Source organism: Actinacidiphila sp. bgisy144 (assembly GCF_057708105.1).
On the sequence record NZ_JBYIRM010000025.1, the window covers coordinates 1 to 52935 of the forward strand.

53 protein-coding genes and 1 pseudogene (1 of these 54 only partly in view) are annotated in these 52935 nt (G+C 73.3%); 30 read left to right on the plus strand and 24 right to left on the minus strand.

Going from position 1 to position 52935, the window contains the following annotated elements; all coding sequences use genetic code 11:
• The first annotated feature begins 116 nt into the window (after nucleotides 1-116).
• Nucleotides 117-1385 carry a polysaccharide deacetylase family protein gene (locus tag AC3EVP_RS25685; RefSeq protein WP_335972088.1) on the plus strand — a complete coding sequence of 423 codons (1269 nt, stop codon included), beginning with the start codon at nucleotides 117-119 and terminating at the stop codon, nucleotides 1383-1385.
• Here AC3EVP_RS25685 and AC3EVP_RS25690 read toward each other — a convergent pair.
• The 3 genes from AC3EVP_RS25690 to AC3EVP_RS25700 all read right to left on the minus strand — a co-directional run bounded on the left by AC3EVP_RS25690 (nucleotide 1375) and on the right by AC3EVP_RS25700 (nucleotide 6065).
• Nucleotides 1375-3384 carry a transglycosylase domain-containing protein gene (locus AC3EVP_RS25690; protein ID WP_435133567.1) on the minus strand — a complete coding sequence of 670 codons (2010 nt, stop codon included), beginning with the start codon at nucleotides 3382-3384 and terminating at the stop codon, nucleotides 1375-1377. The genes AC3EVP_RS25685 and AC3EVP_RS25690 overlap by 11 nt on opposite strands.
• A gap of 268 nt (nucleotides 3385-3652) precedes the next feature.
• Nucleotides 3653-3961 carry a zinc-ribbon domain-containing protein gene (locus AC3EVP_RS25695; protein WP_335972085.1) on the minus strand — a complete coding sequence of 103 codons (309 nt, stop codon included), beginning with the start codon at nucleotides 3959-3961 and terminating at the stop codon, nucleotides 3653-3655.
• Between the two features lie 133 nt (nucleotides 3962-4094).
• Nucleotides 4095-6065, minus strand: coding sequence for a helix-turn-helix domain-containing protein (locus AC3EVP_RS25700; RefSeq protein WP_435133570.1), 1971 nt, complete (start codon nucleotides 6063-6065; stop codon nucleotides 4095-4097).
• 661 nt (nucleotides 6066-6726) lie between these two features.
• Here AC3EVP_RS25700 and AC3EVP_RS25705 point away from each other — a divergent pair.
• The 4 genes from AC3EVP_RS25705 (at nucleotide 6727) to glpK (ending at nucleotide 11241) form a co-directional block, all read left to right on the plus strand.
• Nucleotides 6727-7983 (plus strand): SLC13 family permease, encoded by a 1257-nt coding sequence (locus AC3EVP_RS25705; protein ID WP_435133573.1) that lies wholly within the window; start codon nucleotides 6727-6729, stop codon nucleotides 7981-7983.
• 5 nt (nucleotides 7984-7988) lie between these two features.
• Nucleotides 7989-8621: a universal stress protein gene (locus AC3EVP_RS25710; RefSeq protein WP_435133576.1), complete on the plus strand. Its 633-nt coding sequence runs from the start codon at nucleotides 7989-7991 to the stop codon at nucleotides 8619-8621.
• Between the two features lie 163 nt (nucleotides 8622-8784).
• The gene (locus tag AC3EVP_RS25715; protein WP_335972079.1) at nucleotides 8785-9630 is read left to right on the plus strand and encodes an MIP/aquaporin family protein; all 846 of its coding nucleotides are present in this window, start codon (nucleotides 8785-8787) and stop codon (nucleotides 9628-9630) included.
• Between the two features lie 93 nt (nucleotides 9631-9723).
• Nucleotides 9724-11241, plus strand: a complete 1518-nt coding sequence (gene glpK, locus AC3EVP_RS25720; protein WP_435133579.1) for a glycerol kinase GlpK — start codon at nucleotides 9724-9726, stop codon at nucleotides 11239-11241.
• 79 nt (nucleotides 11242-11320) lie between these two features.
• Here glpK and AC3EVP_RS25725 read toward each other — a convergent pair whose 3' ends face one another.
• Nucleotides 11321-11959, minus strand: a complete 639-nt coding sequence (locus AC3EVP_RS25725) for a DUF4232 domain-containing protein (protein ID WP_435133581.1) — start codon at nucleotides 11957-11959, stop codon at nucleotides 11321-11323.
• A gap of 105 nt (nucleotides 11960-12064) precedes the next feature.
• Between AC3EVP_RS25725 and AC3EVP_RS25730 the strand changes: the two genes are divergently transcribed.
• Together AC3EVP_RS25730 and AC3EVP_RS25735 are read left to right on the plus strand one after the other, a co-directional pair.
• A complete protein-coding gene (locus AC3EVP_RS25730; RefSeq protein ID WP_435133584.1) occupies nucleotides 12065-13531 on the plus strand; it encodes a VWA domain-containing protein in 1467 nt (488 codons plus the stop codon).
• A 44-nt stretch (nucleotides 13532-13575) separates the two neighbouring features.
• Entirely contained in the window at nucleotides 13576-14025 is a 450-nt protein-coding gene (locus AC3EVP_RS25735; RefSeq protein WP_435133586.1) for a type II toxin-antitoxin system PemK/MazF family toxin, read from the plus strand.
• A gap of 43 nt (nucleotides 14026-14068) precedes the next feature.
• Here AC3EVP_RS25735 and AC3EVP_RS25740 read toward each other — a convergent pair whose 3' ends face one another.
• The 3 genes from AC3EVP_RS25740 to AC3EVP_RS25750 form a co-directional block, all read right to left on the minus strand.
• Nucleotides 14069-14872: a hypothetical protein gene (locus AC3EVP_RS25740; protein WP_435133589.1), complete on the minus strand. Its 804-nt coding sequence runs from the start codon at nucleotides 14870-14872 to the stop codon at nucleotides 14069-14071.
• Nucleotides 14873-15007: 135 nt separating this feature from the next.
• Complete coding sequence (locus AC3EVP_RS25745) at nucleotides 15008-15991, minus strand: aldo/keto reductase (RefSeq protein ID WP_435133592.1); 984 nt, start codon at nucleotides 15989-15991, stop codon at nucleotides 15008-15010.
• Nucleotides 15992-16000: 9 nt separating this feature from the next.
• On the minus strand, nucleotides 16001-16963 hold the full coding sequence (locus tag AC3EVP_RS25750) for a sigma-70 family RNA polymerase sigma factor (protein ID WP_435133791.1): 963 nt from the start codon (nucleotides 16961-16963) through the stop codon (nucleotides 16001-16003).
• Between the two features lie 110 nt (nucleotides 16964-17073).
• Between AC3EVP_RS25750 and AC3EVP_RS25755 the strand changes: the two genes are divergently transcribed.
• Nucleotides 17074-17802 carry an FMN-dependent NADH-azoreductase gene (locus tag AC3EVP_RS25755; RefSeq protein WP_435133594.1) on the plus strand — a complete coding sequence of 243 codons (729 nt, stop codon included), beginning with the start codon at nucleotides 17074-17076 and terminating at the stop codon, nucleotides 17800-17802.
• On the opposite strand, the gene AC3EVP_RS25760 is transcribed toward AC3EVP_RS25755, so the two are convergent.
• Nucleotides 17799-18107 carry a hypothetical protein gene (locus tag AC3EVP_RS25760; RefSeq protein ID WP_335972060.1) on the minus strand — a complete coding sequence of 103 codons (309 nt, stop codon included), beginning with the start codon at nucleotides 18105-18107 and terminating at the stop codon, nucleotides 17799-17801. The two genes, AC3EVP_RS25755 and AC3EVP_RS25760, sit on opposite strands and share 4 nt — an antisense overlap.
• A 143-nt stretch (nucleotides 18108-18250) precedes the next feature.
• On the opposite strand from AC3EVP_RS25760, the gene AC3EVP_RS25765 reads away from it, so the two are divergent.
• From AC3EVP_RS25765 to AC3EVP_RS25775, 3 genes are all read left to right on the plus strand, one after another.
• Nucleotides 18251-18652: a phage holin family protein gene (locus AC3EVP_RS25765; RefSeq protein WP_335972058.1), complete on the plus strand. Its 402-nt coding sequence runs from the start codon at nucleotides 18251-18253 to the stop codon at nucleotides 18650-18652.
• Nucleotides 18649-18957: a DUF3618 domain-containing protein gene (locus AC3EVP_RS25770; protein ID WP_435133597.1), complete on the plus strand. Its 309-nt coding sequence runs from the start codon at nucleotides 18649-18651 to the stop codon at nucleotides 18955-18957. The genes AC3EVP_RS25765 and AC3EVP_RS25770 overlap by 4 nt, the downstream gene beginning before the upstream one ends.
• A gap of 63 nt (nucleotides 18958-19020) precedes the next feature.
• The gene (locus AC3EVP_RS25775; RefSeq protein WP_435133599.1) at nucleotides 19021-20028 is read left to right on the plus strand and encodes an aldo/keto reductase; all 1008 of its coding nucleotides are present in this window, start codon (nucleotides 19021-19023) and stop codon (nucleotides 20026-20028) included.
• A 62-nt stretch (nucleotides 20029-20090) separates the two neighbouring features.
• Here the strand turns inward: AC3EVP_RS25775 and AC3EVP_RS25780 are convergent, their stop codons facing one another.
• Complete coding sequence (locus AC3EVP_RS25780) at nucleotides 20091-20750, minus strand: hypothetical protein (RefSeq protein WP_335972047.1); 660 nt, start codon at nucleotides 20748-20750, stop codon at nucleotides 20091-20093.
• 358 nt (nucleotides 20751-21108) lie between these two features.
• Here AC3EVP_RS25780 and AC3EVP_RS25785 point away from each other — a divergent pair, with 358 nt between their 5' ends.
• The 7 genes from AC3EVP_RS25785 to AC3EVP_RS25815 all read left to right on the plus strand — a co-directional run bounded on the left by AC3EVP_RS25785 (nucleotide 21109) and on the right by AC3EVP_RS25815 (nucleotide 29744).
• A complete protein-coding gene (locus AC3EVP_RS25785; RefSeq protein ID WP_435133601.1) occupies nucleotides 21109-22488 on the plus strand; it encodes an efflux RND transporter periplasmic adaptor subunit in 1380 nt (459 codons plus the stop codon).
• A complete protein-coding gene (locus AC3EVP_RS25790; RefSeq protein ID WP_435133604.1) occupies nucleotides 22485-23426 on the plus strand; it encodes an ABC transporter ATP-binding protein in 942 nt (313 codons plus the stop codon). The genes AC3EVP_RS25785 and AC3EVP_RS25790 overlap by 4 nt, the downstream gene beginning before the upstream one ends.
• Nucleotides 23423-24637 carry an ABC transporter permease gene (locus AC3EVP_RS25795; protein ID WP_335972044.1) on the plus strand — a complete coding sequence of 405 codons (1215 nt, stop codon included), beginning with the start codon at nucleotides 23423-23425 and terminating at the stop codon, nucleotides 24635-24637. Before AC3EVP_RS25790 ends, AC3EVP_RS25795 begins: the two co-directional genes overlap by 4 nt.
• Before the next feature lie 50 nt (nucleotides 24638-24687).
• Complete coding sequence (locus AC3EVP_RS25800; protein WP_435133606.1) at nucleotides 24688-25497, plus strand: hypothetical protein; 810 nt, start codon at nucleotides 24688-24690, stop codon at nucleotides 25495-25497.
• Between the two features lie 94 nt (nucleotides 25498-25591).
• Nucleotides 25592-26329 (plus strand): response regulator transcription factor, encoded by a 738-nt coding sequence (locus tag AC3EVP_RS25805; RefSeq protein WP_335972041.1) that lies wholly within the window; start codon nucleotides 25592-25594, stop codon nucleotides 26327-26329.
• A 15-nt stretch (nucleotides 26330-26344) separates the two neighbouring features.
• Nucleotides 26345-28000 carry a sensor histidine kinase gene (locus tag AC3EVP_RS25810; protein WP_435133609.1) on the plus strand — a complete coding sequence of 552 codons (1656 nt, stop codon included), beginning with the start codon at nucleotides 26345-26347 and terminating at the stop codon, nucleotides 27998-28000.
• A 196-nt stretch (nucleotides 28001-28196) separates the two neighbouring features.
• Entirely contained in the window at nucleotides 28197-29744 is a 1548-nt protein-coding gene (locus tag AC3EVP_RS25815) for a hypothetical protein (protein ID WP_435133612.1), read from the plus strand.
• A gap of 22 nt (nucleotides 29745-29766) precedes the next feature.
• Here the strand turns inward: AC3EVP_RS25815 and AC3EVP_RS25820 are convergent, their stop codons facing one another.
• Nucleotides 29767-30186, minus strand: a complete 420-nt coding sequence (locus AC3EVP_RS25820; protein WP_335972036.1) for an RbsD/FucU domain-containing protein — start codon at nucleotides 30184-30186, stop codon at nucleotides 29767-29769.
• A gap of 145 nt (nucleotides 30187-30331) precedes the next feature.
• Between AC3EVP_RS25820 and AC3EVP_RS25825 the strand changes: the two genes are divergently transcribed.
• Together AC3EVP_RS25825 and AC3EVP_RS25830 are read left to right on the plus strand one after the other, a co-directional pair.
• Nucleotides 30332-30565: a DUF2277 domain-containing protein gene (locus tag AC3EVP_RS25825; RefSeq protein ID WP_435133615.1), complete on the plus strand. Its 234-nt coding sequence runs from the start codon at nucleotides 30332-30334 to the stop codon at nucleotides 30563-30565.
• A gap of 36 nt (nucleotides 30566-30601) precedes the next feature.
• Nucleotides 30602-31042: a PPOX class F420-dependent oxidoreductase gene (locus tag AC3EVP_RS25830; RefSeq protein WP_435133618.1), complete on the plus strand. Its 441-nt coding sequence runs from the start codon at nucleotides 30602-30604 to the stop codon at nucleotides 31040-31042.
• Nucleotides 31043-31098: 56 nt separating this feature from the next.
• On the opposite strand, the gene AC3EVP_RS25835 is transcribed toward AC3EVP_RS25830, so the two are convergent.
• Nucleotides 31099-32574 (minus strand): LCP family protein, encoded by a 1476-nt coding sequence (locus tag AC3EVP_RS25835; protein WP_435133621.1) that lies wholly within the window; start codon nucleotides 32572-32574, stop codon nucleotides 31099-31101.
• Between the two features lie 167 nt (nucleotides 32575-32741).
• Entirely contained in the window at nucleotides 32742-33608 is an 867-nt protein-coding gene (locus AC3EVP_RS25840; RefSeq protein WP_335972028.1) for a helix-turn-helix domain-containing protein, read from the minus strand.
• A gap of 202 nt (nucleotides 33609-33810) precedes the next feature.
• Here AC3EVP_RS25840 and AC3EVP_RS25845 point away from each other — a divergent pair, with 202 nt between their 5' ends.
• Nucleotides 33811-34269, plus strand: coding sequence for an ATP-binding protein (locus AC3EVP_RS25845; protein WP_335972026.1), 459 nt, complete (start codon nucleotides 33811-33813; stop codon nucleotides 34267-34269).
• A gap of 87 nt (nucleotides 34270-34356) precedes the next feature.
• Here AC3EVP_RS25845 and AC3EVP_RS25850 read toward each other — a convergent pair whose 3' ends face one another.
• Nucleotides 34357-34593, minus strand: coding sequence for a DUF397 domain-containing protein (locus tag AC3EVP_RS25850; protein ID WP_202234921.1), 237 nt, complete (start codon nucleotides 34591-34593; stop codon nucleotides 34357-34359).
• Nucleotides 34594-34829: 236 nt separating this feature from the next.
• Between AC3EVP_RS25850 and metG the strand changes: the two genes are divergently transcribed.
• Nucleotides 34830-36569, plus strand: a complete 1740-nt coding sequence (gene metG / locus AC3EVP_RS25855) for a methionine--tRNA ligase (protein WP_435133625.1) — start codon at nucleotides 34830-34832, stop codon at nucleotides 36567-36569.
• A 76-nt stretch (nucleotides 36570-36645) separates the two neighbouring features.
• Here metG and AC3EVP_RS25860 read toward each other — a convergent pair whose 3' ends face one another.
• The 4 genes from AC3EVP_RS25860 to aspS all read right to left on the minus strand — a co-directional run bounded on the left by AC3EVP_RS25860 (nucleotide 36646) and on the right by aspS (nucleotide 40740).
• Complete coding sequence (locus tag AC3EVP_RS25860) at nucleotides 36646-37527, minus strand: L,D-transpeptidase family protein (protein WP_435133628.1); 882 nt, start codon at nucleotides 37525-37527, stop codon at nucleotides 36646-36648.
• Nucleotides 37528-37559: 32 nt separating this feature from the next.
• Nucleotides 37560-38333 (minus strand): hypothetical protein, encoded by a 774-nt coding sequence (locus AC3EVP_RS25865; RefSeq protein WP_435133631.1) that lies wholly within the window; start codon nucleotides 38331-38333, stop codon nucleotides 37560-37562.
• Nucleotides 38323-38874, minus strand: a complete 552-nt coding sequence (locus tag AC3EVP_RS25870; protein WP_435133633.1) for a SigE family RNA polymerase sigma factor — start codon at nucleotides 38872-38874, stop codon at nucleotides 38323-38325. Before AC3EVP_RS25870 ends, AC3EVP_RS25865 begins: the two co-directional genes overlap by 11 nt.
• Nucleotides 38875-38970: 96 nt before the next feature.
• Nucleotides 38971-40740 carry an aspartate--tRNA ligase gene (gene aspS, locus AC3EVP_RS25875; protein ID WP_435133636.1) on the minus strand — a complete coding sequence of 590 codons (1770 nt, stop codon included), beginning with the start codon at nucleotides 40738-40740 and terminating at the stop codon, nucleotides 38971-38973.
• A 134-nt stretch (nucleotides 40741-40874) separates the two neighbouring features.
• On the opposite strand from aspS, the gene AC3EVP_RS25880 reads away from it, so the two are divergent.
• From AC3EVP_RS25880 to AC3EVP_RS25890, 3 genes are all read left to right on the plus strand, one after another.
• Nucleotides 40875-43004, plus strand: coding sequence for an ATP-binding SpoIIE family protein phosphatase (locus tag AC3EVP_RS25880; protein WP_435133639.1), 2130 nt, complete (start codon nucleotides 40875-40877; stop codon nucleotides 43002-43004).
• Between the two features lie 102 nt (nucleotides 43005-43106).
• Nucleotides 43107-43607 (plus strand): hypothetical protein, encoded by a 501-nt coding sequence (locus AC3EVP_RS25885; protein ID WP_435133642.1) that lies wholly within the window; start codon nucleotides 43107-43109, stop codon nucleotides 43605-43607.
• A gap of 102 nt (nucleotides 43608-43709) precedes the next feature.
• Entirely contained in the window at nucleotides 43710-44168 is a 459-nt protein-coding gene (locus tag AC3EVP_RS25890; protein ID WP_435133644.1) for a hypothetical protein, read from the plus strand.
• A gap of 86 nt (nucleotides 44169-44254) precedes the next feature.
• Here AC3EVP_RS25890 and AC3EVP_RS25895 read toward each other — a convergent pair whose 3' ends face one another.
• Complete coding sequence (locus AC3EVP_RS25895) at nucleotides 44255-44872, minus strand: LAETG motif-containing sortase-dependent surface protein (protein WP_435133646.1); 618 nt, start codon at nucleotides 44870-44872, stop codon at nucleotides 44255-44257.
• 10 nt (nucleotides 44873-44882) lie between these two features.
• Between AC3EVP_RS25895 and AC3EVP_RS25900 the strand changes: the two genes are divergently transcribed.
• Both AC3EVP_RS25900 and AC3EVP_RS25905 read left to right on the plus strand, forming a co-directional pair.
• The gene (locus tag AC3EVP_RS25900) at nucleotides 44883-45218 is read left to right on the plus strand and encodes a hypothetical protein (protein WP_435133649.1); all 336 of its coding nucleotides are present in this window, start codon (nucleotides 44883-44885) and stop codon (nucleotides 45216-45218) included.
• 119 nt (nucleotides 45219-45337) lie between these two features.
• Entirely contained in the window at nucleotides 45338-45910 is a 573-nt protein-coding gene (locus AC3EVP_RS25905) for a TetR/AcrR family transcriptional regulator (protein WP_435133652.1), read from the plus strand.
• Between the two features lie 32 nt (nucleotides 45911-45942).
• Here AC3EVP_RS25905 and AC3EVP_RS25910 read toward each other — a convergent pair whose 3' ends face one another.
• Nucleotides 45943-47229 (minus strand): MFS transporter, encoded by a 1287-nt coding sequence (locus tag AC3EVP_RS25910; protein WP_435133654.1) that lies wholly within the window; start codon nucleotides 47227-47229, stop codon nucleotides 45943-45945.
• A gap of 77 nt (nucleotides 47230-47306) precedes the next feature.
• On the opposite strand from AC3EVP_RS25910, the gene AC3EVP_RS25915 reads away from it, so the two are divergent.
• Nucleotides 47307-47684, plus strand: coding sequence for a MerR family transcriptional regulator (locus AC3EVP_RS25915; protein WP_435133657.1), 378 nt, complete (start codon nucleotides 47307-47309; stop codon nucleotides 47682-47684).
• Here AC3EVP_RS25915 and AC3EVP_RS25920 read toward each other — a convergent pair.
• Both AC3EVP_RS25920 and AC3EVP_RS25925 read right to left on the minus strand, forming a co-directional pair.
• Nucleotides 47681-48487, minus strand: a complete 807-nt coding sequence (locus AC3EVP_RS25920) for a DUF6585 family protein (protein ID WP_435133659.1) — start codon at nucleotides 48485-48487, stop codon at nucleotides 47681-47683. The genes AC3EVP_RS25915 and AC3EVP_RS25920 overlap by 4 nt on opposite strands.
• Nucleotides 48487-49731: a hypothetical protein gene (locus AC3EVP_RS25925; RefSeq protein ID WP_435133662.1), complete on the minus strand. Its 1245-nt coding sequence runs from the start codon at nucleotides 49729-49731 to the stop codon at nucleotides 48487-48489. Before AC3EVP_RS25925 ends, AC3EVP_RS25920 begins: the two co-directional genes overlap by 1 nt.
• A 133-nt stretch (nucleotides 49732-49864) precedes the next feature.
• On the opposite strand from AC3EVP_RS25925, the gene AC3EVP_RS25930 reads away from it, so the two are divergent.
• A complete protein-coding gene (locus AC3EVP_RS25930) occupies nucleotides 49865-50542 on the plus strand; it encodes a 2-phosphosulfolactate phosphatase (RefSeq protein WP_435133794.1) in 678 nt (225 codons plus the stop codon).
• A 100-nt stretch (nucleotides 50543-50642) separates the two neighbouring features.
• A complete protein-coding gene (locus tag AC3EVP_RS25935) occupies nucleotides 50643-51143 on the plus strand; it encodes an SMI1/KNR4 family protein (RefSeq protein WP_435133664.1) in 501 nt (166 codons plus the stop codon).
• A gap of 20 nt (nucleotides 51144-51163) precedes the next feature.
• Here AC3EVP_RS25935 and tgmB read toward each other — a convergent pair whose 3' ends face one another.
• From tgmB to AC3EVP_RS25950, 3 genes and pseudogenes are all read right to left on the minus strand, one after another.
• Complete coding sequence (tgmB, locus tag AC3EVP_RS25940) at nucleotides 51164-52153, minus strand: ATP-grasp ribosomal peptide maturase (protein ID WP_435133667.1); 990 nt, start codon at nucleotides 52151-52153, stop codon at nucleotides 51164-51166.
• The gene (gene tgmA / locus AC3EVP_RS25945; RefSeq protein ID WP_435133669.1) at nucleotides 52153-52506 is read right to left on the minus strand and encodes a putative ATP-grasp-modified RiPP; all 354 of its coding nucleotides are present in this window, start codon (nucleotides 52504-52506) and stop codon (nucleotides 52153-52155) included. The genes tgmB and tgmA overlap by 1 nt, the downstream gene beginning before the upstream one ends.
• Before the next feature lie 108 nt (nucleotides 52507-52614).
• Nucleotides 52615-52935 (minus strand): annotated as a pseudogene (locus tag AC3EVP_RS25950) (helix-turn-helix domain-containing protein) (it continues 466 nt past the right edge of the window).

Consider the following 52935-nt stretch of genomic DNA (forward strand, 5'->3'; position numbering starts at 1 on the left):
CCCCCCCCCCCCCCCCCCCCCCCCCCCCCCCCCCGCCCCCTTTTCCGGTCCGATCAACTGAATAATGGGGGCCGTGTGCCCGTTCGAGGCGCACCATGTGGGGGGTACGCGTACCGATGGTGAAGATCAGGCGGGGAGCGGCGGCCGGGCTGGCCACCGCGGGGGTCGCGGCGGCGCTGGCCGCGACGCTGGTGGCGGTCGGCACCGGGGGCGGCGGGTCGGCACACGCCAAGAACGCCGCGAGCTCCCCGGCGCAGACGCCGGTGCGGCACGCGCCGACCGCCACCACGACCCCGACGTGGGACGGCAAGACGAAGGTGATCGGCGACGGCTCCACGTCGTACACCGGGCCGCAGCCCAACCAGCCGACGTTCCACAAGCTCAAGCCGGGCGAGAAGCCGCCGCAGTTCGTGGTCTTCTCCTGGGACGGCGCCCTGGAGGGCGACGACCACGACTTCTCCCGCTTCCGCACGCTGGCGGAGAAGTACCACGCGAACATGACGTTCTTCCTCAGCGGCATCTACCTGCTGCCGAAGGACAAGAGCACCCTCTACCACCCGCCGCAGCACTCGCCGGGCGCCTCCGCGATCGACTACCCCACCGACCAGCACATCCGGTGGACGCTCGAGCAGCTGCGGCTGGCCTGGGAGGACGGCGACGAGATCGGCACCCACTTCAACGGGCACTTCTGCGAGCCCGACAAGGGCGCGGGCGCGGACTGGAGCACCAAGGAGTGGCTGAGCGAGACCGAGCAGGCGTACTCCTTCGTGCAGAACTGGAAGACGAACACCGGCTTCACCGACATCGCGCCGCTGCCGTTCGACTACGCCCAGGAGCTGGTCGGCGGGCGCGCGCCGTGCCTTGAGGGCCAGAAGAACCTGCTGCCGGCCGAGAAGCAGCTCGGCTGGCGGTACGACGCCAGCTCGCCCGGCGACTTCCAGCTCTGGCCGAAGAAGGAGGACGGCATCTGGAACTTCCCGCTGGAGCTGGTGCCCTATCCGGGCAAGAGCTTCCAGGGCCTGACGATGGACTTCAACTTCCTCTACAACCAGTCCGGCGGCGACGTCACCGAGGGCGACCCGGCGAAGTACCCGGAGTGGGAGAAGCAGGCCCGGGACGGCTACCTGGAGGGCTTCCAGCGGGTCTACAACGGCAGCCGGGCACCGCTGTTCATCGGCAACCACTTCGAGGACTGGAACGGCGGCATCTACATGCAGGCCGTCTCCGACGTGGTGAAGGACGTCTGCCCGCGCAAGGGCGTGGAGTGCGTGTCCTTCAAGCAGCTGTGCGACTGGCTGGACATGCAGGACCCGGCGGTGCTGGCGAAGCTGCGCAACCTGGACCCGGGCGAGGCGCCGGACTGGTCGACGTTCATCACGAAGTAGACCCGGCCGGCGGGCGGACCGCCTCGGTGTAGCGGGTCCACATCTTCACCGGGTAGTCGCTGCCGGGCTTCTTCGCGGACCGCCCGCCGAGCCCGGTCAGCGGCTCCAGCTGCTGCGTCTTCGGGTCGATCCGGAAGAGGGTGACCGCGGTGGCCATGTCCGCGTCGTAGCCGACGAACGACGCCGAGGTGTTGTCCGGCGCGGTGCCCGGCAGCCCGGCCAGCCCCGGACCGGCCTGCGCCGCCGCGTGCCCGGCGCCGGTGGCGACCGCGTCGCGCAGCGCGTCGTCCACCTCCCCGGCCACCTTCGCGGTGAACGGGTGGGTGGCAACGGGCTTCGGCAGCGGCACCGCGGCGCCGTCGTGGGTGATGCGCAGCACCGAGTACGGGTCGGTGCGGGTGCCGCCGGCCGCGAACGTGGTGTACCCGGCGGCCATCCGGATCGGGCTGGGCGTGGAGGTGCCCAGCGAGAAGCTCGGCACCTGCTCGGCGAACCCGCTGTCCGGCAGCAGCCCGGCGTCGATCGACGCCTGCCGGACCCGGTTGAGCCCGACGTCCATGCCCAGTTGCTCCACCGGCCCGTTCACGCCCTCCGCGACGGCCTTGCCCAGCGCGATCGGGCCGTACGAACGGCCGCCCGCGTTGGCGGTCTTGACGACCTTTCCGTCCCGGCTCCAGTACGGGCCCTCGGGCGTCTGGATCGGCGCGCCGTCGTCGCCGTCGTACTGGCTGTCCGGGCCGACCCGGGCCCGGGGGACGTCGCGTTGGCGCACCACGCCGTCGCGCAGGGCGGCGGCGTACACGAAGGGCGCGTAGGCGGTGCCGGCCGGGACGATCGAGATGTCCGCGTCGTCGAAGCCCTGCTTGACGTAGTCCGGGCCGCCGTAGAGCGCGAGGATGCGGCCGTCGGTGGCGACCGAGGCGGCGCCGACCCGCACGTTCCGGTCGGCGGCGCGGGTGGCCGGGTGCAGCTTGGCGGTCTGCTCCTTGACCGCGGCGGCCAGCGCGTCCACCTTCGGCTTCTCGAAGGTCGTGTAGATCTGGTAGCCGCCGCGGTCGAAGAGCCGGTCGGAGATGCCGCTGTGCGCGGAGACGTAGGCGCGCGCGGTGTCCACGAGGTAGCCGGTCTGCCCGCCGAGCCCGGCCGGTTTCGGCGGCGCGATCGGCTCGGGGAACGTGGTGTAGGTGGCGCGGCGGGCGGCGGACAGCTTGCCGGTCTTCACCATCCGGTCCAGCACCCAGTTCCAGCGCGCCACCGCGCGGCTGTGGTTGGCGGGGCTCACCGACGGGTCGAACTGGCCGGCGCCCTTGAGCAGCCCGGCGAGGAACGCGGCCTGGCTGGTGTTGAGTTGGGACACGTCCTCGCCGTAGTACGCCTTCGCGGCCCGCTGCACCCCGTAGGCGCCACGGCCGAACCAGCTGGTGTTGAGGTAGCCGTCGAGGATCTGGTCCTTGCTCGTGCTGCGGTCCAGCTTGACCGCGATGAGGATCTCGGAGACCTTGCGGGAGATCGTCTGGTCCTGGTCCAGGTAGACGTTCTTGACGTACTGCTGGGTGATGGTCGAGCCGCCCTGCCGGTCGCCGCCGGTCGCCATGTTCACCACCGCGCGGGCGATGCCCTTCGGGGAGACGCCGGGGTCGGAGTAGAAGGACGCGTTCTCGGCGGCGACCACCGCGGACTGCATGGCGACCGGTATCCGGTCCAGCGGTATCGCCTGCCGGTCGACCGGGCCGACCCGGGCCATCTCGCTGCCGTCGGCCCAGTAGTAGACGTTGTCCTGCTGCGTCGCGTAGGCGTTCAGGTCGGCCGGTATCGAGGTGGTCGCGTACGCCCACCAGACCAGCCCGACCAGCAGGAGCAGGGACCACGCGCACAGCAGCAGGCTCTGGCGCAGCGACGGGAGCCAGCGCCGCCAGCCGGTGCGGCCCGGCCGCGGGTAGCACGGGCGCAGCCGGGTGCGCGCCGCGCGCCACGCCCCGCGCACCGACTCACGTGACATCCACTGCCGTCGACCGTCGTTCCGCCACGCGAACATGGCCCCCCCCGCCTGCGTCCCGGAGGGGCGTCCCCACGCCCCGCACCGGCTACGAGCGTAGGGCGGTCATAGGGCGGAATCGCGACACGATCTGCACAGATCTGTAACAGAACCCACACGGGGAGGACATAATCGTGACGGGCCGGACACACCGCCTCCCTTCAGGCTCGCCCCCGGACACACCGGCGCCCCGGGCACCGGTGGAGACGGCGGCCGGGGCGGGCGGGCCGGATCAGTTCTGGCCGAAGGGGTTGGCACCCTGCTGCGGGGCCGGGTAACCGGCCGGCGGTGCCGGCTGCGGGGCCGCGGCGGCCTGCGCCTGGAGCTGCTCGGCCTGCTCCTTGGGCACCGAGGTCTGCGCACCGCAGAAGGTGCACTGCGTGGAGTACTTGGAGCTGATCGGGAACAGCGGGATGAAGAAGAGGGTGAACTTCATGACCCGCCGCCGCAGCGCGTGGGCGGACGGGTTGCCGCACCGCCCGCACAGCAGTGTGATCATCGCCAGCTGGTATATGTAGCTTCTGGTGCCCCAAATGATCATGGTGACTGCCTTCCCCCTGGAGTACCCGTCCCTGCGACGGCCTCTGTCAAGGAGCACAGTGTGCCGCACCGGGCTGTCGCCGCGGCACCCGGGCGGGTGAACGAACTGCCGAAGCCGCTCCGGGCGCCGCGGATCAGGCCCGGCCGCCGGGCAGCGGCGGGCGGGCGGCACCGGGCTCGGTGGTGGCGTAGAGCGCCACGGCGAGCGGCCGGACGCTGGCCAGCCGGTGCTCGCTCTCCCCGGGCACCCGCGGCAACTCGTCGATCAGGTCCTGCTCCAGCAGCGGTTCGGCCGCGCGGATGCGTGAGCGCACCGTCTTGGCGGCCACCCCGAGCGACGCGGCGGCCGGCTCGTAGCGGCAGCCGTGCCGCACCCACTCCCGTACGGTGCGCAGCAGGTCGCGGCGGTCGTCGGCGAGCGGCCGCAGCACCTTCTCCGCCCAGGCCCGCAAGGCGGGTTCGCCGAGCAGCGTGTGCAGGTCGGGGACGTCGGCGGTGTCGCGCCCGCCCATGGCCGCGGTGCCGTGGCGCGCCACGATCTGCGCGGCCAGCGAGAGCACCACCCGGTCCAGGATGGCGTCCTGGTCCAGGCCGACCGCGTCGAAGACCTGCCGGACCCGGCGGGTGACGGTGTTGCGGTGCACCCCCATCACCCGCGCGGTCGCCGACATCTCGAACTCGACGGCCATCGCGGTCGTCTCCAGGATCTGGGCGCCGCCGCGCGGCATTGTGAGCACCGGCCGCAGCAGGTGGGTGGCCCAGGCGAGCGCGGCGGCCGGGTCGAGGACGTCGACGACACCGGTGGTGCGGGTGGCCATCGCGACCCGGTCGGGGCTGCGGCCGGCCCGGGTCAGGCAGTCCAGCGCCTCCCCGTACGCGTCGGGCACCGCGTCCAGCGGGTGGGCGAGGCTGCCGCCGAGCAGCGCCCGGGCGTCGGCGAAGGTGTCCACCAGCCGGTGCAGGCCCTCCTCGGCGCGGGCCCCGGTGCGGTCCGGCGCGAGGAAGATCAGGTGCCGCCGGTAGGCGGGGCAGCGGACGGCCAGCACCTGTGCGGCGAGCACGCGTTCGGCCTCGGCGAGCACCGTGTCGCGCGCCGCCCGGCCGCAGTCGAGGATGAACACCTGCGCGGTGTCGCTGTCCATCAGCGCGCCGTCGATGCCCGCCACGACGCGCTGCGCGGCCACCGCGTGCCCGGTCATGAAGAGCTGGAACGCCGACAGCCGCACCCCGCGCAGCGCGTCGCCGACCGCGCCGCTCGTCCGCCGCTCGCGCAGCCCGGCCACCATCAGCCGCAGCGCCTTGGCGGTGTATCCGACCAGCACCGGGTCCGGCTCGGGCACGGCGGTGCCGACCACGAGCGTCGCGTCGCCGGCCGGGGCGAGCAGGACGCTCTGCGCGAACCCGCCGCCCGCCAGCGGCTGCCGGGGGCCGGGCGGTGTGCCGAGCAGCGGGGTGAGCGCGGCCTCGGCCGCCGGGGGCGCCGCGGCCAGCACCTCCCCGTCGGCGTGCACCAGCACCTGGGCGTCGAGGGCGTCGGCGAGGTAGCCGGCGAGTCCGCGGACGGTGGCCCGCTCGTCGGCGCCGGGCACCGGCAGCCGGTCCAGCAGCCCGGCCAGCCGGGCCTGGCCGCGCCGGGCCGCGTCGGCGGTCAGCGCCGAGACGCGCGGGGCCAGTTCACGCCAGGCGGTCAGCGGGTGGGCGCCGGTCAGCAGCGGCACACCGGCCGCGGCGGCGGCCGCCGCGAGCTGACGCACCGCCGGGTCCGCGGCAGCGGTCACCGGTTCAGCCTCGGCTCCGGCCCCGACTTCAGCTCCGATTCCGGTCCGGGCTCCGGTTCCGGCGCCGGTTCCGACTCCAACTCCGGCTCCGGCTCCGGCGAGGACCAGCCCGGCCGCGCCGCCCGCCGCGAGGGCCCGCACCAGCCGCTCCGGCCGCCCGATCCGCCCCGGCTCGGCGACCACCAGCGCCCGCGCGGCGACCACCCCGCTCCACTCCGCGTCCGGGTCGACCGGCACCAGCACCTGGGCGACCTCGGCGTCCCCCGCACCGGAGACGAGGGTCAGGGCGAAGTCGGGGACGGCGACGAGGTCGTGGAGAGTGAGCACGCGGGTTCCCGGGGTCGGCGGTGGGGGCACCGCACCGGGCCACCGTCGGGCGCGCCGGACACCGGCCCCCGTGGCAACCGTCCCGGCCCGCCGACGACTACGGCCCCGCGCGGCGGGTCGTCGACCTCCACCCTAAGCGCCACGCACCGCGTCCAAAAAGCCCGCGGGCAGCACACGCACCGCCCCGGGCCCGTGGCCCAGAAGGCGGTGCGACTGCCGGCGGCCCCTCCCCCGTGTCCCCCGTTTTCCCCCGTGTCCCCCGTCGAGGCCGCGCAACCGGCCGGCGATCCCCTCCCCCGTGCGTCCCCCCCGTCCGCGGATCGCCGACCGATACGACCGTACGGCGCCGCGCGCCTGCCGCACCACGGCACCGGTGCACCATTTCCGCCCGGCGCACGGCACCCGTGCACCACGCCCGCCACGCCGCCGCACCTGCGGCGGACGCCTTGCCGGTGGCGTACCCGGCCGCCGCGCCCGGCAGCCCGCACACTGGCAGTCGGACCGCCGGGCCCCCGCCCGCGCGCCCCCGGCCGCCCCGTACGATCCGCTCGGCTCGTACGACCGCGCGCCGCACCACCCGTACCCGTACGACGAACCGCCGGGCCCCGGCGCCAGAAAGGCCGCGACGCACCCATGAACGCCTCCGTATGAGCACCGCCCGATGAGCGGCCCCGCCGCAGAAGCGCTCAGCGCCGTCCTGCTCGTCCTCGTGCTGGGCTGCGCGGTGGTACGCCCGTGGGGGCTGCCGGAGGCGGCCGTCGCGGTGCCGGCCGCCGCCGTGCTGATCGCCACCGGGGCGATCTCCCTGAACCACGCGCGGGAGGAGGCGCAGCAGCTCGGCCCGGTGATCGGCTTCCTCGCCGCCGTCCTGGTGCTGGCCCAGCTGTGCGACGAGGAGGGGCTGTTCGCCGCGTGCGGCGGCTGGATGGCGAGCGCCGCCGGCGGCAGCCCGTACCGCCTGCTCGGGCAGGTCTTCGTGCTCGCCTCGGTGATCACCGCGGTGCTCAGCCTGGACGCGACCATCGTGCTGCTCACCCCGGTGGTCTTCGCGACCGCCGCACGGCTGGGCGCCCGCCCCAAGCCGCACGTCTACGCCTGCACGCACCTGTCCAACACCGCGTCGCTGCTGCTGCCGGTCTCCAACCTCACCAACCTGCTCGCGCTGGCCGCCAGCGGGCTGAGCTTCACCCGGTTCGCCGCGCTGATGGCGCTGCCGTGGCTGGCCGCGATCGGCGTGGAGTACCTGGTGCTGCGGCGGTTCTTCGCCACCGACCTGGCCGCGGGCGCGGGCGGCCGCGCCGCCGCCGAGCGGCCGCCGCTGCCGCGGTTCGCGCTGGTCACGGTGGGCTGCACGCTCGTGGGCTTCGTGGCCGCCTCACTGCTCGGCGTCAACGCGGCGTGGGCGGCCTTCGCGGGCGCGGCGGTGCTCGCGGTGCGGGCCCTGCTGCGGCGCGAGACCACCCCGCGCGCGCTGGTGCGGTCGGCCGCCGTCCCCTTCCTCGCGTTCGTGCTCGCGCTCGGTGTGGTGGTGCGGGCGCTGGTCGACCACGGGCTCGGCTCGGCGCTCGGCCACGCGGTGCCCGGCGGCACCGGCCTGCCCGCGCTGCTGGGACTGGCCGCGCTGGCCGCGGTGCTGGCGAACCTGATCAACAACCTGCCCGCGGTGCTGGTGCTGCTGCCGCTGACCGCGCCGCACGGCCCGGGCGCGGTGCTCGCCGTCCTCCTCGGCGTCAACATCGGCCCCAACCTCACCTACGCGGGGTCTCTCGCCACCCTGCTGTGGCGGCGTATCGTGCGGGCCCACGAAGCAGAGGTGGACCTCGGCGAGTTCACCCGCCTCGGCGCGATCGCCGTGCCTGCGTCGCTCGCGGTCGCCGTGGTGGCACTGTGGCTCTCGCTGACCGTGATCGGAGGCTGACCCCCATGCCCACGCCCCCGCCGCACGAGCCGCCCGGACGGCACGGGCCGCCGGCACCGTACGAGCCGCCCGAGCCGGGCCTGGCGCACCGCGCCGGCGGCGGCGCCACCGTCGTGGCCTGGGTCGTGGAGGGCACCTGGCCGGCCTGCGTGGACGCCGTCCGCGCCCACGCGCCCGACGGCGCCGACGTCGTCCTGGTGCACGTGGCGGAGCCGGAGGTGGCCGGCGCCGCGCACGGCGCGTTCGCCGGGCTGCTCGGCCGTGGCCGCACCGACCGCGACCCGGGCCTGGCCCTGTCAGAACAGGCCACCGCTGCCGGGGAGTCGCTGCTCGCGGAGGCCGCCGCCCGACTGGACCGCCCCTGCACCACCCTCCAGCGCACCGGCCGGGTGGAGCGCGAGGTCGTCGCCGAAGCGGAGGACGCCGCCCTGCTGGTGCTGGCCCGCGACGGCGACCGCACCCGCCTCGGGCCGCACAGCCTGGGTCCGCACAGCCGCTTCATCGTGGACCACGCCCCCTGCCCGGTGCTGCTGGTCTGGCCCGAACCGCCGCCCGGCCCGTCGACGCTCCCCCCGCCCCCGCCGCATCCGCCCGGCGGACCCCACCCGCCGCATCCCCACCACCCGCCGCACCCATAGCAGCGGCGGGCGCCCCGCACCGGCACCGCGCGGAACTCCCCCTCGAACGGCCCAGTCACACGCGCCCCTCCCGTACCACCGTGCTTCCTTGAGTTAGGAAGAAGCACGAGTGGGACCACGAGCGAGTGCCGGTCGCCGCACGACCGGCGGGAAGCAGGCTGACATGGCGCCACGTTCACGCGGCTCCGGGCTGCTCGGTGAGCTCTCCGCGGAGTTCGCCGGCACCCTGATCCTCATCCTCTTCGGCGTCGGGGTGGTCGCCCAGGTCGTCGCCGGCGGGGCCCTGACCAGCCCCACGGGCGGCCTGGGCAACCACGACAGCATCTCCTGGGCCTGGGGTCTGGGTGTGACGCTCGGCGTCTACCTGGCGGCCCGGCTCAGCGGCGCCCACCTCAACCCGGCGGTCACCCTGACCCTCGCGGCCTTCAAGAACTTCTCCTGGGCCAGGGTCGTGCCCTACATCCTGGCGCAGACGCTCGGCGCGTTCTGCGCCGCGCTGCTGGTGCGCTGGAACTACACCGAGGTCCTGGCCAAGGCCGACCCCGGCCACACCATCAAGACCCAGTTCGTCTTCTCCACGCTGCCCGGCAACGGCAACCCGGTCGCCGGCGTGCACGAGTGGGGCGCGTTCCGCGACCAGGTGATCGGCACCGCGATCCTGCTGATCCTGATCCTCGCCCTCACCGACCTGCTCAACAACCCGCCGCAGGCCAACATGGGCCCGTTCATCATCGGCCTGGTGGTCGTGGCGATCGGCATGGCGTTCGGTACGGACGCCGGCTACGCCATCAACCCGGCCCGTGACTTCGGCCCCCGGCTGGCCAGCTACATCACCGGATACGACACGGCGTGGCGGGACCAATGGGGCAACCTCTACTTCTGGGTGCCGATCGTCGGGCCGCTGGTCGGCGGCCTCGTCGGCGGCGTCTTCTACAAGCTCTTCGTCGGCCGCTTCCTGCCGCGTGCGGAACCGGAGCCCGAGGGCCGCGCCCCGATCCCGCAGGACTGAGCCCGCACCGCGCGCGGGCGGCCGGGGCGACCCGGCTGCCCCGCGCGGTCGTCGACAACCCGAGCCCGGAAGATCCAGGAGAGGCAGCAAGCCATGGCGGACTTCGTCGGCGCGGTGGACCAGGGGACCACCAGCACCCGTTTCATGATCTTCGACCACGACGGCAACGAGGTGGCCCGGCACCAGCTGGAGCACACCCAGTACCTGCCGCGCCCCGGCTGGGTCGAGCACGACCCGACCGAGATCTGGGAACGCACCAACGTGGTCATCCAGACCGCGGTGCGCAACGCCGGCATCACCGCGGCCGACCTGGCCGCCATCGGCATCACCAACCAGCGCGAGACCACCGTGGTGTGGGACCCGCGCACCGGCCGCCCGTACGGCAACGCGATCGTCTGGCAGGACACCCGCACCGACTCGATCGCCAAGGCGCTGGAGCGCGACGGCCACGGCGACCTGATCCGGCAGCGGGCCGGACTGCCGCCCGCGACGTACTTCTCCGGCGGCAAGATCAAGTGGATGCTGGAGAACACCGACGGGCTGCGCGAGGCCGCCGAGCAGGGCAACGCGGTCTTCGGCACCACCGACTCCTGGGTGCTGTGGAACCTCACCGGCGGCCCCAAGGGCGGCATCCACGCCACCGACGTCACCAACGCCAGCCGCACCATGCTGATGGACCTGGAGACGCTGGACTGGGACGACGAGCTGCTGGGCGTCTTCGGCATCCCGCGCGCGATGCTGCCGAAGATCAACCCGTCCTCGCACCCCGAGGCGTACGGCCGCACCCGCACCTCCCGGCCGACCTCGACCGAGGTGCCGATCTGCGGGGTGCTCGGCGACCAGCAGGCCGCCACCGTCGGCCAGGTCTGCTTCTCCCCCGGCGAGGCGAAGAACACCTACGGCACCGGCAACTTCCTGCTGCTCAACACCGGTACGGAGGCGGTGCGCAGCGAGCACGGGCTGATCACCACGGTCGCCTACAAGTTCGGCGACGCCCCCGCGGTCTACGCGCTGGAGGGCTCGATCGCGGTGACCGGCTCGGCCGTGCAGTGGCTGCGCGACCAGCTGCACATCATCAAGGGCGCGCCGGAGAGCGAGCGGCTGGCCCGGACCGTGGACAGCAGCGACGGCATCTACTTCGTGCCGGCGTTCTCCGGGCTGTTCGCGCCGTACTGGCGCTCCGACGCCCGCGGCGCGATCGTCGGCCTGGCCCGCTTCCACACCGACGGCCACCTGGCCCGGGCCACGCTGGAGTCGATGTGCTACCAGAGCCGCGACGTGGTCGAGGCGATGGAGCAGGACTCCGGGGTGCACCTGGACGTGCTCAAGGTCGACGGCGGTGTGACCGCCAACGACCTGTGCATGCAGACCCAGGCGGACATCCTCGGGGTGCCGGTCAGCCGCCCGGTGGTCGCCGAGACCACCGCGCTCGGCGCCGCGTACGCCGCGGGCCTGGCGGTCGGCTTCTGGCGGGACACCGACGAACTGCGCGCGCACTGGCACGAGTCGAAGCGCTGGCAGCCGGAGTGGTCCGAGGAGCAGCGCGCGGCGGGCTACAAGGGCTGGAAGAAGGCGGTCGACCGCACCCTGGACTGGGTGGACGTCGAGTAGCCCGGCCCGGCCGGCGGTGATGTGCGGCGGCTCCGACCTCGGGTCGGGGCCGCCGTCGCGTGCGGCCGTGCGCTTGGGTTCACTTGGCGGTGTACCAGGCGGTGACGTCGATCTTCCCGGTGTTGCCGAGGTCGACGGTGAGCGGGATGGGCTGCTCGACGCCGGCGACGGTGACCCGCACGGTGGCGGCGAGCGCGGGCGGTTCGTCCGAGACGGTGTACGTGTTGCGCCAGGCCAGTACGGCGACGACCTCGCCGCCGGGGTGCAGCGTGGTGGTGGCCGGTCCGGGGTCGGTGACGCTGTCCACGATGTCGTCGCCGTGGTGCACCGCGACCGGCACCGTACGGCCGTGGTCGTCGAGCAGCCGCAGTTCCGGATAGCCGCTGACCGGGCGGGACTTCGGGCCGCAGTCGGTCAGGGTGAGCTGGACCTGGCGCAGGCCCATGGCGCCGTCGGTCGGGCCGGCGCCGACGAGCAGGCCGGAGGCGGGGCAGGCGGCGGCCGCGGTCGGGGCGCTGGTGGCGGGGGCGGCCGACGGCTCGGTGGTCTTCGGGATCGCGGCCGTCGGGATCTTCGCCGCGGGTGCGGTCACGTCGGCGGCGGTGGTCCGCGCGCAGCCGGCCGCCGTCAGGGCCGCCACCGCGGCCGCGGCCGCCGCGAGTGCTACCCGCGCGCGGCGGTGCCCGCGCGATGCCACCGCCGTCTTCGTCGTCCGCATCGCGCGATCATCACATAGTCGGAGCCGCAGCGGTCCGTCCGGCGTCTCATACGGCGAGAATGAGACAGTTGGTCCAGTGGTCCACGAAGTACGGGGAGGCAGGCCATGGCGGGCGCCATTTCACTCACACCGGGCGGCAACACGTCCCTGGACGGCGACGCGGCTCGCGCGGAGGTGACCGCGACCGGCACCCCCGTCGACGTGTCGGCGGTGCTGCTGACCGAGCAGCGCAAGGTGCGCGCCGACAGCGACCTGGTCTTCTACAACCACCCGGTGCAGGACGGGGTGAGCGTGCAGGGCCGGGCCGTCACCGTCGAACTCGCCCGCGTGCCGGCCGCCGTGCAGACGGTCGCGGTCGTGGTGAGCGTGGACGCCGACGCGCCCGGCACCGTCTTCGGCAGCGCCAGCGGGCTGGGGCTGGCCGTCACCTCGGGGGCGCGGGTCGTCGCGTTCGAGCCGCCGCCGTGCCGGCTCGGCGAGACCGTCGTGGTGCTGGCCGAGTTCTACCGCCGGGCCGGGGCGTGGAAGGTGCGGGCGGTCGGGCAGGGCTACGCCGACGGACTCGCCGGGCTGGCCCGGGACTTCGGGGTGTCGGTGGACGACGAGCCCGCGCCCGCGGCTGCGGCGCCGCCCGCGCCGCCGACGGTGCCCGACGCCGTCCTCGCACCGCCCACCCTCCAGATGCCGTCCCCCGCGCAGGGGTTCGGGCCGCCGCCGAGCATGCCGCCCGCGCCGCAGGCACCCCCGGCACCGCCGGCCGGTCACGGGTCCGTGCCGCCGCCGCCCGCGTGGGCCCCGCCCGTACCGCCGGCGCCACCGGCCGCCCACCCGGCCGCGCCCGCCCAGCCCGTACCGCCCTCCGGTGCCCCGGCGCCCGCGATCAGCCTGGAGAAGGTCCAGCAGGCCGCACCCGCGCTGGTCAACCTCTACAAGCAGGCCGGGATCTCCCTTCAGAAGAAGGGCATCACCGGGCAGCGGGCCGCGGTCTACCTCGTGCTCGACCACTCCGCGAGCATGAAGTCGTACTACCGCAGCGGGACCATGCAGCACCTCGCCGAGCAGGTCCTCGGGCTGTCGGCGAACCTCGACGACGACGGCGTGGTGCCGGTGGTCGTCTTCGGCAGCCAGGTGAACCTCGTCTCCGAGATCTCGCTCGACAACCACAGCGGGCGGATCGACCAGCTCCAGAAGAAGCTGCCGTGGGGCGGCACCTGCTACTCCCCCGCGATGCGGGCGGTGATCGACCACTACCAGCAGTGCGGCGCCACCGACCCGGCGTTCGTCGTCTTCCAGACCGACGGGGAGCCCTTCGACCGCGGCGAGACCAAGCGGCTGCTCCAGCAGAGCTGCACCCTGCCGATCTTCTGGCAGTTCGTCGGCTTCGGCAGTCCGCGCGGGCTGAAGTTCCTCCAGGGGCTCGACACCCTCAAGGGCCGCACCATCGACAACGCGGGGTTCTTCGCGGCCGGCCGCGAGCCCCGCAACCGCGACGACGCGGAGCTGTACGACCTGCTGATGGCGGAGTTCCCGAAGTGGCTGAGCGCGGCCCGGGCCGCGCGGATCATCCGCTGAGCACACTGCCCGGCGCCCGGCGCGGGTGGGATACGGTCGGGCGGGTGACGACGTTCAGTGAGAGCCAGGCGGAGTTCCCGGGGGCCGGCGGGCCGTACGCGACGACGGAGGCCGATCCGCGGGAAGTGGGCCGGGTGCGTACCGAGTACGCGCCGGAGCATGACGGGGACCCCGACCCCGGGGAGATCGTGTGGACCTGGGTCCCCTACGAGGAACGGGACGGGCGCGGCAAGGACCGGCCGGTGCTGGTGGTCGCGCGCGAGGCGGGTGGCACCCTGCTGGCCGTGCAGCTGACGAGCAAGCGGCATGACGGCGGGGACTGGCTCGCCATAGGGGCCGGACCGTGGGACCGGGAGGGGCGCGACTCGTGGGTCGTGCTCGACCGCGTGCTGCGGGTGCACGACCAGGGGATGCGGCGGGAGGCGTGCGCGCTGGACCGGGGGCGGTTCAACCTGGTGGTGAACCGGCTCCGCGAGCTGTACGGCTGGGCCTGAGCCGAAGCGGTCCCGGTGCCGTGGGCACCGGGACCTCCGGGTGTCAGGACTTCTCGGCGGGCTCTGCTTCTTCCGCGTCGGCCTTGTCCTCAGCCTTGACCTCGGCCTTGTCCTCAGCGTCGGTGTCCGCCGTGGCCTCGGCCTTGTCGTCCGCCTTCTTCGCGCCCTCGGGCTCCTCCGAGGCGGTCTCCTCGGCGGCGGTCTCCTCGGCCTCTTCCGGCGCCGTGGCCTCGTCAGCCTCCTCGGGCTCCTCCGGCTCGGGCTCGTCGGCCTCGAAGTAGGCGTCCAGAACCTCGTCGAGTTTGGCGGCCCACTCCTTGAGCCGGGCCCGGGACGTCGCCTCGACCTGCGCCTCGTACCAGCGCCGTTCCGGCGTGTACACGGTCACCGTGAAGCGCTTGCCGAACCGCGGGGTGTCCATCTCGACCGCGGCGATCTCGTCCCAGGTGAACTCCGCTTCCTCCTCGTCGAGGCGGAAACGCACGCCGAGCCGGTTCGCGACGACCCCGCCGCGGCGGTCCGTCGCCTCCAACTCTGGCCCGGGCACGGCGTCGGCGTCCTCGGTGTCCGCGGCCTCGGTGTCCTCGGTGTCCGCTTCGGCGTCCGCCGCGGCCGTCTCCGTCTCCGGAGCCTCCGCCGGGCCCGTCTCCGCAGCAGCCTCTTCCGGCGCCGCCACTTCCTCGGCCTCGGGCGCGGACTCCGCCTCGGGTGCCGCCTGCGGCTCCTGCGACGCCTCGGCCGGCCCGTCCGCGTCGGAGCGCGGCGGGGTCAGCCCGGGGACGAACGCCGGGTCAAGCCCGGCTGCGGGCACGGACGGGGTGATCGAACCTATGCGCTGCTGCTCCACGGCAAGCAGTATGGCCGATGAAGCTGTGTCGGCAATCGCCGAACCACATAACAACATGGCAGCCCTCGCCGTTATGCCCCGGCGCCGGGCCCGAATCACCCCACCCGCCCCTGCATGTCCACTCCCGCGGCAGGTTCACCACTTCGGATGGACCTGGTCGCGCAGCCTCCTTCCGTACAGGTCGGCCACGCGGTCCAGTACCTCCTGCGGCAGGGCCGGCAGCTCGGCGGCGGCCGCGTTCGCCCGGGCCTGCTCGACGGTCCGGGCCCCCGGGATGACCGAGGTGACCCCGGGCTGCTGGACGACCCAGCGCAGAGCGGTCTGCGCGGGGGTCGTCCCGGCGGGCGCCAGCTCCGCGAACTCCGCCGCCGCGGCGAGCCCGGTCTCGTAGTCCACCCCGGAGAAGGTCTCGCCCTGGTCGAAGGCCTCCCCGTGCCGGTTGTACGTGCGGTGGTCGTTCGCGGCGAACACCGTCTCGCGGGTGTACCGGCCGCTGAGCAGGCCCGAGGCCAGCGGCACCCGGGCGACGATCCCGACCCCGGCCTCGGCGGCGGCCGGCAGCACCTCCTCCAGCGGCTTGAGCCGGAACGCGTTGAGGACGATCTGCACGCTCGCCACGCCCGGCCGGGCGATCGCCGCCAGCGCCTCGGCACACGTCTCGACGCTGACCGCGTAGTGCGCGACGCGCTTCTCGGCCACGAGGGTGTCGAGTGCGTCGAAGACGGCGTCGGTGGCGTAGACGGAGCCGGGCGGGCAGTGCAACTGCACCAGGTCGAGCGTGTCGACCTGGAGGTTCGCGCGCGAACGGTCGTTCCACGCACGGAAGTTCGCGAGGTTGTAGTTCTCCGGGAGCTGGTCGGCGCGGCGCCCCATCTTCGTGGCGACGAACACGTCCAGCTCCGGGTGCGCGGCCAGGTAGCGGCCGATGAGCTGCTCACTGCGCCCGTCGCCGTAGACGTCCGCGGTGTCGAAGAAGGTCACCCCGGAGGCCACCGCCGCGTCCAGCACGGCGATCGCGTCCTCCTCCCGCACCTCCCCCCAGTCGGCGCCCAGCTGCCACGTCCCCAGCCCCACGACGGACACTTCACGGCCGGTCCGGCCCAGTACGCGCTGTTCCATACCCCGAGCCTACGAGCCCGCCGCCGCGCCGCCGTACGGCAGTACCGGGTCCAGCACGGCGAGCCGCAGGCGACGCAGCCGGGCCGGGTCGGCGATCACGTCGTACCCGCTGATCAGGCCGTTCGCGGCGAACGACACCGTCAGCACCAGCGCGAGCCGGCCGTACGGCGCCACCACGATCCCCACCCGCCCGTCGACCAGGGTGGGGGCCGCGTACCGCGCGCGGCGGGCGAGGAGGGCGGTGCCCTCGGCGACGCGGCGGGCCCCGCGCACCTCGGCGGCCATCCCGGGCGCCAGGGCCGCCGGGTCGGCGCGGCGCACCACGTCGGGGGCGAGCACCGCGAGGATCGCGTCGAGGTCGCCGGCGCGCATCGCCGCCAGGAACGCGGTGACCGCCCGGTGCCGGCGGGCGAGTTCACCGGCGGGTACGGCCGGGGTGCCCCGCACCTTGCGGCGGGCGCGGCTGGCCAGTTTCTTGGTGGTGGCCGGGGTGCGGCCCACCAGGGGCGCGATCTGGTCGAAGGGCACCGCGAACAGGTCGTGCAGCACGAAGGTGACCCGCTCGTCGGGGTCCAGGGCGGCGAGCACCACCAGGAGTGCGCGGCCGACGGAGTCCGCGAGCAGCGCCTCCTCCTCCGGGCGCCCGCCGCTGCCCGGCCCGGTGCCCGTCACCTCGTCGAAGGCGCCCTGGTCGGTGAGGTCCTCCCGGCGCGCGGCGCGGGCGCGCAGCATGTCGAGGCAGATCCTGGAGACCACCGTGCGCAGCCAGCCGGTCAGGTTCGCCACGCCGGCGACGTCGGTGCGGGCCAGCCGGAGCCATGCCTCCTGTACGGCGTCCTCGGCCTCGACCGCGGAGCCGAGCATCCGGAAGGCCACCGCGTACAGCAGGGGGCGGTCGGCCTCGAAGCGTTCGGCCGGCGCCGGGTCCGCCACCGGGTCCGCTTTCCGCCCCGCCTTCGGCCCCGCGGTCATCGCGTGTTCGGCTCGTACGCCGTCGTGCCCGGTCACCGGTCCCCTTTCCGCGCCGCGATCCGTCACCACCCCTGACGAGCGTGACACGGCGGAAGTGACCGGGAGATGCGATGGCGTCCTTGCTCCACCTCGACTCGAGTGCCGATTCCGGGACTGATGCGTGGGCCGGTTCCGGGGCCGACGGCTTCGGTGGTGCGGTCAGCAGGGGGCTGACCGCACTGTTCGCACGGACCTGGCAGGCCCGGCAGCGGGAGGCCGGGCGGCGGTACGCGTACCGGTACCGCGACCTCGCGGCCGACCCGGTGCCGCCGCTGGACGGCGCCTACTGCGCGCTGGGGCGCCGGGTCGAGCGGCAGGGTTTCCCGCCGCCGGACAGGGTGCCCGCGCTGGTCGAGGGGGCGGCCGAGCAGCGCGCCTGGGCGCAGACCCGGCCGCTGGTCGACGAGTTGCTGGCGGCCGACACCGTGCTGGTCGGTGCGCCGATGTACAACTACGCGGTGTCCGCGCTGCTCAAGGCGTGGATCGATCGGGTGAGCTTCCCCGGGGCGTTCGGCCGCGCGGGCACCGCCGGGTGCCGGCTGGGCGGGACCCGGGTGGTGGTGGTCGCGACGCGGGGCGGCGGTTACCGTCCCGGCACGCCGGGGGCGGCGCAGGACTTCCAGACGCCTTACCTGCGGGCGTACTTCGCGCGGCAGGGGGTGGCGCCGGAGAACGTCCACGTGGTCACCGCGGAGTGGACCCTCGCCGGGGTGCTGCCGCACCTGGCCGGGCAGCAGGACGCCGCCGACGCGTCGCTGGCCGCCGCACGCGCGCGGCTCGTCGCGTACGCGCAGAGTTAGAGGATCGGCGGGTGGAGGTGGGAGAAGCGGTCCACGAGGGAGACCAGGGCGACGCGCTGGCCGGGGGTGAGGTCGCCGGCCAGGTCGCTCTCGCTGATGTGCGCCCGGCGCAGGAACTGGTGGGTGTCGAGCGCGGTGAGCGGCCGGACCGAGCGGACGAGCGCGGAGACGGTGATCATGGCCGCGTCCTCGTCGCCGGCCGTGGCCCGGCGCAGGACGCGGGAGAGCCCGGTCGCGCCCTCGGCGGCCACCTCACTCAGCACCAGAGCCCTGCGGTGTGCCGTTTCTGAGTCGTACAGCGCCATGTGCCCACCTCGATCGGTCCTCGGCTCGTACCGATTCATCCCCTTATATGAGCCTACGCCCGATGCCGGACCGAAGGAGGTTTCCGGTCCCGGATACGGGCAACCCGAGCAGGGCAACCCCAGGAGCCAAGGAGGTGAGGGCCGTGGCGCACGTGAACGGGTCCGCCCGGTCGGTGGGCACGCTGGTCAAGGAGGGCACCGAGCAGCTCTCCGACCTGGTCAGGCAGGAACTGAAGCTGGCGCAGGCCGAGCTGACCCGCAAGGGCAAGCAGGCCGGGGTCGGCGGCGGGCTCTTCGGCGCGGCCGGGCTGCTGGCGTTCTTCGCGCTCGCCGCGATGATCACGGCCGCGATCGCCGCGGTGGCGATGCCGCTGCCGCTGTGGGCCGCCGCGCTGATCGTGGCCGGCGGGCTGCTGCTGATCGCGGGGATCGCGGCGCTGATCGGCCGCAGCCAGGTGAAACGGGCGGTGCCGCCGGTGCCGGACGAGACCGTGGACAGCGTTCACCAGGACCTGGTGATCCTCAAGGAGAGGGCCAAGCGATGACACCGCGAACCGATCCGCAGCTCGCCGAGCTCGAACAGCAGATCGCCGAGACGCGCGAGGCGCTGGGCCAGACCGTGGAGGAGCTGGCCGCCAAGGTGGACGTGCCCGCGCGGGCGCGGGCGAAGGCGCAGGGCACGATGGGGCGGCTCGAGGAGGCGCGGGACCGGGCCCGGGCGCGGGCCCGTACGGCGGCGGGCAGCGGCTCGGCCGCCGTACGGTCGCGGTCCGCCGCGATCGCCGCCGCGGCCGTCTCCGCGGCGGCGGCCGGCGCGCTGGTGTGGGCGCACCGCGGCGACCGCGGGTGAGGCGCCGGGGGCGCGGCCCGCCGGGCTTGCCCTCGAGCGCGCTCCAAGGTGTTCCCTGGCGCCATGGAATACGTGCAGCTCGGTCGGACCGGGCTCAGGGTGAGCCGGGTCGTACTCGGAACGATGAACTTCGGTGCGGAGGTGACGGAACAGGGCAGCCATGAACTGATGGACGCGGCGCTGGACGCGGGGGTCAACTTCTTCGACACCGCGAACGTCTACGGCGTCGACGACCGCAAGGGCTACACCGAGGAGATCGTCGGCAGCTGGCTGGCCCGGGGCGGGGGCCGCCGCGACAAGGTGGTGCTGGCCACCAAGTGCTACCTGAACGCCGCGAACGACGGTTCCTCGATCTTCGACCGGGCCTGGCCGAACCACGACCGGCTGTCCGCGCTGGGCATCCGCCGCGCCGTCGAGGCCAGCCTCGAGCGGCTGGGCACCGACCACATCGACATCTACCAGTTCCACCACGTCGACCGGGCGACGCCGTGGGAGGAGATCTGGCAGGCGATCGACGTCCTCGTCCAGCAGGGCAAGGTCCTCTACGCCGCCTCCAGCAACTTTGCCGGCTGGCACATCGCCCAGGCCAACGAGGCCGCCGCCAGGCGCGGTTCGCTCGGCCTGGTCAGCGAGCAGTGCCTCTACAACCTCTTCGAGCGCAGCGCCGAGACCGATGTGATCCCGGCCGCGCAGGCGTACGGCCTCGGGGTCATCCCGTGGTCACCGCTGCACCAGGGGCTCCTGGGCGGCGCACTGCGCAAGGAGCGCGAGGGCGGCGGCTCGCGCACCGGCACCGGCCGCTCCGCGCGCCTGACCACCCCCGCGGTGCGCGCGCAGGTCCAGGCGTACGAGGAGCTGTGCGCCGAGCACGCCCTCGACCCGGGCGAGGTCGCCCTCGCCTGGCTGCTCACCCGCCCGGGCGTCACCGGCCCGATCGTCGGCCCGCGCACCCCCGACCACCTCGCCTCGGCCCTGCGCGCCGCCGACCTGACCCTCCCCCCGTCCCTCCTCACCGCCCTCGACACCCTCTTCCCAGGCCCCGGCCCCGCCCCGGAGTCCTTCGCCTGGTGACTCCGCCGCTGTGCGGGCTGCCACGGGCCGCCGGGGGAGGGCGCCCCGGGGGCGCCGATGGGTCAGGTGGTGGAGGGGGATGCGGTGGAGGTGGGGCGCTGGGGGAGGAGGGGCTTGCAGGTGGTGTAGGCCTTCGCGGTCTTGGGGTCGGCGGTGTCGAGGTTGCGGAGGGCGCCGAAGCCGCCGCCGCCCGTGCCGGCGGAGGCCGTGGGGAGGGTGACGCCGTGGTCCTTGAGGCAGCTGGTGAACGCCTGGATCGCGCTGGCGTCGGCGCTGTTGGTGCCGTTCGGGCCGCCGCGGCCGGAGGGTGCCTTGGAGGCGCACGCCTTGAGCGCCTTCTGGGTGGCCGCGTCGGGCGAGGCGCCGCCGATCCCGCCGCCGAAGCCCCCGAAGCCGCCGCCGTACCCGCCGCTCGGGCGGGCCGATCCGGAGGGCCGGCCGGCGCCGGAGGGACGGCCGCTGGGGCGGGCACCGCCGGAAGGGCGGTTGAAGGTGGGCAGGTTGACGCCGTGCTGCGCCAGGCATTGCCGGTAGGCGTTCATGTCCTGCCCGCCGGCGCCGCCGGACGCGGACGCACTGGCCGCGTTCGTGGCGGCCGAGGACGAGGAGCCGCCGGAGGAGCACGCGGTGAGCGCCAGGGCGCCCGAGGCGAGTACGGCGACGAATGCCCCGGCCCGCACCGCGATGCGCGCCTGGGGCGACCGGATGGTGGTCCCGTTCATGTCCGCAGCTCTCCTCGGGGAAGGCCGCGACCCGGCCGGCACCGGACCGGGGTCCGGCGGCCGGGTGTCGCGGCACGTTGCCGTCCGGCGCCAACTGTCCGGCCGGCGTACGCACTCGGCTCCCGCGCGCGCACGAGGGAACCGAACCGCATACAGGTGGGGACTGTCGGGGATCGGGCTGTGAGTTCCCGGTGAGCGGCGGGGCGCGGCAGGCGGCGGGCGGCCGCGTTTTCGTACCTTAGGTGGCCGTACATCCGTTTTACCGCCGCCCCGGGGGCGGGTGCAGGCTCCCGTCTTCCCAGCGAACTCTCAGGAATCTCCCAGGAGTTCAATGGCGTCCGCGTCCAAGATGCGCGCCATGAAGGTGCTCCCACGGCGGCGCAGGGCCGTCCTGATCAACTCGGTGCTCGGCGTGGTGGTCCTCGCGGGCGCCGGTGGCGCCTACGCGGCGGTGCACGACGACGGCAGCGGCAACTCCTCCGGGTCGTCCGGCGCGCGGACCGCGACCGTGACCACGGCCACGGTGTCGGCCACCGTTTCCGGCTCCGGCACGCTCTCCTCCCCCAGCGACGCGGGGCTGGACTTCACCACCGGCGGCACCCTCACCGAGGTCGACGTCAAGCCGGGCGACAAGGTGAAGAAGGGCCAGGTGCTGGCGAAGGTCGACCCGACCTCAGCGAAGGAGACCCTCCAGCAGGACGAGGCGTCGCTGACCGCGGCCCAGGCGAACCTGACGAAGGTCGAGGCCGGCGAGAGCACCACGGACACCTCGAACTCCGGTACGGGCTCGTCCGGTTCGGGCAGCAGCCGCGGCACCACGGTGACCCCGACCGTCACTCCGACCGTCGACGCCGCCCAACTCGCCTCCGCCCAGGCGCAGGTGACCGAGGCGCAGAACGCCGTGGACGCCGCGCAGCGCGCGGTGGACGGCTGCGTGCTGAAGGCCAGCGTCAGCGGCACCGTCGCCTCGGTGGACGGTGCGAAGGGCGACACCGTCAGCGGCAGTTCCGGCAGCGGTACGGGCTCCGGCTCGTCGGGCTCGGGTTCCTCCGGGTCCAGCTCGTCCAGCTCGACGTCCAGTTCCTCGGGCTCCACGCCGACCGGCTTCGTGGTCCTCACCAACCCCTCGGGCATGCAGGTGAAGGCGGACTTCTCCGAGGCCGACTCCCTGAAGATCAAGGCCGGCCAGGCCGCGACGGTGACGCTCAACGCCGAGTCCGGCACCGTGCTCGACGCCAAGGTGCTGTCGATCAGTTCGCTGCCGGTCAGCAGCGGCTCCAGCTCCGGCGGCTCCGGTTCCAGCGGCAGCGCGGTGCAGTACGCGGCGACGCTCACCATCACCAGCGACACCTCCGACCTGCGCACCGGCCTGAGCGCCAGCATCCAGGTGACCACCGGCCAGGCGACGAACGCGCTGAGCGTGCCGACCGCGGCGGTCTCCGGCACCGGCGCCAACCGCACGGTCCTGGTGGTCAACTCCGACGGCTCCACCACCCGCACCCAGGTGACGGTGGGTGTCGAGGGCGACTCCACCGACCAGATCACCAGCGGCCTGAAGGAAGGCCAGCAGGTGCAGATCCCGCAGGTCGCCTCCTCGGGCAACGGCGGCTTCCCCAGCGGCGCGTTCCCCGGCGGAACCGGCGCCGGCGGCGGCGCCAACCGGTTCGGTGCCGCCGGCGGCGGTACCGGCGGCGGCTTCCGCACCGGCAGCTTCAGCGGCGGAGGTGGCCGCGGATGAGCCCGGCCCTGGGCAGGCGGCTCGGCTCCCTGGCCCGAGCGGTGTCCGGGCCGCGCCGCGCGGAGGCCGGCCCCGGCCCCGACAGCGACCACCCGGGCAGCGACCACCCGGACGGTGACGGCCCCTGGGGCCCGGCCCCGGTCATCGACGTCCGCGCGCTGCTGAAGACGTACGGCCACGGCGACGCCGCCGTCCGCGCGCTCGGCGGTCCCGCCGACCCGGACACCGGCCACTCCCCCGGCGTGGACCTGCTCGTCGAACAGGGCGACATGGTCGCGGTGATGGGCAGCTCCGGCTCCGGCAAGTCCACCCTGATGAACATCCTCGGCTGCCTCGACGTGCCGACCTCCGGCCGCTACCTGCTGGACGGCATCGACGTCGGCGGCCTGGACGAGCACCAGCTCTCGCTGGTCCGCAACCGCAAGATCGGCTTCGTCTTCCAGTCGTTCAACCTGGTGCCGCGCACCCCCGCGCTCGCTCAGGTCGAACTCCCGCTGGCCTACGCCGGGGTGAAGGCCGCCGAGCGGCGCCGCCGGGCGCTGGCCGCGCTGTCCCTGGTGGGCCTCGCCGACCGGGTCGACCACCGCCCCAACGAACTGTCCGGCGGCCAGCAGCAGCGCGTGGCCGTGGCCCGCGCCCTGGTCACGGCACCGGCGATGCTGCTCGCCGACGAGCCGACCGGCAACCTGGACAGCCACAGCACCGAGGATGTGCTCGCCATCATCGACCGGCTCAACGCCTCCGGCCGCACCGTCGTGCTGATCACCCACGAGGACGAGGTGGCCCGGCACGCGAAGCGGGTGATCCGGCTGGTGGACGGCCAGATCGTGGACGACGTACGGCAGGCGGCGGTGGACGGTCCGCCGCCGGCGCTGCGCGATCCGGCGCGGTTCGCCGCCCTGGCCCCGCACGCGCTGAGCGGGGGTGCGGCCCGGTGAACCCGTTCGAGATCCTGCGGTTCGCCGTCGGCGGGCTCGCCGCGAACAAGGTGCGCTCCGCGCTGACGATGCTCGGCGTGCTGATCGGTGTGGCCGCGGTCATCATCCTGCTCGCGGTCGGCAACGGCTCCTCGCAGTCGGTCAAGGACTCCATCGAGAAGCTCGGCACCAACGCCCTGACCGTCAGCTCCGGCGGCGGCTTCAGCTCCTCGGGCTCCGGCGCGACCAGCACCAAGCCGCTGAGCGTGGACGACGCGCGGGCGCTGGCGAACACCGCCGACGCACCCGACATCGAGTCCGTGGCCCCGGAGGTCACCACCTCGCAGTCCGCGGTCTACGACGGCACCTCGCACACCGTCGGCCAGGTCGTGGGCACCTACCCGGCCTACTTCGAGGCGTCCAACAGCAAGGTCGACAAGGGCGACTACTTCAGCGCCGACGATGTGCTCAACTCCCGCAAGGTGGCCGTGATCGGCTCCACCACCGCCACGGACCTGTTCGGCACCGCCTCCCCGATCGGCAAGAAGCTGGTCATCGGCGGCACCCCGTTCACGGTGGTCGGCGAGCTGGCCACCAAGGGCGGCACCGGCTTCCAGGACCCGGACGACACGGTGATCGCGCCGCTGCCGACCGTGCAGAACGCCTTCACCGGCTTCGGGGCGATCAGCCAGATCCTGGTCGAGGCGAAGTCCGCCGACGCGACCACGCCCGCGCAGAACGAGATCACCACCATCCTGATGGGCACGCACGGCATCACCGACGCCAACGCGCTCGACTTCCGGGTCAGCACCCAGGCGTCGCTGCTGAGCACCCAGTCCGACACCAACAAGACGTTCACGGTGCTGCTCGGCGCGGTCGCGGCGATCTCGCTGCTGGTCGGCGGGATCGGCATCACCAACATCATGCTGGTCACCGTCACCGAGCGGACCCGGGAGATCGGTATCCGCAAGGCGATCGGGGCGCCCAAGGGCGTCATCCTCGGGCAGTTCCTCGCCGAGTCCACGCTGCTGTCGCTGATCGGCGGCGGGCTCGGGGTGCTCGGCGGGCTGATCGGCTCGCGGTTCACCATCGTGGGCATCAAACCCGTGGTCATCCCCGAGTCGGTGTGGGGCGCCTTCGCGATCGCGGTGGCCATCGGGCTGTTCTTCGGCAGCTACCCGGCCAACCGGGCGGCGGGCCTGCGGCCCATCGAGGCCCTGCGGCACGAGTGATGTCCACCAGGAAAGACGACCGGAACACCGGATCAGGAAGAGGGGCCGAGATGGCGCGACGCCGCACCGGGCTGGTCAAGGCGAACGCCGAGGCCACCGGGGGGATCGAGATCATGGAGAGCCCGTACCCGGCGGGCGACCCGGCCGGCGCGGACCCGGCAGCGGGGACGGGAGCCGCGACCGCTGCCGGGCCGGACGCCGGGGGCACCGGCGAGAGCCCGGAGGAGATCCTCGCCTCGCCGCCGGACGCCCGCGACGTCTCCGCCGAGCTGGCCGCCCCGCCGCGCCGCAAACTGCCGTGGCTGACCCTCACGCTGTCCGCGTGCATCGTGGCCGCGGCCGCGTTCTCCGTCGGCGCCGTCGTGGAGAAGCACCATCTCAACGGCGGTACCGGGGCCGGGCGTTCCGGCTTCACGGCAGCGGGCGGCGGCACCGCCGCGAGCGGCCGCACCGGGGCCACCGGCGGCACCGGCAACCGCTTCGGCGGCACCGCGGGCACCGGCACGACCGCGGGCGGCGGCACCGGCGCGGGCGCGAACGTGACGGTCGGCACGGTCAAGCTCGTGGACGGCAAGACCCTCTACGTCACCGACGCCCAGGGCAACGTCGTGAAGGTCACCACCGGCGACTCCACCAAGGTCAGCGAGACCAAGGACGGGAAGGTCTCCGACCTCAAGGCGGGGCAGAGCGTGACCGTCCTCGGCACCACCGGCAGCAACGGCGACGTGACCGCGACCACCGTCACCGAGGGCGGCAGCACCAGCGGCTTCGGCGGTTTCGGCGGCTTCGGGGGATTCGGCGGCGGCAACGCCGGCGGCACCGGCACCGGCACCGGAAGCGGCACCGGAAGCGGCAACTAGACACGGCAGCGCCCGCACCGACACCGCCCGCACGGCTCACAGCATCGGCCCGTACCGTGCTGCGTCGTATCCCCACCGGGCCGGGAGGATTCCCATGGAGGCACCCGAGGCCAGCCTGCTGGTCGTGGACGACGAACCGAACATCAGGGAACTGCTCTCCGCGTCCCTGCGGTTCGTCGGCTTCAAGGTGGCCTCCGCGGCGACCGGCGCCGACGCGCTCGCCGCCGTCACGCGCGAACGGCCCGACCTGGTGGTCCTCGACGTGATGCTGCCGGACATGGACGGCTTCACCGTGGTCCGGCGGCTGCGCGAGGAGAGCGGGCCGCTCCCGCGGGCCGGCGGCCCCGACCGGCTGCCGGTGCTCTTCCTCACCGCGAAGGACGGCGTCGACGACAAGATCAGCGGGTTGACCGCGGGCGGCGACGACTACGTCACCAAGCCGTTCAGCCTGGAGGAGCTGATCGCCCGGATCAGGGCGATACTGCGCCGCACCGGCGGCCCCACCGACGACGGGCGGCTGGTCGCGGGCGACCTCGAACTCGACCCGGTCGGCCACCAGGTGCTGCGCGGCGGCCGCCCGATCTCGCTGTCCCCCACCGAGTTCAAGCTGCTCGCCTACCTGATGGCCAACGCCGACCGGGTGGTGTCCAAGCCGCAGATCCTCGACCACGTGTGGGCGTACGACTTCGGCGGCGACCTGAGCATCGTGGAGTCGTACATCTCCTACGTGCGGCGCAAGGTGGACGCGGCGGCGGGCGGCGGGCCGAAGCTGATCCACACGGTGCGGGGCGTCGGCTACGTGCTGCGCCGCCCCGCGCCGGCCAAGGGCTGAACGGGCCGCCCGGGCATGGGATCGCCGGGGACGGGATGGGCCCGCCGGGCGGCGGGACTGCGCTGGGCGGCGGTGCCGCTGCGCTCCCGGCTGGTGCTGCTCGCACTGGTGCTGGTGCTGCTGGGCCTGACGGTAAGCGACACGGTCGTGCTCGGTTCGGTGCGCGGGCAGTTGCTGCAACGGGTGGACCAGCAGCTCGAGCGCTACGGCCGGCCCCTCGCGCGGCGCCTCGGCTCGGAGGGGGTGCCGCCGCAGCGCTACCCGGCCCCGGGCACCGGCGGCCGCGGCGCCCCCGGCTACGGCAGCACGGAGTCGAGCACGGGCGCGGGTACAGGCTCCGGCACGGGTACAGGCACCGGCACCGGGTCGGCCGCCGCCGACAGCAGCACCGGCACCACCGACGGCACCACCGGCAGCACCGACGCCAACCGCCCCTGGCTCCCCAGCCAGTTCGTCGTCGCCTTCGCCACCGCCGACGGCCGCGTGGTCCAGCAGATCCGGCAACCGGTCGCCGCAGGCGACCCCCAGCCGCTGTGGCCCACGATGAACGCCGCCCGGCTCAGCGCCCGCTACGACCACCCCTTCGACGTCCGCAGCGACCACGGCGGCGGCAGCTGGCGGGTGCTGATCGTGCCGGTCGCCGCCGCAGGCGGCAGCGACACGCCCGCCGGGGTCGTAGTGGCCTCCTCCCTCGACGACGTCGCCTCCACCACCAGCCGGCTCAGCACCGCCTTCCTGCTGATCGGCGGGGTCGTGGTGGCGCTGCTCGGCATCGCGGGCTGGTTCGCGGTGCGGGCCGGGCTGCGGCCCCTGAAGCGGATCGAGGCGACCGCGGCCGAGATCGCTGCGGGCCGCCCGCTGTCACACCGGATGCCGGTCGCGTCGCCGGGCACCGAGGTCGGGCGGCTGTCGTCCGCGCTCAACGGCATGCTCGCGCAGATCGAGTCCGCGTTCGCCGCCCGCGCCGCGTCCGAGCAGCAGATGCGCCGCTTCGTCGCCGACGCCAGCCACGAACTGCGCACCCCGCTGGCCGGCATCCGCGGCTTCGCCGAGCTGTACCGGATGGGCGCGCTCGCCGACGACGCCGACGTGAAGCGGACCATGGCCCGGATCGAGAGCGAGGCCGTACGCCTCGGTGGGCTGGTGGAGGACCTGCTCACGCTGGTGCGGATGGACGAGCAGCGGCCGCTCCAGCTCGCGCCGATGGACCTGCGCACCCTCGCGGTGGACGCGCTGCACGACACCACCGCGCTCGACCCGACCCGGCAGGTCGCCCTCACCGGACCCGGCGGCGCGGACACCGCGCCCGGCCCGGCGCCGGTGCTGGGCGACGAGGCGCGGCTGCGCCAGGTCGTGGCGAACCTCGTCGGCAACGCCGTCGCCCACACCCCGCCGGGCACCCCGGTCCGCATCGGCGTCGGCGCCGCGGACGGCCACGGCGTCCTGGAGGTCGCCGACGCCGGTCCTGGGCTGACCCGCGAGCAGGCCGCCCGCGTCTTCGAGCGCTTCTACCGGGTGGACGCCTCCCGCTCCCGCGCCACCGGCGGCGGCGCCGGGCTCGGCCTCGCCATCGCCGCCGCGCTGGTCGCCGCCCATCGCGGCACCGTCGAACTCGACACCGCGCCCGGCAAGGGCGCCACCTTCCGCATCCGGCTGCCCTCGGCCCGCTGACCTGCGCGCCCGCCCGCCGGGCCGGAACTCCGCCGCGGGCGGCGCGGGTCACGGATGGATATCGGCACGCAACCTTCCGTCCAGGTGGCGGCTCTTTCTGTGCACACGCGCGTTCAACTGCGGTTTCGGCGTTCTGCACACTTACGCTCGCAAATCCGGGGGTTCCGCGCCACGCCCGCCGCTGGAAAGGTCGCCGATGCCCGAACCGCTCCGCGCCGCACGCCGGGAACCGCCGCAGGCGCCGGACACGGCACGCTCGCCGGGCACCGCGCCCCGCTCGCCGGCGCCGCGCCCGACAGCCGGGTGGAGCCGGTGGATCGCGACGGTCTGCGCGGTGTACGTCGCCGCGCAACTGCTCCTGGTGCTGCCGGGTTCCGGGCTCGGCTGGGACGAGACGGTCTACACCAGCCAGGTCAGCGGCCGGATTCCGGCCGCCACCTTCAGCGCCCCGCGGGCCCGCGGCATCTCCTTCCTGGCCGCGCCGGTCGCCCACTTCACCGACTCCCCTCTCGCGCTGCGGCTGTGGATGGCGGCGCTGTCCGGCATCGGCCTGTACGTCGCGCTGCACCTGTGGCGGCGGGTGCTGCCCGAGCGGGTGCTCGCCCTGGCCGGGGCCCTGTTCGCCGGGCTGTGGATCACCCTGTTCTACGGGCCGCAGGTGATGCCGAATCTGTGGAGCGCGTTCGGCGCGCTCGCCGCGGTGGGCTGCTTCGTGCGGGCCGTGCGCGACCCCCGCGACCGGGCCGCGCTGGTCGGGCTGGCCGCGGGCGTGACCGTGGTCGGGCTGATGCGCCCGCCGGACGCGGGCTGGCTGGCACTGCCGCTGGCCGCGGTGGCGCTGGCGGTGCCGCGGTGGCGGCGGCCGGCGGTGCTGGCGGTGCTCGTCGCGGGGGTGGTGCTGGGCTGCGCGGAGTGGGTGGTCGAGGCGTACGTCCGCTACGGCGGGCTGTCCGAGCGGCTGCACAGCTCCAGCGCGGTCGAGGGCGGGATGGGGCTGCACTTCGCGGTGGACGACCAGGTCAGGTCGCTGAGCGGCCGGGCGCTGTGCCGCCCCTGCACGGTGCAGTGGCGGCACAAGGACACGTCGCTGTGGTGGTTCGCGCTGCCGTTCCTGGCGGTGGGCGGCGCGGCGGTGGTGCCCCGGCTGCGGCGCTCGGCGGTGTGGCTCGCCGGGCTGACCGCGGTGTCGATGGCGCTGCCGTACCTGTTCACGATCTCGTACGCGGCGCCGCGGTTCCTGCTGCCGACGTACGCGCTGCTGGCGCTGCCGGTGGCGGAGTTCCTGTGGTGGGCGGTCACCCGGGCCGAACTCGCCGCGGAAGGAAGCCGGTTGAGGCTGCGGCCGGTGGCGGTCGCGGTAGTCGCCGTCGGGCTGTGCGGCCATCTCGCCATCCAGGGCGGTGTGCTGCACACCGCGACCCGCAACAACCACCGCACCACGCAGGAGTACCGCGCCGTCGCGGACGGGCTGCACGCGCACGGCGTCACCGCGCCCTGCACGCTCAGCGGCGTCTCCGCGGTGCCGATCTCCTTCTACACCGGCTGCACCTCACGCCAGTTGGACGGGCCGGACCGCAGTATCGACACGGCCGGGCTACTGGCCCGCACCCGGCAGCAGCCGGTCGCCTACCTGGTCACCGGCGGCGGGCGCCCGCCGGCCTTCGCCCGCGCCTGGCGGTCGGTGCCGCTGCCGACCCCGCGCGGCGCCCGCGCCTTCCGCGCCTACCTGCCCCCGGCGCGGTAGCCGGGCGGGCCTGGGCGGCAGATCAGTCTCCGCGCACGCCGATCGTCAGGAGCAGGTTGGCGTAGGTGCGGCGGTCGCCGGTGGCGATCACCAGGGCGGTGTCGGGGCCGCGGGCGGCGTCGTAGAAGGCGTGCCGATCGAGGCCGTCGAGCGGCACACCGGGCAGGGCGGCGCGGAACTCGGCGAAGACCTCCGGTTCGGGCTGCCCGGGCGGCGGGGTCATCACGGTGGCGGCCTCGAACGGCGCCGCGTCCGCGAGCGCGGCGAGCACCTCGGTGACAAGCATCCGGTCCGGCGCGAGGTTGAGGTAGACGCGCGCGGCGGCCGGGTGGGCGCCGGTGGTGTGCGGGTAGTGGCCGTCGCTGACGAGCACCCGCGAGCCGTGCCCGGCCGAGGCCAGCGCCGCAAGAATCGTCGGGTGGGTGAGCTGGTATCGCAGCATGTACGGCTCCTCGGACGCGCGTCGCGGGCGTAGAGATCCGATCTCTACGCCCGCGAGCGTACCGGCCCGGCCCGGCGTGCGGCAGGCCGGCCGCGGCGGCCGGCACCACCGCCCCGGTGTCGTACCCGCGCGGCACACTGGAGGCATGTGCAGAAGCATCAAGACCCTGCGTCCGCCGATGGCCCCCGAGGTGCACGACGAGGACATCCGCGCCGCCGCCCTCCAGTACGTACGGAAGGTCTCCGGGTTCCGCGCCCCCGCGGCGCACAACCAGGAGGTCTTCGACACCGCGGTCGCCGCGATCACCGCGGCCACCGCCGACCTGCTGGCCGGCCTCGAGGTCCGCGGCAGCGGCTCCGCCGCGACAACGGCGAGCTGACCGGCCCGGGCGGCCCCGCGGCGTTACCCTGCCGCCATGGCGCACATGACCGAGGCGGAGTGGCGCGAGTTCGCCACGACCGGCACTCGCACCGGAAAGCTCGCCGTCCAGCGCAGGAACGGACGGCCGCACGTCACCCCCGTGTGGTTCGTGCTCGACGACACCGACCCGGCCGACATCCGCGTGGTCTTCATGACCGGGCGCGACTCGCTCAAGGGCCGCGCCCTGCGGCGCGACCCGCACTTCGCGCTCTGCGTCGACGACCAGGAACCGCCCTACTCCTTCGCCCTCTTCGAGTGCACCGCCGAACTCTCGGAGGACCTGATGGCCCTCCAGAACTGGGGCACCCGCATCGGCGGGCGCTACATGGGCCCCGACCGCGCCGCCGAGTTCGGCGCCCGCAACGCGGTCCCCGGCGAGCTGCTCGTCAGCGGCCGCATCGACCGCCTCACCGCCGAGGCCCGCATCGCCGACTGACCGAGCACCCCTGGCGCCTGCCGACGGCGGGCGCCAGGGATCAGCCGGGCGGGGGTTCAGCCGTAGGAGAGGTGGGCGCAGGGGTCGGTGGCGGCGGTGCGGTTGGGGGCGGTCGGGGGCGCGGCCGGTGCCGCCGGTGCCGGGGTCGCGGTCGCCGTCGCGGTCCTGGCGAAGTCGGCGCCGACGACGAGGTTGATCCCGCTGATGCCGAGCGGCTCCAACCGGGCTCCGGGGAAGAGCCGGCTGAGGGATTGCGCCTGGACGGTGTGGGCGGCGCCGTACTGGATGAGGGTGGTGGCGTGGTCCTGGGCGCGGGCGGTGGCCGTACCGGTCACGGTGAAGTGGGACTTCGCCAGTTCGGCCGACGCGCTGGCGGCCAGTCCGTTCGTGGTGGTGCCGTTGTAGACCGCGACCGCGATGCCGGATCCGTCGACCGCGGGGGCCGGCGCCGGGGCCGTCGTCGGGGCGGTCTGCCCGGAGGTGTGCGTGCCGTCGAGCGTACGGTTCGCCCGCAGTGCCGCGAACAGCTCGTCCACGTCCGGGTGGACGAGGTCTATCCGCGCCCCCGCGTACCGCCAGGGCGCGGTGACGAACTGGATGTTCTTCAGGTCGACGTGCTTGAGCGACAGCCCGAAGGACATCAGCTTGGCGGCGGTGCCGAGCCCGGGATCGACGGTGAGCGACTTGGTCGCGGCGTTCGCCAGCGGCAGCAGCGTCGCCGGGTTCATCCCCTCGCCCTTGACCTTGGCGATCAGCGCGGACAGGAACGCCTGCTGGCGCAGCATCCGCCCGACGTCGGACCCGTCCCCGATGCCGTGCCGCATCCGTACGTAGTCCAGCGCGTCCCGGCCGGACAGTTTCCGCATCCCCTTGTGCAGGACCAGCTTCCCCCGGTACCCGAGGCCGGGGTTGAGGTCGCCGGAGTAGATGTCGTCCGGCACGCAGACGTCGACGCCGTGCACCGCCGAGGTCATCGCCGCGAAGCCCTCGAAGTCGACCACGACGGTGTGGTCCACCCGCATCCCGGTGAGTTTCTCCACGGTGTTCTGGGTGCACGCGGGGTTGCCGGCGGCGGTGTCGCCCACCGAGAAGGCCGAGTTGAACATGGCGCTGGGCTGCTCCGCCGTCCAGGTGCCGTTCGGCAGCAGGCAGGGCGGGATGTCCACCAGGGAGTCGCGCGGAATGGAGACGCCCACCGCGTGCTGATGGTCGGGGTAGACGTGCAGCAGGATCGTGGTGTCCGAGCGGCCGATGTCGCCGGAGCTGCCCTTCCCGCCGAGCGCGGAGTTGCCGCCGGCGCGGGTGTCGGACCCGATCAGCAGGATGTTCTGCGCGGTGTCGCCGTCGGCGTCGGCCTGTTCGGCCCCGGGCCGGTCCTTGCTCAGCCCGGCGGCGTCGAAGGTGGAGATGTTCGCGTCGAGCTTGAGGTAGATCGCACCGGCGCCGCCGACGACCAGCAGCACGAAGGCCACCGCGATCGCGACGGCCCAGCGTTTTCGGCTCCGCCCGGGCCCGTGCCCACGAACGCCCATCCCCACACCCTCGGTTCGGCGGGCCCCGCGTCACGCGGCGGCCCGACAGTGCCCCCCGGCTTTGCCACTGTACGTGCCGGGGTGTCGGAAGGGGGCGGTTCGCGCGGGTCCGTCCCCCGCACGGTGACGCTGTGTCAACTCACCGCGCGGGGAGGGCCCTCGGGCCGTCACACCTCGCGCTGGAACGCGCGCAGCCAGTCCACCGATCGGGCCGGGTCCAGCGCGATCCGGTCCAGCGCGTCCATCGCCTTGGTGTACTCCACGACCTCGTCGTGCTTGTCGACGTAGAGCGCGCCGGTGAGCTGCTCCAGGTAGACCAGGTCGGGCAGGTCGGACTCGGGGAAGCTCAGCAGCGTGAAGGCGCCGCCGCCCGCCGCGTGCCCGCCGGACGCGAACGGCAGGATACGCACGTCGACGTTGGACGCCTCCGCCGCTTCGAGGATGTGGCCGACCTGATCCCGCATGACCTTCGGACCGCCGAACGACCGGCGCAGCGCGCCCTCGTCCATCACGCATACGAAGTGGGGTGCCCGCTCCGACACGAGGAGCTTCTGCCGTTCCAGGCGTAGGCCGACTCGTCTTTCCACCCAGGACTCGGCCGCGCCGGGGTAGCCGACGCGGATCACGGACCTGATGTAGTCCTCGGTCTGGAGCAGCCCGTGCACGAACTGCACCTCGAAGGTGCGGATCAGCGCCGCCGACTCCTCGAGTCCGACGTAGGTCTGGAACCAGGTCGGCATCACCTCGCCGTACCCGTGCCACCAGCCGGCCGCGTTGGCCTCCCGGACCAGCCCCAGCATCGCCAACCGCTCGGCCTCCTCGGTCACTCCGTACATGGTCAGCAGGTCGGCGACGTCCCGCTCCTTGAAACTGACCCGTCCCAGTTCCATCCGGCTGATCTTCGACTCGGAGGCGCGGATCGAGTAGCCCGCGTCCTCCCGGGTGATGCCCTGGGACTCCCGCAGCCGTCGCAACTGCGCCCCGAGCAGCATTCGTCGCACGATGGACCCGCCTCCCGGCTGCCCTGCGCTCATAGGTCACGCTCCGCCCTTAGCTCATCAGCAGTCTGCCACTTATGTGCTGCGGGCAGTACCCATCCCGTCACTCTCCATCGTCACGTGCATAAATTCCTTGCAGATGCACGTGCAGACGCCCTTGCATCGCCGGGTGCTGATCCATGAGCATGGTGTCCGTGCAGATACCTCGGGGGCTCGCATGAGGGCAGAGGCAGCAGCTGTGCTGGAACCGTTATGGCAAGGCGTACTCGCGCCCGAGCGACTCGCCGCCGGCGACGGGGCCAGCTGCGGGCTCTCGGCTGCCCCCGAGTCCGTGCGCGAGGCGCGGGGCTTCGCCCGCGCCACCCTCAAGCACTGGGACATGCCGCTGCTGCGGGACTCGATGGAACTGGTCGCCTCGGAGCTGGTCACCAACGCGCTGCGGTACGCGGTGCCGCTGGGCACCCCCGGTGCGCCGGTGCAGCTGAGCCTGGTGCGCTGGAGTTCCCGGGTGGTGTGCGCGGTGCGCGACCCCAGCGGGGTCGCGCCGATCGCGAAGGACCCGGACTACGTGGCGGAGACCGGCCGCGGACTGCACCTGGTGGAGTCCTTCAGCGAGAGCTGGGGCTGGCATCCGCTCGGCGGTGCGGGAAAGGTGGTCTGGGCGCTGTTCCTCGTGCCCGGCAGCCGCATGCAGTGAACATGCGGTGAAGCAGCCGTCCGGCGGCGGAGGTCGGGGCCGATAGCAGCTCGGCCCGGCTTCCGCCAGGGCGTCAACCGGCTTCCGCTACGGCATCAAGTGGTCGAACTCCCCGGCCTTCACGCCGATGATCATGGATTCGATCTCGGCCCGGGTGTAGATCAGCGCCGGCCCGTCAGGGAAGCGGGAGTTGCGCACCGCCACCTCGCCGTCCGGCAGAGCGGCGAACTCCACGCAGGTCCCATTGGCATTGCTGTGCCGACTCTTCTGCCAGACCGCTTCCGAGAGATCCTCCGCAGCCATTCCGTTGTGCGTCCGGCGCATCAGCGACTCCTACACCTGTACCTCGTCTGGTACTCGAATCATAACTCGTGGGCAAGTCACGTGCATGTGCACGTGCAAGTGCACGTGCGCTTACTTACAGTCATGTTCTGGGCCAAGCCACCGGCCCAGAACACCAGCTTGCCTACAGTCGGTAACCACCTGTTCGGGTCAGATACGCTATTGACGTTCCGTAGCCGAACAACTCACTCCACGCAACGAATTGGGAGCAGCCTGCAATGGCTCGTCACCTCATCACCTCAGCCCTGCCCTATATCAACGGGATCAAGCACCTGGGCAACATGGTGGGGTCCATGCTCCCGGCGGACGTGTACGCGAGGTACCTGCGCGACCGCGGCCACGAGGTGCTGTACATCTGCGCCACCGACGAGCACGGCACCCCCGCCGAACTCGCCGCCAAGGAAGCCGGACTGCCCGTCGACGTCTTCTGCGCCCAGGCGCACGACGCGCAGAAGGCCATCTACGACGGCTTCGAGCTGTCCTTCGACCACTTCGGCCGCAGCTCCTCCGCGCAGAACCGCGACATCACCCAGCGCTTCGCCCGCACTCTCAACGAGAACGGGTTCATCGAGGAACGCACCGTCCGCCAGGTCTACTCGCTGGACGACGGCCGCTTCCTGCCCGACCGCTACATCGTCGGCACCTGCCCGCACTGCGGCTACGACAAGGCGCGCGGCGACCAGTGCGAGAACTGCACCCGCGTGCTCGACCCGACCGACCTGATCGAACCGCGCTCGGCGATCAGCGGGAGCAGCGCCCTGGAGGTCCGCGACACCCAGCACCTCTTCCTCCTCCAGTCCAAGCTGGCCGGTGAGGTCGAGGCGTGGATCGACGCCAGCAGCGGGGAGTGGCCGACCCTGGCGTCCTCGATCGCCCGCAAGTGGCTCACCGAAGGGCTCCAGGACCGCTCGATCACGCGCGACCTCGAGTGGGGGGTCCCTGTGCCCGCCGACACCTGGCCGGAGCTGGCGGCGGAGGGCAAGGTCTTCTACGTCTGGTTCGACGCACCCATCGAGTACATCGGTTCCACCAAGGAGTGGGCCGACGCCGCGGGCGAGGGCGAGACCCGCGACTGGCGCTCGTGGTGGTACGACGCGGACGGCGGCGACAACCCGGTGCGCTACACCGAGTTCATGGCCAAGGACAACGTCCCCTTCCACACCGTGATGTTCCCGGCCACCCAGCTGGGCACCCGCGAGCCGTGGAAGCGCGTGGACTACGTCAAGGCGTTCAACTGGCTCAACTACTACGGCGGCAAGTTCTCCACCTCGCAGCGCCGCGGCATCTTCACCGACGCCGCGCTGGAGATCCTGCCGGCCGACTACTGGCGCTACTTCCTGATGGCCAACGCGCCGGAGTCCGACGACACCTCCTTCACCTGGGAGCTGTTCACCTCCTCGGTGAACAAGGACCTCGCCGACACCCTCGGCAACTTCGTCAACCGGGTGCTGTCCTTCTCCCGCAAGCGGTTCGGCGACGCGGTGCCGGAGGGCGGCGCCCCGGGCGCGGCGGAGGCGAAGCTCGGCGAGCAGATCACCACGCTGCTGGCCGAGTACGAAGGCCACATGGAGACCCTCCAGTTCCGCAAGGCCGCCCAGTCGCTGCGGGCGCTGTGGAGCGCGGGCAACTCCTACCTGGAGGAGAAGGCGCCCTGGCTGGAGATCAAGACCTCGCCGGAGGGCGCGGCGCTCACCCTGCGCACCGCGATGAACCTCATCCACCTCTACGCGGTCGTCTCCGAGCCCTTCATCCCCGCATCGGCCCGGGCCATGCGCGCCGCATTCGACCTGCCGGACGACACCGCGAGCTGGGTCACCCCCGAGCAGGCGGGCGCCCTGACGACGCTGCCGGCCGGCACCCCGTTCACCGTGCCGCCGGTGCTCTTCGCGAAGATCACCGACGAGGACCTGGCCGGGTACACCGAGCGCTTCGGCGGTGACCCGGACGCGGCCGCGTAGCGCGGTCCGGCGAACGCCCAAGGGCCCGCGGACACCCTGTCGCCAGGGGTGCCCGCGGGCCTTTTCACTGCACCGCTCAGGCGGACAGCGCCTTCGCGTCGCCCATCACCACCACCGGGTGCTGCGCGGGGTCCAGGGTGCGCAGCAGGGTCTTCATCACCGACTCCGGCAGCGAGACGCAGCCGTGGGTGGGGCCGCCGTGGTCGACGTGCAGCCAGATGCCGCCGCCGCGGGAGCTGCCGAGCGGGCGGGTCCAGTCCAGCGGGCTGGTGCCGGGCTCGCGGTTGTAGTTGATGGCGATCACGTAGTCGAAGGCGTCCGCGAGCGACTCGCCGTCGAAGCCGGTGCCCGGCGAGCTGAAGCCGGACCGTTCGTGGTCGTAGGGGAACCGGGTGCCGGGGTCGGCGAGGCGGCCGCCGGCGTCGGTGAGGGTGAACACGCCGATCGGCGAGCGCAGGTCGCCCGCCTGGTGGTCGGTGCTCCAGCCGTGCAGCGCGTTGTGCGCGGACCAGACCGGGCCGGCCGCGGTCCAGCCGGCGTCCGGGTCGCGCTCGAAGAGCCGCACCTTGGACGTCGACTTGTCGTGGCCGTCGCCGGTGACGAGCACCACCTGCCGGGCGTCCGCCGGGACCTCGGCGAGGGTCTTCGGGCCGACCCCGGGCAGCGTGGCCGGGGCGGGGGTCGTCGGGGCGGGCGTCGTCGGCACGGTGCGCGGCGCGTCCCGCCCGGCCGCGGCGCCCACGGGGGACGCGACCGCGCCCTGCTCCGCCAGCCGGGACGGCCGCGCCCCGGTGCCGCTCGCGGGGGCGCACCCGGCGAGCAGGGCGCCGGCCGCGCCGAGGGCCACGGCGGCCAGCACGGCCCGCCCGCGGTCGGGCCCGGTACGGCGGGCGGTCCTGCGGGCAGCGGCCTCGCGGGCACCGGCCTTGCGGGAAGCGTCCTTGCGGGGGACGGACATGATCGGGTCTCGGCCTTTCCTCGGCGGCCGCCTCATGCGAGGTCGGCCGACGTCAGTACGTCGCGGGTCTCGGTCAGCTGCGCGGCGCTCGGTGCCGCCAGACACGCGGTCAGGGTGACCACCACGTCGGAGCCCTGGGGCCCGGGCAGCGTGGTGGTGAGTTCGGTGGTCCCGCCGACGGTGCGGCACGCGGTCACCACCGGCGCCGCCTGGACGACGTGGTCGGTCCGGCGGATCTCGTCCAGCGCGACCGCGTCGTGCTTCAGGCGGAACTGGAGCAGCGTGCCGCCGCGGTCCAATCTCCGCACCAGGGGTGTGCAGAAGTCGTCGCGGGCGTGGTCGCAGCCGCTCGTCGGCACGGCGAGCGGCTGGGTGGCGGCGTACTCGGACAGCGTGCCGGCCTTGAGGGTGTACCAGTTCGCGGGCATCGTCAGCCGCAGCCCGGCCAGGTCGCCGTAGGCGTACACCCGGTCGCCCGGCGGCGGGGCCAGCGTGGTGCCGGTCGGGCCGGGCGCGGCCGCCGTGGCGCGGCCGGCGGTCGCCCGGGCGCCCGCGGTCCCCGGGCCGGCGGCCTGGGCGCGCTGCCCGGACGCCGCCGGACGGGCGGCGCCGCCCCCCGGTGACGGCAGCAGCAGCCCGGCCGCCGCGACCACGGCCACCGCGACTGCCGACGCGCCGACCGCCGCCCGGCGCCTCCCGCGCCGCCGCATCCGCTCCCGTACCCCCTCCAACCGCTGGACGGGCGCCGGTAGTTGCGGCACCACCCGCTCCAGCAGGGCGCTCAGTTCGCGTTCCTCATCGGTCATCGCCGCCCACTCCCCCACCCCGTACGGACACCGCGGACGGCAGGCGCGCGCGCAGTGAGCGCAGCGCCTTGGACGCCTGGCTCTTGACGGTGCCCTCCGAGCAGCCCAGCGCCTCGGCGGTCTCCGTCACCGTCAGGTCCTCGAAGTACCTGAGCACGACCACGGCCCGCTGCCGTACGGGCAGCGCCCGCACCGCCAGGCCCAGCGCCTGTTCCAACTCCACGCTCTCGTACGGGTCGCCGTCCGCCGCGCGCTCCGGCAGCTCGCCGTGCGGCACCTCGCCCCGCCATCTGCGCCGCCACCACGACGCGTGCGTGTGCACCAGCGCCTTGCGGACGTACGCCTCCGGGTTCTCGCCCGCGATGCGGTGCCACTTCGGCCAGGTGCGGGCGAGCACCGTCTGGAGCAGGTCCTCCGCGAGGTGGGCGTCGCCCGTGAGCAGCCAGGCGACCCGGAGGAGCCGAGGGCCCCTCGCCGCCACCCACTCCTCGAACCCGGGTTCGCTCAAGGTGTTTCCTCTCCACACCCCTCCAACACGCATGCCCCCTCGAAGGGTTGCCTCACGCGGGAAGGGCGCCCAAAAGGGGCCCGGGGAACCGCGCCGGCAGTTCCCCGAGCCCCTTTTGAGGAGCGTCTGTCAGCTCTTGTGCTGCTGCGGCTTGCGCAGTTGGAGGTGCAGCTCGCGCAGGCGGGTGTCGGGCACCTCGGACGGCGCCCCCATCAGCAGGTCCTGCGCGTTCTGGTTGAGCGGGAAGGCGATGGTCTCCCGGATGTTCGGCTCGTCCGCGAGCAGCATGACCATGCGGTCGACGCCGGGCGCGATCCCGCCGTGCGGGGGCGCGCCGTAGTGGAACGCCCGCAGCATCCCGCCGAACTCCGCCTCCACCGTCTCCCGGGAGTACCCGGCGATCTCGAACGCCGCGTACATCACGTCGGGTTCGTGGTTCCGGATCGCGCCGGAGGACAGCTCGATGCCGTTGCAGACGATGTCGTACTGCCAGGCGAGGATGTCCAGCGGGTCCTTGGTGCGCAGCGCCTCCAGGCCGCCCTGCGGCATGGAGAACGGGTTGTGCGAGAACTCGATCGCCCCGGTGTCCTCGTTGCGCTCGAACATCGGGAAGTCCACGATCCAGCAGAAGCGGAAGACGTTCTCGTCGAACTGCCCGGCGCGGCGGGCCGCTTCGACCCGCACCGGGCCCATGATCTTCGAGACCTCGTCGAACTGCCCGGCGCCGAAGAAGATCGCGGTGCCCGGCTTCGCGCCGACCGCGGCGAGCAGCGCGGCGGTGTCGTCCTCGGTGAGGAACTTCGCGATCGGCCCGGTGAGCTTGTTCGCGTCGCCGACCCGCACCCACGCCAGGCCCTGCGCGCCGAGCGAGACCGCGTACTCGCCGAGGGAGTCGAAGAACTTCCGCGGCTGCTCGGCGGTGTCGGGCACGGCCAGCGCGCGGACGTGCTTGCCGGCGAACGCCTTGAAGTCGGAGTCGGCGAAGATGCCGGAGACGTCGACGAGTTCGAGCGAGGTGCGCAGGTCGGGCTTGTCGTTGCCGTACTTGAGCATCGACTCGCGGAACGGGATGCGCGGGAAGGGCGAGGTGACGGTGCGGCCGCCGCCCAGCTCGGTGAACAGGTCGGTCATCACCTTCTCGATGACGCCGAACACGTCCTCCTGCTCCACGAAGCTCATCTCGACGTCGAGCTGGTAGAACTCGCCGGGCGAGCGGTCCGCGCGGGAGTCCTCGTCGCGGAAGCAGGGCGCGATCTGGAAGTAGCGGTCGAAGCCGGAGATCATCAGCAGCTGCTTGAACTGCTGCGGCGCCTGCGGCAGCGCGTAGAACTTCCCGGCGTGCACCCGGGAGGGCACCAGGAAGTCACGGGCGCCCTCGGGCGAGGTGGCCGACAGGATGGGCGTGGCCATCTCGTTGAAGCCGAGCGCGGTCATCTCGCGGCGCAGGAAGGAGATCACCTGGGTGCGCAGCATCAGGTTGCGGTGCATGCGCTGGCGGCGCAGGTCGAGGAAGCGGTTGGTGAGCCGCATCTCCTCGTTGGCGTTGTCCTCGGGGAAGACCGGGAACGGCAGCGGGTCGGCGGCGCCGAGCACCTCCAGGGAGGTCACCTCGACCTCGATCTCGCCGGTGGGCAGCTCGGGGTTGACGTTCTCCGCCGAGCGGGCCAGCACACGGCCGTCGACCCGCAGCACGGACTCCTTGGACTGGCCGCTGAGCCGGTCGTAGACCGGGGAGCCGGGGTGCACCACGAGCTGGGTGAAGCCGTAGTGGTCGCGCAGGTCCACGAAGAGGATGCCGCCCAGATCGCGGCGGTTGTGCAGCCAGCCGGACAGGCGGACGTCGGTGTCGACGTCGGTGGCGCGCAGCTCGCCGCAGGTGTGGGACCGGTACCGGTGCATCAGCTTCGTCCTAGGCGTGGGATGTGGAGACAGATGTGACATCAGGCGTGGGGCTCAGCCTACCGGCGCCCCTGCCCCCGCTATCCACAGGTATCTATTCGCCCATAATCTCCGGATCACCATAAACTGGGAAAATGCGCACAGAGGACGTCCTCGCCGCCGCGGGCTACGGGCTGTGGCAGTGGGACGAATCGACCGGCACCGTCGCGGTCGACGGCCGTGCGGCCCGCCTGCTCGGACTGTCCGGCGGAGCCGCCACCCACCGGTCGTCGGAGGTGCGGGCCCGGCTGCACCCGGCGGACTACGTCGCGCTGGCCGGTGCGGTCTCGCTGGCCGCCGCCGAGGGCACCGTGGCGGAGGCGCTGCTGCGTGTGGTCAAGGAGGGCGGCCGGGTGGAGCGCACCGTGCGGGCCCGGCTGCGGCCGCAGGGACCGCTGCTCAGCGGCAGCCTGCACGAGATCCGTGAGCCCGTCGGGGGATACGAAGCGCCGTACGACGTGCCGCTCGACGGGCCGGACCCCCGGCTGGGGCCTGCCGCGCTCGCCGCCACCCGGGAGGGGCGCGGCGGCTGGCGGCGGGCCCGCGAGGCGTTCCTGCTGGACGCCGGGCGGGCGCTCGCCGAGGCCGACTCCACCGCCGAGGTGCTGCGGGTCGCGGCCACCTTGTCCATGCCCGGGTTCTCCCCCGACGGCCTGGCCGTCTTCGGGATCACCGGCGACCGGCTCGCGCTCATCGGCCACCACGGGCAGGAGATCATCGACCCGTCGGTCCTGGACATGCCGCTGACCACGGAGTATCCCGCCGTCACCGCCGTGCGCACCGGCAAGGCGGTCTACCTGCCCAGCCCCGAGTCGTACCAGGAGCGCTATCCGTCGACCTGGCCGCTCGTCCGGCCGTACGGCCGCTCGTCGTGGGCGTACCTGCCGCTGACCGTGGCCGGGTCCACCATCGGTGCCTGGATGGCGGCGTTCCGTGACCGGGTGGACTTCACCCCCGACGAGCGGTCGGTGCTGACCACCGTGGCCCGGATGCTCGCGCAGGCGCTGTCCCGCGCGAGCCTGCACGAGTCCGAGCGGGCGCTGTCCGACGGGCTCCAGCGCAGCATGCTGCCCGCCCGCGAGCCCGAGATCGACGGGATGGCCCTCGCCGCGCGGTACGTCCCGACCGGCGGGGGCCTCCAGGTCGGCGGCGACTGGTACGACGTGATCGGCCTGCCGTCCGGCCGGACCGCCCTGGTCATCGGGGACGTGCAGGGGCACGACGTGCGGGCCGCGGGGATCATGGGCCAGCTGCGGATCGCGCTGCGCGCCTATGCCGCGGAGGGCCACAGCCCGGACGCCGTGCTCTCCCGGACCTCCCGGTTCCTGGCCGGGCTGTCCGCCGACGCCACCCCGGAGCGGCCCGGCGGCACCGCGGACGTACGGTTCGCGACCTGCCTGTACCTGGAGGTCGACCCGGCCGACGGCAGCGTGGAGATGGCCCGCGCCGGGCACCCCGAGCCCGCGATCCGGCTCGGCGACGGCACCACGATGGTGCGCAACGTGGCGGGGGGCCTGCCGCTGGGCGTCGAGCCCGACACGGACTACCCGACCAGCCGGCTCGTGCTGGCCCCGGGCGAGGTGCTGCTGCTGTGCACCGACGGGCTGATCGAGACCGGCGGGCACGACCTGGACACCGGGTGGCTGCGGCTGCGCGAGGTCTTCGAGGCCGGGCCGGCCGAGAATCTGGAGCAGCTCGCCGACTCCCTGGTGCGGGCCGTGCACGGCCCCGCCTCCCACCACACCACCGGGCCGCTCGCCGACCGCCGCGAGGACGACATCGCCCTCCTGCTGCTGCGCCGCGACCCCGACGGGCCGACGTGCGCGGTGCCGATACGGCGCACCGTGCTGACCGTCGCGCAGTCCGACCCCGGGCAGATCCGCGCCGCGCGCGAGGACATCCGCTCGCTCCTCCACGACTGGGCCTCGCCCGACCAGTTCGAGTCCGCGGTGCTGCTCGTCTCCGAGCTGGTCACCAACGTCCTGGTCCACACCGACGACGACGCCGTGCTCGCCGCCGAGGTCATCGGCATGCCCGGCACCCGCCGCCTCCGCGTCGAGGTCGCCGACCGCTCCGACGACATGCCCCACCCCCGCTCCCCCGGCGAACTCGCGTCCTCCGGCCGCGGCCTCTTCCTCATCGAGGAACTCGCCGACGCCTGGGGCGTCGAACCCCGCGGCGACGGCAAGTCCATCTGGTTCGACCTCTTCGAATCCCGCCCCTGACAGCGCAGTTCGCTCCCCCGCGTCGCGTCCGGCCCATCCGTACGATGAGGGGCTTCGGCCCGAACCAGGTGTGCGCCACGGCGTGTTGCAGTGATGGGAACCATGAGGGCGACCGAACGAACGAGGAAGAGCGCCGCTGCCGTCATCGCCGTCCTGGCCATGGCGGCGGCGGGATGCGGAGGCAGCGTGAGCCACGGCAAGGAATCGCCCGACGCGGTGGAGAAGAAGGCGCGGTCCCTCGCGCAGCAGACGCTCGACGCGGTGCGCGGGGCGGCCGGTTCGGCGGGAACGTCTGCCGGCGGCTCGACGTGGGGCAAGTGCGCCACCGAGACCCCGGGCCAGCACCGCTTCGAGTTCCGTTACACGCTGAAGCTGGATGTTGGCGAGGAGAAGTCGACAGCCGTCATGGCTGCCGCGAAAGCCCACTTCGTCAAGCAGGGCTACGACCTCGACCTGCCGGACCCGAAGACCGACCGGGTCGGCGGGACGGAGCCCGACTCGTCGTGGTGGGTGGGGGTCGGGGTGAACAGCGACGATGACGCGATGTTCATCAGCGTCGACTCCGACTGCGTGACGACCAGTCACGACCCGAGGACGGCCTAGCCGTTGGGGTGTGCTTCGGGTGGGGCGGGTGGGGGTAGGGGATGCGGCCCGGGGTTTGTGTGGTCGGGTGGGTGTCTCCAACTCCTTTGAACGGAGCAGTAGATGAAGATCCTCGGGAGAGAGCCCGCGCTGTGGCTGTCGCTCGTGGCGGTGATCGTCAAGCTCAGCACGGCGTTCGGGCTGGATCTCAGCGACAAGCAGCAGGCGGTGGTGAACGCGTTCGCGGCCGCGGTCGTGGGGCTGCTGGTCGCGCTCACCGTCCACGACGGTGTCAACGCGGCGATACTCGGACTCGTCCAGGCGGGTATGTCGCTGGCGATCGGTTTCGGGCTGCACTGGAGCGCGGACCAGCAGTCGACCGTGATGAGCCTCGCGTCGGTGCTGATCGCGATGTGGACCCGTACGCAGGTGACCGCGAAGGTCCCGGCGAAGGCGCACACGGCGGCGGGGGCGGCGGGGGCCGCCGATGCCAAGGCCGTACCGGCGCAGAAGGCCGCCGCCGCCAAGAAGAGCGGTACCGCGCAAAAGGCGGCGGCGAAGAAGACCGACAAGGCCGAGTAGGCGCCCCGCGGCCCCGCCCGGCTCCACCCGTTCCCGCCCGCCCGGGTCCTTCCTCCGCCCGGGCGGGCACTCGTACGGCTTCGGCCTCAGGCGGCCGCGGAGCCCTTCCTGCGGCGCCGTGCGACGCCGATCGCGGCCGCGCCAGCGAGCACCGCGGCGCCGCCGACCCCCGCGATCACCGGGGTCGCGGACGAGGAACCGGTCTCCGCGAGGGTGCCTCCGTCCGGGGTCGTGGAGGAGCCCGCCGACGAGGAGGCGGCCGTACCGCCGGAGCCGCTCTTCGTACCGGCCGCCACCACGACGAAGGTGCTGTCGGTGGTGCTGCCCCGGGTGCAGTTCTTCGCGGTGTCCACGAAGCTGCCGCCGCCGTCGACCCAGGCGTCCCCGGGGGTGGAGTCGGCGGTGAGCCGTATCCGGAACTTCATGGTGGACGAGGCGTGCGCGGTCTTCAGGGTGGTGGAGCCGTAGACGAGGCCGGTCTCGCGGATGTCGTCCTTGCCCTCGTCCTTCAGGCTCAGCCACTTCGCGGCGGACGGGTCCCAGAACTCCAGGTAGGACGTCTTGTACAGGTCGGCGTTGTAGCTGTCCTCGCCGTTGTTGGCGGTGACCGCGGCGTCGATCGCGCCGAGCGCCCGATCGCTCTTGCCGGTCGCGGTCAGCGTGAAGGTGTGCCAGCCGTCGCCCGCCACGATGCGGGACGGCACACCCTTCAAGGTGAACGCGATCTCGGACGAGGGCCCGCTGCTGCACGACTTCAGCGAGCTGGTGGCGGAGGGCGTGGCGGACGCGGTCGCCGCGGAGGTGGGCGAGGTGGTCGTGGTCGGGGCGGACGACGAGGTGGACGTCGGAGCGTCCGTCGAGGTCGGCGCGGTCGTGGACGTGGAGGTGGACGTGGAGGTGGATGTGGCCGCCGGGTTCGCGGCGTCGGCGTGCGCCGCGGTGGCGGCGCCCAGCAGCACGGCCGGGACGATCGCGGTGGCCGCGGCGGCCGACAGGGTACGGCGAATCTTCATGAGCAGGGTCCTCGCGGAATGGCGCTGGCTTGGCTGACACCTGTGGGACACCGGGGCCCGGCGGACCGTTGTGCCGCGCGCGGACTGTTCGCCGGCCGTTCAACCCGGGTTCGCCCTTCCCGGCGCGGCTCCCCCGCTTCCGCGTACGATCGGAGTATGAGCAGGTGGGAGCCGGACGCGCGCGGTCGCCTCGGGAAGGCGGCGATGGAGCTGTTCGACGAGCGCGGCTACGAGCAGACCACCGTGGCGGAGATCGCCAAGCGCGCGGGCCTCACCGAGCGGACCTTCTTCCGGCACTACGCCGACAAGCGCGAGGTCCTCTTCGCCGGCTCGCCGATCCTCCAGAACACCGTCGTCGACGCGCTCACCGCCACCCCCGAGGGCACCGCGCCGTTCGACGCGGTCGTGGCCGGCATCCAAGCGGCGGCCCACGAGATGTTCCGCGGTGCGCACGCCCACGCCCGGCGCCGCCACGCGATCGTCTCCGCTCACGGCGACCTGCGCGAACGCGAACTGGTCAAGCTGGCCACGCTCTCCGCGGCCCTCGCCGGCACCCTCCGGGAGCGCGGGGTGCCCGAGCCCACCGCGAGCCTCAGCGCGGAGGCGGGCGTCGGCGTCTTCCGGGTGTCCTTCGAGCGCTGGGTGGACGAGGCCGACGCGCCGCGCGAGCTGTCCGACGTCATCGATGAGTCGCTGACGGCGTTCCGGGCCCTGACGCCGGAGGCATGACGCGGGGCCGGTGACCGCGGGCGTCGTCCCGGTCAACGCCGTTGCGGAAAGCCGTGGTTGCGGGCGGCGGCGGCCGTGGCGAAGGCGGGGACGAGCAGCACCAGGACGGTCCAGGGCAGGGCGCGGGTGCCGAGGAGGTCGAGGAGGAGGCCGCCGAGGATGCCGCCGGCGGCGGTCGCCACGTTCCACAGGGTGACCAGGAGCACCTGCGCGGCGTCGGCCTGTTCGCCGCCCGCCTCGCCCACGGCGGTCTGGAGCAGCGAGGGCGCTCCGCCCCAGCCGAGCCCCCATAGGGCGGCGGCGCCGTAGACGAGGGCGGGTACGTGCGCGCCGGCGCCCAGGACCGCCGCGGCCGTCCCCACGAGCAGCACCCCGCCGAGGGTGAGGGCGCGCAGCGCGCGGTGGATGCGCGCGCCGACCGCCCACACGCTGAGCAGGGACGCCGCCCCGAAGACGAGGAGCACCAGGTCGGTACGGCCGCCGAGCCCGACATCGTCGAGGAAGGCGGCGACGTACGTGTAGAGGAGGGTGTGCGCGAGGACGAAGGCGGCGGTGACGAGGAGGACGGGGGCAACGCCCGGGACGCGGGCGGCGCCGAGCAGGGGGTGGGGTGCCGTGGGAAGCGGGGTGGGGTCCGTGGGCAGCGGGGAGCGGTCCGCCGGAAGCGGGAAGGCGCCCGCACCCTCCTCCCGGGCGGCCGGCCCGCCCAACTGACGTGAATCGCCAGGGCGTTCCGGCACCACCACCGTGATCCACCCGAGCAGCAGCACCGTGATCCCCGACATCACCAGGAACGCCGTCCGCCAGTCCGCCGCCTTGCCCAGATACGTCGCCGCCGGCACCCCGACCGACAGCGCCACCGGAATCCCGGCCATGGCGACGGCGATCGCCCGCCCCTCCAGCCCGGCCGGGGCCAGCCTCCGCGCGTACCCGGCGAGCAGCGCCCACGCCAGCCCGGCCGCGACCCCGGCGACGAACCGCGCCGCCATCGTCAGCGGGTAGCTCCCGGACAGCGCGGTCACCGTGTTCGCGGCGCAGAACCCGGCCATCGACACGAGCAGCAGCCGTTTGCGCGGCCACCCCGAGGTCGCCGCGGTGAGCGGGATCGCGGTGACGGCCGTACCGACCGCGTAGACCGTCACCGACTGGCCGGCCGCGGACTCACCGACCCCGAGGTCCCGCGCCATCGCCGGCAGCAGCCCGGCGGGCAGCACCTCGGTGAGGCAGGTGATGAAGACCGCCGTGGCGAGCGAGAGCAGTGCGGGCAGCGGGAGGGTGGGCGGCGGGGAGGTGCCGATGCGCGTTCGCGTCGTCGTCATGCCGGTTATGCTCAAACCCTCACATCAGTGTGAAGGTCAACTCGGCCTGCCCGACCGGTCCTTGTGAGGCGCCCCACATGCGTATCGGCGAACTCTCCGCCCGCACCGACACCTCGCGCCGCCTGCTGCGCTACTACGAGGAGCAGGGCCTGATCCGGGTGCCGCGCTGCGCCAACGGCTACCGCGACTACCCGGAGGCCCTCGTGGACACGGTCCTCCACATCCGCGGGCTGCTCGACGCCGGGCTGCCCACCCGCATCATCAAGCAGTTGCTGCCGTGCCTCAACGAGCCCTGCGTCATCCACATCCCCGACGCGACACCCGAGATCGTGACCACGCTCGAGACCGAGCGCGACCGTATGACCGCGCGCATCGCGATCCTCACGCGCAACCGCGACGCGATCACGGCGTACCTGACCGCCGTGCTCCCTCCGCCCGCGCCGGGCCCGTCCTAGGAACGGGCGGCGGCGCGCATGCGCTCGGCGAGGGCGAGGAAGACGAAGCAGTTGGGGATGGCGGCGACGGCCGTGGTGCTCAGCGACCGCCACTTGCCGGCCACCCGCAGGGACACGTATCCGTCCTTGACCCGGATCTCCTGGAGTTGGGCCCAGCCGACCGCGTTGCGGTGGGACGTGATGCCGTCCCAGCTCACCGTGATGTCCCCGAAGGTCAGCGCCTCGCCGCGCTCCAACGCACGGGTGTAGCGGGGAAGTTGGGCTGCGGTGACCTGCTTCTGGAGGGCCTGCCCCCACTCCTGCGGGCGCTCCATCCCCCCGATGCCGCCGACGATGCCGGAGATCTTGGTGTGCGTGCCGTCCGGCGCGGAGAGCGTGTAGAGGTACGTCGTGTGGCTGGTCGAGCCGTTGCGGGTGTGGCGGACGATGTCCTGGAGGACGGAAGCCTCGTCCCAGCGGATCGCCGCGGGGGGCTCGTTGCCGACCCCGACGTTCACCAACCCGTGCTCGTAGAAGTGCAGTTCGCGCCCCTGCATCCGCTGGGCCACCCTGCGCCGCCGGGACGCGCCGAGCAGCACGATCACCACCACGACGACGAGCAGGACACCGCCCAGGGCCGGTACCGCGACCACCAGCGCCACCAGGACGAGCAGCACGAACCCGACGGGCAGCGCCGCGAGCGCGAGCGTCGTGGCCTTGTCGGAGGTGCTCCGCTCCGACCACGAGGGCCGCCGGTACGGCCGGTACGTAGTACGCAGCACGCCAAGTTGCTTGTGCGCGGCGATCGTTGCCGGATCGGACATCACTTGTCTCCCTCGTGTCCCCCCACACCCGGTGTCGCCTGCTGCGACGCACCCGTCTCAACCGGGGGTTCCCGTCCGCACACCTTCGCCACGGGGTGTTCACCCAGCTCCGGGTAGAGCCGGCGTTCCCACGTGTCGAGTTCCGCGGCCACGAGCTGCCCGCGCCCCGAACAGATCGGGCAGTCGCGCCGGCGGTCGCACTCCGGGCAGGTCCCGCGGCCCCGCTCGCCGATGATCCAGCCGCGCCCCTCGCACAGCGGGCACCAGCCCCGGCCGGCGCACTCGTGGCACAGCACGTATCCGCGGGAGACGGTCTCCGCGGTCCGCTCCGGTGGCGGCGGTACGAACGTCACGGGCACGTACAGGGGGCGCGCCGCGGTCCGGCCGAGGTACAGCACACCGGAGTGGCCTTCCTCCACGCGGACCCTGATCTCGGAGCCGCCACGGGTGCCCGCCACATGGGAGACGAGTGCCGCGTCCGCGCCCCGGACCGGCAGCGCTTCCGTGCCGCGCTCCGTCGCCCAGCCCCGCCCCGCCAGCCACGCGGCGGCCCGGTCCAGGACGTCCGCCACGTCCAGCCCGCCCTGCACGACGACGCGTTCCGCGGTGCTGTACCGGTACTTCAGCGGGTCGTGCCAGTCGACGACGGACGGGTCACGCAGCACCACGTCGGGCCGCTGTCCAGGGGTGAGGGCCGCCGCCAGTGCGAGGATCTCCGCCCGCAACGCGATCCCGTCGCCGATCAGTTGCTCCCACGCGCCCGGCAACTCCTGCGCCGTCGCCGGATGCTCGATCACCTCCGGCAGCGGCTTCCCCGCGGGCGAACCCGCCGGGAACCGCGGCGTCGTACCGGACAGGCTCAGGTAGCCGCTGGCGCTCCGCTGGAGGTGCAGCTCGTACCCGTCGCGCGTGCGAGCGTCGATTCCCCGCGTCCGCGAGCTGCTCCGGTCCGCCCGCGTCTGCCACCCGAACGCGTCCCATGCCCGCAGCACCGCGTCCATGCACCCCGCGACCTGCTCCGGCGCCGTGCCCGTCACCCAGTACGCGACGGTGAAGTACTCCCACTCCACCCCCTCCTCCGTCTCCTCCCACGGCAGCACCACTCCCCCGTGCAACCGCGCCCGCGGCAACTCCGGTTGCCAGAAAGCCAACCCGACGCCCGCGGGCAGCACCCGCAGCGTCCTCACGAAGTACGTCCGCAGCAGCCCCCGCATCGCCCGCTGTCCGTCTCCCACCGCAGTCATCCCCCCACCTTCCGCCTCCCCACGCCACAACACCAGGCTCCCGGAACCGGCGGGGTGCCCGTGGGCAGCCGGCCGGTGCCGGAGTGCGGCCGACGGGTGCCGGGCGGCGGCGCGGTGCGCGACCATGGGCGCCGTGGAAAGCCGCTTCCTCGGGATCGACGAGCTGACGGACATCCCGGCCGTGGCGGTCGTGGTCGACGTCATGCGCGCCTTCACCGTGGCCGCGTGGGCCTTCGCCCGCGGTGCCGAGAAGATCGTCCTCGCAGAGTCGTTGGACGAAGCCCTGGCCCTCACGTCCGGCCACCCGGACTGGGTCGCCCTCAAGGACGGCCCGCCAGCCCCCGGGTTCGACGCCGTCAACTCACCCGCTCTCCTCCGCTCCGCCGACCTCACCGGGCGGACAGTCGTCCAGAAGACCACCGCCGGCACGGTCGGCGCCCTCGCCGTCAAGGAAGCGCCCCTCATCCTCTGCGCGAGCTTCGTCGTGGCCGGCGCCACCGCCCGGCTCCTGCACTCCCGTGGCTGCACCGACGTCACCTACGTGATCACCGGTGAAGGCGGGCGCGCCGAGGAGGACTTGGCCTGCGCCCAGTACATCGCCCGGCGCGCCACCGACGGCGGACCCACCGACCCGGCGCCCTTCCTCCACCGCGCCGCCACCTCCCGCGCCGCCACCGAACTCGCACAGGGACTCCGCGCAGGTTCCCACCCAGACGACCTCGCCCTCTGCCTCGACTTCGACCGCTTCCCCTTTCCCCTCCTGGCCACCTCCGAGCCCCCTCTCCTCACTCTCCGCCCGGGCCCCTCCTGAGCCCCGGGGCCGGGAACCGTTCTGCCATCCTCGACGGATGCTGCGCCCGACGCCGCCTCGCGGACGACGGCGCGACAACGCAACGCGAAAGGGGGACGTCATGGGCTTCATGGCGGAGTTGGTCGAACCGCTGGTCCGGGAGGGGCTGGTGGCGCGGGAGGAGGTGCTCGGGTGCAGTGAGGAGGAGGTCGCCGTGCTCATGGAAGCGCAAGGGGTGACGCGCATCCCCGATGCGTACCGGGAGTTCCTGCGCTACGGCGGGAGGTACCCGTACTGGCTGACCCACACCGGCGAGTGGCACTACGACTGGTTGCTGGACATCAAGGACACCGCGCGGGAGATCGTGGCCGACGAAGGCCAGGGCGAGTGGCGGGACTTCACACCGTATGAACGGGCGTACGTCTTCCAGACCCACCAGGGATACGAGTTCTTCTGCTTCCGCCCCGAGGACTTGGCGGCGCCGGACCCCCACTTCCTCGTGTACAACGGGCGGGACGGCACGCACGACAGCGGGACGACCTTCACGGGCTGGTTGCGGGACCTGGCGGCCCACCTCCCGCAGGCGGTGGCGCTGCGCCGCAAAGTCGGACTACCGGGCTGACCGGACGACCCCGCACACCGCTATCTCCGCGGGGTGGAGCCGGAGGCGAGGAGTGCGGCGAAGGCCGCGGCCATCGGGAGACCGGTTTCCGTGGCGAGCCAGCCCCACTGGCCGTTGGGGTTCAGCTCCAGCCAGTGGGCGTCGCCGTTCGCGTCGAGGGCGAGGTCGAAGGAGCCGGAGACCAGGCCGAAGTGCCGCAGACAGCTCTGCAACGTGTCGGCGAGCCCGTCCGGGAGGTCCACGACGCGGTAGGAGAGGGCGGAGTAGTCGCGGCGCCAGTCCAGGAGGCCGGAGTCGATCCGTACGGCGAAGACTCGCGCGCCCACGACGAGCACGCGGAGGTCCGCGACCTTGTCCACCCGGACCTGGAACAGGTGAGGAGCCGCGCGGACGGTGTCGTCGAGGTCCTCGACGGCCACGGGTTCGGCCCAGCTCGTCATACTGACGCCGTCCCGGACGTACGGGGTCCAGCGCAGGGTCTTGTGGATCACGTCGCCGTGTTCCCCGATGAACTCCGCTGCCTCGCCCGGGTCGTTGGTGATCAGCGTGGGCGGTACCCGCAGGCCGAGCCTTACGGCCGCGGCGAGTTGGGCCGCCTTGTGGTCGGCGGCCTCCGTCCGCAGGGGGTGGTTCACCCACAGCGGGGCGTTCAGCGCGTACAACGTGCCGGCCAGACCGTGGCGCACCTGGGCGGCCGCGAACCGGCGGTCGTCCTCGTCCAGGTGCGCGAAGCCGGGCCAGCGGGGGCGCCGCCAGTACACGGCTCGCACCGCCTGGAGTTCCGCCGTACGGGACGGGGTGCGCAGGTGCCCGCCGACCGCGGCGCCGGGTGCGGTGTCGTTCCCGTTTCCGCCGAACCGGGCGGTCAACGTGAGCCCGTTGCCGAAGTCGGCCGGGTCGAACCTGGTCACCGGGCAGCCGATCCGGTTCAGTTCGGCGATCACCATGTCCGCGGTGACGTCCGCCGCCTCGGTCACCACCAGCACGGGTCGCTCGTCGGGTCCCGACATCAGTCGAAGTAGTCGTCCGAGTTGAAGTCACCGTTGCTGTCGCTGTCGCCCGACGCGTCGCTGTCACCCGAGTCGTCACTGTCACCCGAGTCGGGCATGCTCGTGTACGTGGACATCGAGGTAGACGTGTACGTCGAGGTAGACGTCGATGTCGACGTGCTGTCGCTCGTCGCCCGCCGCGTACTGTCCTGCGCCGCCTTCACCACCCGGCCCGACTCGTCGCGGAACACCCCGAGTTGCGTCTCCGGGTCGATGCCCGCCGCGGTGTACGGCACTTTCACCGTGTTCGGATACGGCCCGAGCTTCCCCAACCCCCACGGCCGCCCGTTCCCCCCGGCCCCGTTGTTGTCCATCTCCTCCGCGCTCCCCTCGGCAGGCGTCAGCAGTCCAACGCCTCAAATCCTCCTCCCCTCACTCCCGCACCACCACCCTCCCCGCACCACCACACGGCGGGCGGCCCCTCACCGCAGCGCGTCGATGGCCCGCACGATCAGTGCCCGCGCCTCCGCGCCGTACACCGCGAGGGACTGCAACTGCTCGAACGCTCGCAGGTAGAGGGAGACCTCGCTCGGCTGGCTGATATTCACTTGGGCCGAGATCAGTTCCACGCAAGCAAGGTCGCGGTCGAAGACGGAGAAGGTCTCCGCAGCCCACAGCGGCCGATCCCGTGTCGCCATCGGCGATGATGCCCAGCGACACCGCGGGCAGGGCGCCAGCGGTCAGCAGGTACCCGAGCTGCGCGGCCATCACCTCGGCATCGCAGAGCTGGTAGTGCAGCACCG

Bases quoted from the DNA above. Each gene is read 5' to 3' on its own strand.
- AC3EVP_RS25685 (WP_335972088.1), top strand. From the start codon at position 117: ATGGTGAAGATCAGGCGGGGAGCGGCGGCCGGGCTGGCCACCGCGGGG.
- AC3EVP_RS25690 (WP_435133567.1), bottom strand. From the start codon at position 3,384: ATGTCACGTGAGTCGGTGCGCGGGGCGTGGCGCGCGGCGCGCACCCGG.
- AC3EVP_RS25695 (WP_335972085.1), bottom strand. From the start codon at position 3,961: ATGATCATTTGGGGCACCAGAAGCTACATATACCAGCTGGCGATGATC.
- AC3EVP_RS25705 (WP_435133573.1), top strand. From the start codon at position 6,727: ATGAGCGGCCCCGCCGCAGAAGCGCTCAGCGCCGTCCTGCTCGTCCTC.
- AC3EVP_RS25710 (WP_435133576.1), top strand. From the start codon at position 7,989: ATGCCCACGCCCCCGCCGCACGAGCCGCCCGGACGGCACGGGCCGCCG.
- AC3EVP_RS25715 (WP_335972079.1), top strand. From the start codon at position 8,785: ATGGCGCCACGTTCACGCGGCTCCGGGCTGCTCGGTGAGCTCTCCGCG.
- glpK (WP_435133579.1), top strand. From the start codon at position 9,724: ATGGCGGACTTCGTCGGCGCGGTGGACCAGGGGACCACCAGCACCCGT.
- AC3EVP_RS25725 (WP_435133581.1), bottom strand. From the start codon at position 11,959: ATGCGGACGACGAAGACGGCGGTGGCATCGCGCGGGCACCGCCGCGCG.
- AC3EVP_RS25730 (WP_435133584.1), top strand. From the start codon at position 12,065: ATGGCGGGCGCCATTTCACTCACACCGGGCGGCAACACGTCCCTGGAC.
- AC3EVP_RS25745 (WP_435133592.1), bottom strand. From the start codon at position 15,991: ATGGAACAGCGCGTACTGGGCCGGACCGGCCGTGAAGTGTCCGTCGTG.
- AC3EVP_RS25750 (WP_435133791.1), bottom strand. From the start codon at position 16,963: ATGACCGCGGGGCCGAAGGCGGGGCGGAAAGCGGACCCGGTGGCGGAC.
- AC3EVP_RS25755 (WP_435133594.1), top strand. From the start codon at position 17,074: ATGGCGTCCTTGCTCCACCTCGACTCGAGTGCCGATTCCGGGACTGAT.
- AC3EVP_RS25760 (WP_335972060.1), bottom strand. From the start codon at position 18,107: ATGGCGCTGTACGACTCAGAAACGGCACACCGCAGGGCTCTGGTGCTG.
- AC3EVP_RS25770 (WP_435133597.1), top strand. From the start codon at position 18,649: ATGACACCGCGAACCGATCCGCAGCTCGCCGAGCTCGAACAGCAGATC.
- AC3EVP_RS25775 (WP_435133599.1), top strand. From the start codon at position 19,021: ATGGAATACGTGCAGCTCGGTCGGACCGGGCTCAGGGTGAGCCGGGTC.
- AC3EVP_RS25780 (WP_335972047.1), bottom strand. From the start codon at position 20,750: ATGAACGGGACCACCATCCGGTCGCCCCAGGCGCGCATCGCGGTGCGG.
- AC3EVP_RS25785 (WP_435133601.1), top strand. From the start codon at position 21,109: ATGAAGGTGCTCCCACGGCGGCGCAGGGCCGTCCTGATCAACTCGGTG.
- AC3EVP_RS25790 (WP_435133604.1), top strand. From the start codon at position 22,485: ATGAGCCCGGCCCTGGGCAGGCGGCTCGGCTCCCTGGCCCGAGCGGTG.
- AC3EVP_RS25800 (WP_435133606.1), top strand. From the start codon at position 24,688: ATGGCGCGACGCCGCACCGGGCTGGTCAAGGCGAACGCCGAGGCCACC.
- AC3EVP_RS25805 (WP_335972041.1), top strand. From the start codon at position 25,592: ATGGAGGCACCCGAGGCCAGCCTGCTGGTCGTGGACGACGAACCGAAC.
- AC3EVP_RS25810 (WP_435133609.1), top strand. From the start codon at position 26,345: ATGGGATCGCCGGGGACGGGATGGGCCCGCCGGGCGGCGGGACTGCGC.
- AC3EVP_RS25815 (WP_435133612.1), top strand. From the start codon at position 28,197: ATGCCCGAACCGCTCCGCGCCGCACGCCGGGAACCGCCGCAGGCGCCG.
- AC3EVP_RS25820 (WP_335972036.1), bottom strand. From the start codon at position 30,186: ATGCTGCGATACCAGCTCACCCACCCGACGATTCTTGCGGCGCTGGCC.
- AC3EVP_RS25825 (WP_435133615.1), top strand. From the start codon at position 30,332: ATGTGCAGAAGCATCAAGACCCTGCGTCCGCCGATGGCCCCCGAGGTG.
- AC3EVP_RS25830 (WP_435133618.1), top strand. From the start codon at position 30,602: ATGGCGCACATGACCGAGGCGGAGTGGCGCGAGTTCGCCACGACCGGC.
- AC3EVP_RS25835 (WP_435133621.1), bottom strand. From the start codon at position 32,574: ATGGGCGTTCGTGGGCACGGGCCCGGGCGGAGCCGAAAACGCTGGGCC.
- AC3EVP_RS25840 (WP_335972028.1), bottom strand. From the start codon at position 33,608: ATGAGCGCAGGGCAGCCGGGAGGCGGGTCCATCGTGCGACGAATGCTG.
- AC3EVP_RS25850 (WP_202234921.1), bottom strand. From the start codon at position 34,593: ATGCGCCGGACGCACAACGGAATGGCTGCGGAGGATCTCTCGGAAGCG.
- metG (WP_435133625.1), top strand. From the start codon at position 34,830: ATGGCTCGTCACCTCATCACCTCAGCCCTGCCCTATATCAACGGGATC.
- AC3EVP_RS25860 (WP_435133628.1), bottom strand. From the start codon at position 37,527: ATGTCCGTCCCCCGCAAGGACGCTTCCCGCAAGGCCGGTGCCCGCGAG.
- AC3EVP_RS25865 (WP_435133631.1), bottom strand. From the start codon at position 38,333: ATGACCGATGAGGAACGCGAACTGAGCGCCCTGCTGGAGCGGGTGGTG.
- AC3EVP_RS25870 (WP_435133633.1), bottom strand. From the start codon at position 38,874: ATGCGTGTTGGAGGGGTGTGGAGAGGAAACACCTTGAGCGAACCCGGG.
- aspS (WP_435133636.1), bottom strand. From the start codon at position 40,740: ATGCACCGGTACCGGTCCCACACCTGCGGCGAGCTGCGCGCCACCGAC.
- AC3EVP_RS25880 (WP_435133639.1), top strand. From the start codon at position 40,875: ATGCGCACAGAGGACGTCCTCGCCGCCGCGGGCTACGGGCTGTGGCAG.
- AC3EVP_RS25885 (WP_435133642.1), top strand. From the start codon at position 43,107: ATGAGGGCGACCGAACGAACGAGGAAGAGCGCCGCTGCCGTCATCGCC.
- AC3EVP_RS25890 (WP_435133644.1), top strand. From the start codon at position 43,710: ATGAAGATCCTCGGGAGAGAGCCCGCGCTGTGGCTGTCGCTCGTGGCG.
- AC3EVP_RS25905 (WP_435133652.1), top strand. From the start codon at position 45,338: ATGAGCAGGTGGGAGCCGGACGCGCGCGGTCGCCTCGGGAAGGCGGCG.
- AC3EVP_RS25910 (WP_435133654.1), bottom strand. From the start codon at position 47,229: ATGACGACGACGCGAACGCGCATCGGCACCTCCCCGCCGCCCACCCTC.
- AC3EVP_RS25915 (WP_435133657.1), top strand. From the start codon at position 47,307: ATGCGTATCGGCGAACTCTCCGCCCGCACCGACACCTCGCGCCGCCTG.
- AC3EVP_RS25920 (WP_435133659.1), bottom strand. From the start codon at position 48,487: ATGTCCGATCCGGCAACGATCGCCGCGCACAAGCAACTTGGCGTGCTG.
- AC3EVP_RS25925 (WP_435133662.1), bottom strand. From the start codon at position 49,731: ATGACTGCGGTGGGAGACGGACAGCGGGCGATGCGGGGGCTGCTGCGG.
- AC3EVP_RS25935 (WP_435133664.1), top strand. From the start codon at position 50,643: ATGGGCTTCATGGCGGAGTTGGTCGAACCGCTGGTCCGGGAGGGGCTG.
- tgmB (WP_435133667.1), bottom strand. From the start codon at position 52,153: ATGTCGGGACCCGACGAGCGACCCGTGCTGGTGGTGACCGAGGCGGCG.
- tgmA (WP_435133669.1), bottom strand. From the start codon at position 52,506: ATGGACAACAACGGGGCCGGGGGGAACGGGCGGCCGTGGGGGTTGGGG.